This window comes from Ruegeria sp. Alg231-54 (genome assembly GCF_900143525.1).
Classification (GTDB): Bacteria; Pseudomonadota; Alphaproteobacteria; order Rhodobacterales; family Rhodobacteraceae; genus Ruegeria.
Map to the genome: position 1 here is coordinate 57,672 of NZ_FREZ01000012.1, position 55,219 is coordinate 112,890.

A 55,219-nucleotide genomic window follows, 5' to 3' on the forward strand; every position below is an offset into this window, starting at 1 on the left:
CTCCGCGTATCCCTCTTTGAGCGCGGTTCGGGTGCGTTGGTTCTTACCAAACAAGGCACTTTGTTACTGTCTTATGCCGAACAGATGTTGTTCGTCGAAGAGGAGATCAAACAGCGCGTCGCCAATCCTTCTGAAACAGAAGGGTTGTTCCGTGTTGGCGCATCGGAGACCATCGCGCAGGCTTGGCTGCCTGAATTTCTGAAGGCGTTCAGCGAACAATACCCAAGAGTGAACGTCGATCTTACTGTGGATATTTCTTTAAATCTGCGTGCGTCTTTGTTGGAACGTCGGCTCGACCTCGTTTTCCTAATGGGGCCGGTTTCTGAGTATACTGTTGAAAACGTTGATCTACCTCCCTTTTATCTGCATTGGTATCGATCGACCTCTAATCCACAGACCGACTTAAGTGAAATTCCTGTCATCTCGTATTCGAGCCAAACACGGCCCTATCGTGAGTTGATGTCTGAACTGTCTCGCAGGATCGGACCAAAGCACCGTGTCTTTGCCTCTGCGTCATTGTCCGCAAGCTTGAAGATGATTGCCGCTGGGATTGCGGTCGGGCCTTATCCGCGTGCTCTGGCAAATGACTTCCTGGAATCTGGCCAGATCGTAGAGTTTGATCCGGGGTTTAGACCAGAACCATTGGCTTTTACTGCATCGTACTTGTCTGAACCACGTAGTTTCCTCGTTGAGAACAGTGCGGTAATCGCATGCGATGTCGCGACAAATTGGGACAAAACGCACCCAAAGTGAATTCAAAAATTCTATCACCCATGATCAAGAATGATAATTTGTGTGAAAGTATCTGACTGTGTGAAGCTAGAAAGGCAACACTGGGGCTGCCTTCATGACCAAAAACACTGTGTCACACACAAACCTTTTGACCTCGTCCGCATCAGAGGTACGCGCTGCAATCCGTGGTGGGTCTTATCAAGGGCACACCGCAGGACTGGCCGCAGGGAAACTACAATGTAACCTCGCTATCCTTCCTGAGCGATTTGCTTTGGATTTCCTGCGGTTTTGTCAGCGTAACCCCAAGCCTTGCCCACTTGTCGGCGTCAGTGACAGTGGCAATCCCAAGTTACCAACATTGGGGCGGGACATAGATATCAGAACAGATGTGTCTAAGTATCGGGTCTTTCGCGACGGGCAGTTCTCGGAAGAGGTAACAGATATTTCTGACCACTGGACCGATGATCTGGTTACCGTCGCATTGGGCTGTTCGTTTACCTTTGAAAACGCCCTGCTGCGCAATGGCGTTCCCGTAAGACACATAGAAACCGGCAAAAACGTCCCTATGTTCCGTTCAAACATCGATCTTGTTCCGGCAGGTAAATTCAGCGGCAAGATGGTTGTGACGATGCGACCGATACCTGAGCACCAAGTCGCACAGGCAAAAGAGATCAGCAGTCGTTTCCCACAAGCGCACGGCGCGCCGATTGCGGTTGGTGACCCAGCCCAAATTGGCATAGCGGACTTGATGCGACCTGATTGGGGCGACGCTGTTGAGGTCAGACCAGGCGAAGTTCCCGTGTACTGGGCCTGCGGCGTGACCCCCCAGAACGTGCTTTTGGATGCGGATCTTCCGATCTGCATAACACACGCACCCGGTCATATGCTGATCGCTGATGTCGCAGAAGATGCGGAAACCACAATCTTAACAATAACCTAAAACTACCTAACAAGGAGACTAAAACAATGAAAAAAGCACTAACCATTCTCGCAGCAAGCTCCGTTCTTGCCGCCCCAGTTCTGGCCGAAGACCTTTCCGTTGTCGGCAGTTGGTCAAGCCTCCCGCTGCACAAGCAATATGAAGCTCCGTTCTGGAGCACGACATTGCCAGAAGCATCCGGTGGCAATATCAAGGTTGAGCTGACAACACATAACGCAATGAGCCTCGGGCTTGGCGATATTTACCCATTACTTGGTCAAGGCGTCTATGACGTTGCGATGACAGTTGCGGACTATGCCGTTGCAGACGCACCCGAGCTGGAAGGTCTGGATGTGCCTTTGCTTGCACTGACTGCGGATGAAGCGCGCGCAATGGTCGATGCCGCGCGCCCGATGGTCGCTGACATTTACCGTGATCGCTTTAACTCTCATGTTCTGGCCATCGCGCCATACCCGCCACAGGTCGTTTTCTGTAACGCAGAGATTTCAAATCTTGCTGATCTTGAAGGTCTGAAAGTGCGCGCATCTGGTCGTATGACAGCGAAACTACTGGAAGCATTGGGTGCTGAAGGTGTGAGCGTTTCGTTCGGTGAGGTTCCCGGCGCATTGCAAACGGGTACCGTCGACTGTGCCGTAACCGGTGCTGGATCTGGCTATAGTGCTGGATGGTGGGAAGTTTCTACACACCTGTTGCCGATCCCACTGGGCGGTTGGGATTCAGTTGTGACGGCGATCAACCTGGACAAGTGGAACAGCTTGGATGCCGACACACAAGCCTTGATCACCAGCGAAGTGGCAAGCGGATTTGAAGAACCAGCATGGGAAAGTGCGCAAGATGCGCTGGTGAACGATATCGCCTGTCTGACTGGTAACGGCGAATGCCCATCCGGTGATGCACGTTCGATGACACTTGTCGACGTTAGTGATGCCGATTTTGATCGTGCACGCGATATCCTGACCAGCGAAGTTCTTCCAGATTGGGCTGAACGTTCTGGCGGTGATTGGGCATCACGCTGGAACGCAAGCGTCGGCAAAGTTGTCGGCGTAACAATCAACTAAGCAACAGATCACGGGATGTACTGAATATGGAACTCAAGATGATACTTAGTCTTCGGGCCATCAATAAAGGGGTTGCCCTTGTGGTTGGCTTTGGCTTGCTGCTTTGCGCTGCATTTGTGCTGGCAGACATCATCATGCGCCAGATCGGTACGTCCTTTGGTGGCACAGAAGAGATCGCGGGTTATGCTATGGCGCTCGCGACCTCATGGGGCATGTCCTTTACGCTTTTGGAACTGGGGCATGTCCGAATTGATCTTTTGCGCAGCCGTGGCGATAGCTTCAAACGCGCATTGTTCGATGTTTTTTCCATGATTGTGATGTCGGGTGTAATCATCACCATCGCGATCAAAGCATGGCCCGTCCTTGAGCGTTCCATTGTCAACGGTTCGCGTGCCAATACACCTTTGGAAACGCCACTTGTCTGGGTTCAGATGCCGTGGTTCGCGGGCTGGGTCTGGTTTGCATTGATGTCGACATTTACGACGCTCGCAGCTTTGAGTCTCTTGCTGAAACGTCGCCATTCTGAGACCGAAAACTTCGTTGGTGCGTTTGCAGAACAGGAGATGTTGCAATGATCTTCTACGTCTCTGCTGGTTTGCTGGGTCTGCTGGCCTTATCCATTCCTGTCGGCATTGTACTGTTCCTCCTGGGGTTCGGGGTTGATACCTTCTTTTCCAGCTTCCCGCTGACGCGCGGACTTGGAAACATGGTTTGGTCGTCGTCAAATTCCGCAACTCTGATTGCCATTCCATTCTTTGTCCTGCTGGGCGAGATACTTGTTCGCAGTGGTGTCGCCACGCGCACCTATGCAGCTTTGGACCGTTGGGTCTCATGGTTGCCCGGTGGATTGGTTCATGCCAACGTGGCAACGGCCACAATGTTCTCAGCCACATCAGGGTCATCCGTGGCAACGGCGGCAACCGTGGCAACAGTAGCGATGCCGCAAGCCGAAAAGCTTGGTTATGATCCAAAACTGTTTTCAGGTGCCATTGCGGCAGGTGGTACTTTGGGCATCATGATCCCGCCATCGATCAACCTGATCGTTTATGGCTTTCTAACGCAGTCTTCTATCCCTCAGTTATTCCTGGCGGGTCTAATTCCCGGCATCAGTCTCGCGATTGCTTTCATGGCCGTGACAACAATCATTTGTATCATCCGGCCTGATCTGGGTGGCACGCGCCGCACATTCCCATTCCCAAAGATGCTGCGCGCATTGATAGATCTGGTACCAATCCTAATCCTGTTTGGCTTGATCGTCGGCTCGATATACGCTGGTTGGGCAACCCCGACAGAAGCTGCCGCTGTCGGCGTGGCTGGTGCATTGGTCATCGCGATGGCCTTTGGCGGTGTGTCCTGGTCAATGCTGACGCAAAGCCTGACTGGAACGGTCAAAATCACCTCAATGATTATGTTGATCGTCATTGGTGCATCTTTCCTGAACTTCACATTGGCCTCAGCTGGTCTTGGCCGCGAACTCACTGAATTCATGACTGGCCTTGGCCTAACACCGCTCAAGACAATCCTGGTGGTCGTCGTCCTCTACATCGTATTGGGCTTTTTCATCGAAACGCTGTCATTGATGGTCGTTACGATTCCAATCATCGTGCCGCTGGTAATCGCACAAGGGTATGATGTGGTTTGGTTTGGCATCCTGATGATTGTGTTGATCGAGATGGCGTTGATCACGCCACCTGTTGGATTGAACCTCTATGTCGTCCAGGGTGCTCGAAAGTCGGGAAGCCTGAACGAAGTCATGTTGGGCGCATTGCCTTACTGCCTAACAATGCTGGCAATGGCGTTTTTACTGATAGCTTTCCCGAGCATCGCGCTCTTCCTGCCAAATGCATTGCGATAAGAAGATCGCCCGCTTGAACGCTTGTCTAAGTTCCACTTGCTGTGGTGCGGCTGAAGGAAATTGAATGACGACTATTGATCTCAACTCTGACCTTGGTGAAGGGTTTGGACCTTGGACAATGGGTGCCGACGCACAGATGCTTTCAATTGTGACATCTGCCAACGTCGCTTGTGGTGGACATGCAAGCGATCCTGAGACCATGTTCCAAACGCTTGAACTTGCGCGTGACAATGGTGTCAATGTCGGAGCACATCCTGGCTTTAACGATCTGATTGGGTTTGGGCGTCGGGTCATCCCCATGTCACCCGCCGAAATAGGCAGAATGTGTGCCGCACAGATTGGTGCGCTTATCGGGATTGCCGCACAAGTCGGCATTTCCGTCACTTACGTTAAACCTCATGGCGCTCTGGGAAACCTTGCAGCACGTGATCGCGAAGTTGCTGAGGCGATTGTCGCCGCGGTGCAAAAGATTGATCCGAAACTTGCTGTGCTCGCGATCTCTGGCACTCAAAGCGAACAAGCCGCCCGTGCTGCAGGCGCACCTGTCTTTTCGGAAATATTTGCGGATCGTGGATACCTTTCATCAGGTCAGTTGGTCCCGCGCGATCAAGATGGCGCTATGATCGATGATGCAGCAGAGGCGGCCCAGAGATTGATAACGTTCCTTGATACTGGACAGATGCCGGTCATTGACGGTGATCCGATCAAACTTGCTGCGCAATCCATTTGCGTTCACGGCGATAGTCCTGGCGCACTCGATATGGCCCGCGAAGTTCGCGAACGGCTGACATCACATGGTGTCCAGATCTCCAGCTTCCTAAAGTCTTAAGGCCCCTCATGGAACCGCATTTCAAAGCCGTTGCAGACCACGCGCTACTAGTGACGTTTGCGGATCAGATAAGCGATGAAGCTCATGCATCTGTTATCGCGCTCGACAGGGCAGTCACGCATAACCCTCCCGACGGTATCATTGAAACCGTGCCAGCGCTGGTCAATCTATTGATCGCTTTTGATCCGATTGTGACGGACCATTCGATGATCGAAGGCAAAGTTCGCACCTTCCTTGAAAATCTGGCGACGCAACGGATCGAAGGTATTCAGAGGCGTGTCCAAATCTGTTATGAGACCTGTCTTGCGCCAGATTTAGAAGCTGTTGCGTCAGCAACTGGTCTCTCGATCGATGCTGTTATCAACGCCCATCTCACTGGCGACTTTCAGGTATTGATGTACGGGTTTGCACCCGGTTACGCTTACCTGTCGGGCGTGTCAGAGAACATCCACGTTCCCCGAAAAACTGCTGCTGTCCGCGACGTCCCTGCCGGAAGCGTCATCATTGCGGGACCACAATGTCTCATTACAACGCTCACTATGCCCACAGGTTGGTCAATAATTGGCCGCTCACCATCACCAATCTTCACTGGTGACCCGGCTCATCCCTTTTTGTTCGATGTAGGAGATCGGGTGGCATTCGAACGCATCGATCTAAAGACATTCGAAAACCTTGTTGGGGAACCCGCTTATGGCTGATGCAGAGCTTTCAGTCTCGTTCGCAGGGCCGTTGGTCACGTTCCAGGACGGCGGGCGGCCCGGCAACATGCGCTACGGCGTCGCGGCATCTGGTCCAATGGATCGTTTAGCATTCGACGCGGCCAACGCAGCCCTTGGCAACGAACCCGGTTTGACCGCCATTGAAGTATCCCTTGGTGGATTAATGCTGGTTTGCAGCAAGGGTTCCCTAACCGTTGCGATTACGGGTGGTGACTTCGTGGTCGAGCACGCAGGGCAGAAAACCAATTCTTGGACTATCCTAACCCTCAGACAGGGAGAAAAACTGGCGATACGTGCCGGGAAAGCAGGCAGTTGGGCGTATCTCGCCTTTGCGGGTGCATTAGCGACCGACGATTGGCTTGGTAGCCAAGCAACACATTCCACCTCCGGTTTTGGCGGTGGAGCCGTGCAAGCCGGTCGGTCTTTGGTGATTTCCGACACAGAAGTGCGTGATGACCGTCTTGGAGATATTGCGAAACCTGAGTTCATACCCGATGGTCCTGTTCGTGTCGTTATTGGTCCCCAAGATCAGCACTTTACCAGTCTAGCCATAGAGCATTTTACGTCCGCAACATTCAGTGTCACAGACGCCTATGACAGGATGGGCATGCGATTAAGTGGTCCAGCGTTGGAGCTAGATGGCGCTCTGTCCATACCTTCAGAACCAATTGTGCGCGGTTCCGTTCAGGTGTCTGGTGACGGCGTCCCGACAATCCTGTTGGCAGATCATCAAACGACTGGTGGGTATCCCAAAATTGCCACAGTCATCTATTGTGACACGGATAGCTTAGCGCAGCTTCGTGCTGGCCAGATTATGAGATTTGTTTCGATCACGGGTCAGCAATCGGTTGATGAAGTCAGAAATTTTGCAATCCGAAGAAAACAGTATCTTGAAGAGGTTTCCATTGCGCGCGGATCGTTTGAGCAGCGCTTGATGCGAGAAAACCTGATACATGGATTCATAGAAGACTAGACATAAAGACCTGATGCGCAGTGTGACCAATTCTGCAATTCAAGAATTCTAGAAACCGCGCTGCAAAACCAAGCCAACAAAGTACGTCAAATACTATGGAGTTTTATTGGGCTTTGCAGGCTGGTTCACGAAATGATTGGAAACGTTGAAACCTCATAAGACAGCGTAATAGCCTTGCAGTTTGTTGGGTCAGATAGTTCCATACGGTACGCTTTGGCCGGGCGAACCCCGCCGATCGCCGCAAACGTCCCGCATAGAATTGCAGTACCGTCTTCAAAACCAGCTCCTTCGCAAAGCTCGGTAACGGGGCGGATGCTGCTCAATTGTCCCTCTTGATAGAGAACCTCGCGCCCGTTCTCTTCTATCCAACATTTGAAAGTGATATCATCAAGGCGATCTTTGATTTCGTCAAAACCCCAGAGGTCTTTGGCAATGGGTTTAGCGCAAGCTTGTTTGGATGCTGCGACTGAATGTACTTCGAGATCTCGGTCGGTATGATCTGACGCCAACCCGAAATATGTTTTGCCATTTGATCGAACCAACAAGGGTTCAACCTCACCCGACGAGCCTTCTCCCAGCACTTCGATGGTTTTGTTTTGTGTCAGAAGCGAGTTTGAGACGCGATAATAAAGCGGCACTTGGCTTGGTGGGGAAATACCCAACACCGCCAGTTCGTCGATATGATGTTGGACAGCGTCCATACTTCGACCTGTCCAGCCTGCAATCACAACTTTATCTATCGTCAGAGTAATGTTCGTGTCTTCAACGTTGAAATCAATATCCATATTTTGAATTCCTCTTCCGAAAAACGAGGCGATCAGCGAAGAGACCCCTTGCAGCATGCCCATCAAGTGGATCGCACTTATGTCAGGTGCTCATTCGCCTCGGAGGGAGAGACCCGCAAAACGCAACTATCAGGAACCTACTATGGCCCGGACCCGCATCGTACCAATTTTAAAGTTCATCTCAATGGTACAAGCTTGTTGAGCAAGCCGACATTCGTGCATCCGGTACTTTGGGCTCTTAGCAGCCGTTCGCTGCACACGGCGTGAACGACTGCTACGCGGACAAACCCGACTTTGACTTTCTCGGTAGGTTCAATTTAGCACTTTAGTGACGACCAAGGAATTTCTGTGTTTATTATGCAGGACAATTTCGAAAATTCGAGATTTCCCCGGAGAAGAAATGCAGGACGTACACGGGACGAGAAGACTAGCCGCAATAGCCGCAATCGATATGGTTGCCTATAGTCGGTTGATCGAACAGAACGAAGCGGACACTCTAGCCCGCCAGAAGGTCATTCAGAAAGAAGTAATCGAGCCTCTGGCGTCAGAGTATGGCGGCCGGATCGTCAAAACCACTGGCGATGGAGCGTTGATCGAATTTGATAGTGCCGTCAACGCGGTTTCGTGGGCAGCCGCCTTTCAGCGTCGTGTTGCCCATCTCGAAGAAGAGAGCGAAGAACACAAACGCATCGCTTACCGCGTGGGCGTCAACGCGGGCGAAGTTGTTTTTGACGACAACGACGTATTTGGGGACGGCGTAAACCTAGCTGCCCGGCTTGAAGCTTTGGCGGACACCGGCGGTATCATGATCTCCGAAGGCGTCTTCAGAAACGTAGCAGGCAGGGTAGACTTCGGCTTTGTCGACTTGGGCGAACAATTCGTTAAGAATATTGCGCGACCCGTTCACGCCTATCGTGTCCTTCTGGACGAGGACGATGCCGGAAAGTTCGTCCCCCTACCGAAGTCGTCGGTACTCAGGCGGAGAAGCATTTTGGCGAGCGCTGCCGTATGCGCATCGGTTAGTATTGCCTTGTTCGTTTACATCTTTCTTTTGCCCGGTGACGAACCGCAGGTTTCAGGCGTTTTGGTCGTTCCGTTCCAAGCCGACGACCCTTCTGCACAAGTACTCGCTGACGCCGCCACGGAGAACTTGTACCTGTCATTTGAGCGTCTGAACCAACTAGAAATGACGCCTTACAGCATTGCGAAATCCTATGAGGGGATCGATGTCAGCACAGATGAAGCAACCCGGGATCTGGGCATACGGTACGTTTTGGATGGCTCAGCGAAATCGAACAATGGAGAAATTGAACTTTTCGCCCGACTTCGGGACGCGTTGGCATCTGGCGACGGCGTCATTTGGGAGCAGAATTTTCGCGGAGAAGCCGATCAACTTCTGGGTATGCTTGTAACCGTGAAGCTGAAGGCCGTTGGTGCTATGAAGGCCAAGCTCAATGACGTTGAGCGCAGCATTCTGGAGAACCGACCAACGCAAAACCCCGCAGCCTACTTAGCTTACGCCAATGGCAAGAGGCTTCTCGAAAGCAAAGACTTCACCGACATCGCAAAAGCACTTCCCTTGTTTGACGAAGCAATATCGATGGACCCGCGGTTCGACGACGCAAAGTTGGGCAGCGCCGAAGCGAATTTCCAAATTTGGGAAGGCAGCTTCAACACGATCAAGTACACACTTGATGCAAAGACGGACTTCTCCGAGTTGATTGAGCAAGTGCTTCAAAACGATCCTCGCAATCCTGAAGCGACGGCTTTGAAGGTGCGCGCTCACTTGGAACAACTCGAACCTGATCTTGCCCTTGCGCTGGCGAGGGGGGCTGTGTTCAAAAATCCAACCAATCCGGCGCTGCGCGTTGTGTTAGGGATGAGCCTGACGACCGAAGGAAATTACGAGGATGCAATCGCAGAATTTCAAGAGTATGAGCGCCATTCGCCAAAACTGAATTCTGGCGAAAAGGGAGATCTTGCATGGAACTACCTGCGAGCCGGCGACAGCGGGCGGGCGTTGGAACTGCTGAAAAGTATCCCGGAAGAAGATTTGCGTGAGCAACACCATCGGCATCTCGCTGAGGCAAACTTTCGGGAAGGGAATATCAAAGCCGCGCGGGCACACATGGAGCTGTTTCTGAAAAACAATGTCTGGCTTAATCTTAACTGGATGAAGCCATGGTTTGAGATTTACAAGGACCCGCAGGTTTTTTCGGTGTTCGAAGAAGCTATGTTGGGATCAGGACTCCCAGAGTGGCCTTTCAACTTCAACGAAGGGCGCGAGGCTGACCGCATCGCTCATGATGAATTGGTTCTTTTGCACTCAGATTCTTTCATCGAACAGCACTCGGTTGGTCCGTTCGGCGCTCCATATTCAGAAAATCGCAATTCAGATGGAACGATCGAATTGAATTTTGCGTGGATGAATGGCGTACCTTTGTCCGGAACATGGAAGGTTTTTGGTGATCAGATTTGCCGTAACATCCCTTCCGTACATCAGGGGCGTGATCTGTGTCATTTCCTCTATCTCGATCCTGAGAAATCGACTGATGACCACCGGTATGTTGCAGCGCCATGGTCGTTTGGCATCGTAAATTCTGTGTTCGTCCGGACGAAAAAGTGATGCAACCCAAGCACGCACGCCTGGCTCGCCTACTCTTACTTTGCGAAACCCTAATGGTCAGAGACGCCTAGCTTCTCTACTTCGCCTTTGGGCTCGAAGCAGTCATCCGACAGCTTTAGTCAAAGGACTGTTTTGCGGATGCAAGCGGTCATTGGGGCCGCTCGCGGGATAGATAAAGGTGACCACCTTTGAAGCACGGCTCGATGCGTCCTCAAGCTCTACTAAGAGACCCTACCGTCGCCTGACCCTCTCTCGATTACGCTCCCGACGATCGATGTTGATCTGGTGATCGCGACCCAGCGCCCGATAGAATCCCAGTCCCTTGGACCAGTTCAGAAAATGGGCAAAGCTGTCGACCTGATCGTCGTTGCGCCCGCGTGGAAAGGACTGCAGCTCCCGCTTGAAAGTCCGCAGCCAGGGCGCGTCTGCAGGCAAGTACACCTTGCCCTCTTCGACAGGACCGCACGCGGACTGGAACCGGGTTTCCTTGTCCTTGTCAGGTCTAATGCGTTCATAGCGCCGGCGGTCATCACGAAACAGCTCGTCCAAAAGCGGTTTGCCGGAAGCGGCATCCTCGATCAGAACTCGATCCGGATCCCAGCGACTGACAAGCTGCAGTGCCTTGGCTTTCAGGTCTGGGTAGTCCACCTGCCCACGCCAGACGTCGAGAAGGTACCACGCGTTTTCTCGGAACCCCCAGGTCGTACAGGCCGAGAAGTCGGACCGCGGGTCCGCAGACATCCCCGTATCCCAGCTTTGAACAACCAGTTGGAACCAGCGACGATCATCGACGGTCTCATAGCTGCCGAACCACTCCCAGCGCAGCGGCGATCCGTCTGGCGCAATCGGGTTCTGCTGATACTGGCAATTGAACACAGCTGCGCCCATTTCACGACGCTTGGTATCCAGCGTGTTCTGATCCAGGCGCGACGGACAAAGGAGATCACCCGGGTTGCGGTGCATGACCCTTCCACGCCCAAGAGGCACCGTCTCATGGTCTTCGGCGATGGCAGGCAGATTTAGGTGCCGATAGGTCCCGCGTTCCAGCAGGTAGCCCGGCGGGTCCATCTCGTGCAAACGCTGTGCAACCATGACAACGCGCCCCTCGGCCGGGTTGTCAAAGCGCGACAGCAAGGTTCCCTCAATAAACTCCTGTGCCTTGACCAGTTCAGCTTCGGAACCCGCATCACCCGCCTTCAGCAGATCATCGATGATGATGTAATCGGCACCATGTCCAGTCACAGAACTGCCGATGGAGACAGCCTTACGGCTGCCTCCCTTTGTGGTGCGGATTTCTTCTGAGGTGTTGCCCTTTTTAGCCAAGACAGTTTCAGGGAACATTTCCCGGTACCAGCGCGCAGACATGATCCGACGACAATCTTCGGAATGCTTGCGCGCCAGATCCAGCCCGTAGCTGGCAACAATAATCTTGGCGCTCGGTGAGTGCCCAAGAAGATAAGCGACATATGCAACGGCCACGGTGACCGATTTCAGGCAACGTGGCGGGATGTTGATGATCAACCTCTTGTTTTCACCTTGGCGAACGTTGTCCAATTCGTGGCACATGGCACGCACATGCCAAGCCGGATCAAAGCTGTGGTCAGTCCCTTGGTGCAGCGCGTCAAACACACGCCACACGAAGGGAAAGAAATTGTCCCGGCAAACCTCGCGCGCGGCTTGCTGGACCTTTTTTGGATCAGGAGCCGTCATCTTCCACCTCCTCGTTCTCAGGACCACCGTCACCATCCGGGTCGCTGGAAAAGAAATCCCGGAGGATGTCATAGTCGACCTTGTCCGGCCCTTCCAAAGCAGCGCTGGCCTGTTCGTTCACATCATCTGAACCGCCGAACAGATCAGCGTCGACTTTAAGAAGCGCCATCAGCAATTTCGTGTCGCCCTTCAACGCGCCAGCAGTGAGCCGCTTTGCAATTGCCTCCGCTTTGGAAATCCGGGCTTCGTGGTTGCCTTCGCGGACGGTGATCTTGGCTTCCAATTCGCGTTTCAGGCTGGCATTAACCCCTTTAGCACCTTTCGGGCGCCCTTTTGGATTGCCGGAGCGGCCTTTCTTGAACTGGGTTGCTTTGGGCGGTTTGCCGTAGCCCACCTCATAGTCCTTCGTATCTTCAAACATGATCCGCCTCCAGCTCTGAGGTGGCATCGGGTGCTGCAGAATGTGCATCGAACATCTGGCCTGTGACCGCATGCACAGCGCTTTCGCCAGTCATCTCTTGCCAACGGCGGATGGCGACATCAACGTAAGCCGGATCGAGCTCAATGAGCCGCGCCTGGCGTCCCGCTTTCTCAGCGGCCAGCAGAGTCGCACCAGATCCACCAAAAGTATCCAGCACAACTTCGCCGCGATGGCTCACATCCATGATGGCATCTGCCACCAGTGCAGTTGGCTTTACTGTGGGATGATCGGCAAGATCCGCTTCGCGCCCTGCCCCAAAGCTGTTCACTCCGGCATAATCCCAGACATTGGTGCGGTTGCGCCCGTGTTTGCCCAATTCGACATTGTTGATATGCGCAGCACCGGGCTTCTTAAAGATTGCGACCAGCTCGTGCTTGGAGCGGTAAAGGCTGCCCATGCCTCCGTTTGTCTTGTTCCAGACACAGAGATTGATAAGGTCCAATCCACCTGCCTTGCCCGCCGCAATCAACTCTTCAATGTGACGCCAGTCCATGCAGATCATCGCAATGCCCCCGTCTGGCAGACGGCTAAACAACTGGGTGATCATGCCTGAAAGAAAGCCGCGGAACTCGCTATCCGACATTTCTCCCGACGCCATGGCAAATTCGCGATGAGCGCCATCGGTGCCACAGCGGACATGCCCATTGACCGGTACGTTGTAAGGCGGATCAGTGAAGATCATCTGTGGTGTCTCGCCTTCCAGCAAGGTGTCGTAGCTTTGGGCTTGCAAGGCATCCCCGCAGAAGATGCGGTGATCTCCGAGAAGCCAGAGGTCGCCCGGCTGCGTGACGACAGGTGCCGCAGGGTCCGGGTTTTCTACAGTTTCAGCTTCGGTCTCCGCAGCCTCGTTCGCAGCGTCGATGATGATGTCGATCTCCGGCGTTTCGAACCCTGTGATATCCAGATCAAAATCGAGCTCGCCATCAAGGCTGAGATCCATCAGCTCGGCAAACTCGATCTGCAGAGCAGCTTCGTTCCAGTCCGACAGTTCCGCCAGCTTGTTATCCGCAATGCGCAGAGCGCGCACTTCCGCTTCTGACAAGTGATCCGCGACAACAGTCGGCACGGACATCAACCCCAGGGCCTTAGCGGCTTCATAGCGGCCATGACCCGCAATGATTGTGGCCGAACCATCCAAAAGGATCGGAGTGACAAATCCAAACTGGGCCACCGACGCCTTCAGCTTGTCAATACTCTTGGCCGCGTGCACGCGGTTGTTGTTGTCGTATGGCTTGATCTGGCTGATCTGAGATTGGACGACTTTGTCCGCCATCCAGATCGGTGTGTTGGACGCCTTRGCGTCGCTCTGTGTWTTTTTGGCAGACATAGCCGCCTCCTTTCGTTTGACGCTCGTTAGCGTCGACAAGAAAGGATCGTGTTGGGAATTCGGAGAGAGCACGATTAACAACTCTCCGGACCAATCGATCCGGTTCGTTGCCCCTTCGAATGCTCTCTGCGGAAATCTGTGTTTCCAATGAGTGCTGCCTGCGGGAGCAGTTTCCCGCCCTGATAGTCCGGGCGATTGAGCCAAATGTAGGTGTCATCAATACGAGACGCAACCCCCAAACCAAAAGTAACTAAATCGTAACCAATTAGGATTGTTGACGAATAATCGTGGGTGCGGCAGCAACACCCTGCAAAACACACCCCTCCAGAGCTCGCCCCAGAAAGAGCTGGACTGTTGCTGGGAACCACGCATCACTGAACCCACGCCCGAGCCATTCGGGCGCTCCTCAGTACCAGGGTTCGGCATTCCGCCAGCCCCAGATCTGAGGAGACAATACATGTCCAAATCCAAACAAACCAAAATCGACAAGGTGCAAGCCTTGTTGCGTCGCCCGAGCGGCGCCAGCCTGGAAGCGCTCTGCAAAACAACAGGGTGGCAATCTCATTCGGTCCGAGCGGCTCTGAGCGGTCTGCGGAAGAAAGGTGTCACAATTGAACGACGCGCATCCGACAAACCAGATGGTTCTTCCACCTATCACCTGACGGTGGGAACAAGAGAAGAGTCATGACCAAGACGAGCGATGTCGCCGATCTCGCCGCCATGGGTCGATCGGATCTGGTCACGATTTGGCAACAACTGTTTGATCAACCCGCCCCCACCATGCTCAGCCAACCCTTCCTGCGTCGATTTATTGCCTTTGAGATGCAGTCCCGCAATCGTGGCGGGCTGTCGCGGCAGGTGAAAGCCACGCTGGAAAAAGGTTCTGAGAAGAAACCCCGACCTACCTGCCCTGCCCTTAAACCCGGCGGGCGTCTGCTGCGCGAGTGGAACGGCGTGACCCATGTGGTCGATGTGACAGGGGAGGGGTTTGTGTGGAACGGACGATCTTACCGTTCGCTCTCGGCCATAGCTCGGGAAATTACCGGCGCGCATTGGTCGGGACCGCGCTTCTTTGGGCTCAACGGAAAGGTGGCAAAATGAGCCCGCGACGCAAAATCCGATGCGCGATTTACACGCGCAAGTCATCTGACGAGGGGTTGGATCAGGACTTCAATTCCTTGGATGCGCAATATGAAGCCTGCGCGGCCTATGTCGCCAGTCAGCGACATGAAGGCTGGACCCCGCTGTCCGGGCGCTACGATGACGCTGGCCTGTCGGGCGGCACACTCGAGCGCCCTGCCCTTCAGCGCCTGCTTGATGAGATCGATGCCGGGCGCATCGACATGGTTGTGGTTTACAAGATTGACCGGCTGACCCGTTCGCTCGCCGACTTCTCCAAGCTGGTCGAACGGCTGGAACAGGCGAACTGTTCCTTTGTGTCCGTCACGCAGGCCTTCAATACCTCATCTTCCATGGGTCGGTTGACGCTGAATGTGCTGTTGTCCTTTGCTCAGTTTGAACGGGAAGTCACCGCCGAACGTATTCGCGACAAAATCGCGGCGTCTAAGAAAAAAGGGCTTTGGATGGGTGGCAACCTGCCACTGGGCTATGATCGCCACCCCGACCCAAAAGCAAGAACGCTGGTGGTGAATGAGGAGGAGGCCAGAACGGCCCGGCATCTCTTTGGGCTTTATGAGGAGCTGGGTTGCCTGCGCAAAGTAGAAGAACGGGCATCAGCAGAAGGGCTGCGGTCAAAACGGGTTGTTCGGGCGGATGGCAGCGTGAAAGGGGATTGTCCGCTGTCACGCGGTCAGATCTACTACCTGCTGCGCAACCCGGTCTATCTCGGTAAAATCCGTCACAAGGATAAGATCTGGGGCGGACAACATCCGGCGATCATCGACCAGGACATCTGGGACTGCGTACAGGAGAAAATGCGACAGGCCTCGAACCGCTCCCGGGCACGCGGCCGCTCCGATGCGCACCAACACTCCAATGACCCCGGCGCCTGGCTCACCGGTCTGCTGCAGGACGAAACTGGTGATCGGTTGACGCCAACCCACACCACGCGCAAAGGCCGTCGGTTGCGTTATTATGTCTCCAATCGACTGATCTCGGGTGGCAGGGATATCTCGGGTTGGCGGCTACCCGGCCCGGCGCTGGAACACGCAGTCATTGATGTCATCGTCAGACATCTGCAAGACGCCGCCGCCGCGCACCAGGTACTGGCGCAACCGGAGGCCGGGTCAGCGGAGGCAGTTCAGACTTCAGTTGCGGATTTGGTAACGCGGCTTCGAGGTCAAGGCGCTCAGGTCGGCGCTGATATTCTAGCCAGCGGCGGAATTGCACGAGGACACATTGATCTCGAGTTAAACCCCAAAACTCTGGCAAGCGCAATTTGCATTGCTGCCGACCATCTGCACCCAGATCTCACTCACATCACAGCATCCTTCGATCTGCGCCGCCGCGGCGTCGAGACCAAGGTCATCGCTGGAGACATGGCACCCCAACCTGATCCCCACCTCCGGTCCATGCTGATCCGAGCCCATGGCTGGGCGCGCGATCTGAAAGCCGGAGTTCAACTGATGGAGATTGCACGCCGCGAACGCGTCCCCGGCGCCTTCATCCGCACCCGCGCCCAGCTCGCCTTTCTCTCACCGAAGATTCAAGCCGCGATTCTCGACGGCACCCAGCCGCCCGAACTTACACTCAAGCGTCTGGTCAGCGTGACCCACCCACTTGATTGGTCCGAACAGGAACGCCTGTTCGGCTTCTGACATCTCCAGATCCTGCGTCCCTGATACAGACTTCGCCCTCCCTGATCCGTCGGAACAATTCCCTGTTCCCACGAGAAAATTCCCTGTTCCACTTTTTAGGGAATTTGCAACATAAACCTCTGAAAAACATACAGTTCTGATAGGAGAAATGACGGAAATCAGACCTGTTTCGCGAAATTTCCCTGTAAATTGCCGGGTATCAGGGAAATCCCGCCCAAAGCGACCCCGCCAAAATGCGACACTGAGACTGCGGCCGGAATTGCGCTCTGAGTGTACAGTCTGCTCCGTCTCTGATTGAAAGCGCATGCGCCAACTCGCGGGAATTGCGGCACAATTCCGGGTCAGAAAACACAACTGAAGTGAGACAGGTATGAGTGGCGGGGAGACAGGGATTCGAACCCTGGGAACGCTCTCACGTTCAACGGTTTTCAAGACCGCCGCATTCGACCACTCTGCCACCTCCCCGCGTGGGGCCGGGTCTAAGGCCATAGCGAACCGGTGGCAAGACCAAATAGGGAATTCTTGCCGAAGCGCCCGCTGCGGTCTTTCCATGACACTTTGGCCGCGTTATGATCCGCAGGAAAGACCGAAGCAGGCTGGCAATACAGAACCAGCAATCGGCGGTGGGTCTCGGGAAACGAGGCCCAATCAGGCAAGGGATGACAAGATGAAGCGAGCGACAGAGACACGCGCACATCCGCGAGCGTTAGCGGCTTTGGCCGTTGTGTCCGTGGTTTTGGCTGGTTGCGATGAGGTGCTTTCCCCCGAAAATGTCTCGGCAGATACCCAGAGCTCCGAATCCGCACCAGACGGTCGGACCGACCTTTTCCCCACTCCAAGCGGAAGCCCGAAAGATGATGTCGAAGCGCCTGAGGTGTTTCAACTGTCTGAGCCCGGACTTTGGGACGGCCGCCCGTCTTTGGGCGGAATATGGGTTGCCCACCCGGATGTGACACAGCCCGAACGTGTGCGCGTCAAAAACCCCAAAAATAATAAAACGATCACAGCCGCGTTGTTCCGTCGCGAAAGAAACCTGCCGGGTCCTGAACTGCAGCTTTCCTCTGCTGCAGCCGAAAAACTGGGCATTCTGGCTGGTGCACCTACACAGGTTGATGTCGTCGCCCTGCGTCGCAAAGCGCCCGAACCGAAACCTGAGCCGGTTGAAGAAAAGCCCGCAGCCGAAGAGATCCCTGTCGAAGAAACGCAAACCGCAGCAGCGGATGAGCCCAAGACCGACATCGCCGAAAGTGAGGCCGCAGAAGCTGAACAGCCAGCCAAGCTCAAGTGGTGGCAACGCAAAAAACCTGCAGCGGCGGCCGGTGCCGCGACTGCGGCTGCTGTAGCCGCAGATGCCGCGACCGACACGGCAACCGACACAGCGGCGGAAACAGCCGCCGAGGCGGTCGAAACGGTCACAGAGACTGAAGTACCGGCCAAGCCCAAATGGTGGCAGCGCAAGAAACCAGCCACGGCGGCCGTGGCCGCTGATGCCGCGACCGATACGGCGACCGACACAGCGACTGAGGTGGTCGAAACGACGGCAGAAGCAACATCATCGGCTTCACTGGTGGATCCAGAGGTTACCCCCCCGACTGAACAACCGGCCAAACGTAAATGGTGGCAAAAGAAAAAGCCCGATGAAATCACCGAAACGCCGCTGGACCCGATAGCGGGCGCGGCTGCGGCGATTGACGCGGCAGAACCCACACCGGCCAGCCCCCCCTCTGCCGCAACAGCGGACGCATCGGCAGCTACGGCGGCTTCGGTATCGTCCTTGTCAAAACCGTTCGTCCAGGTCGGCACTTTCGGGGTTGAAACCAACGCCAATAGCGCTGCCAACAAGATCCGCCGCAACGGAATGCCTGCCGAGGTGCGAGAACTAACCTCGGACGGCAAAACGGTCTGGAGGGTCCTAGTCGGCCCAGCCACGTCGCGCTCGGAACGCAATGCCATGCAGCGCGATGTCAAAGACCTGGGCTTTAACGACGCGTTCACCGTCAAAAATTGAAACCTAGGAGGCCCCCATGCTGTCCTCACTGCGATCATCTGTTTTGACCCTCGGGCTGGCGCTGTTTGCCTTGCCCGCCCACGCTTTCGACACAACCGCCCGCGCGGCCTATGTGATCGATCAGACGACCGGAACGGTTCTGCTGTCGAAAGAAGCAGACCAGCCCCTGCCGCCTGCGTCGATGTCCAAACTGATGACGCTCTACGTCGCGTTTGAGGCGCTGCGCGATGGCCGCCTGACCCTGGGGGAAACCTTGCCCGTGTCGGAACACGCCATGAGCTATGGTGGGTCGACCATGTTCCTGAACACGCAGGATCGTGTCAGCGTCGAAGATCTGCTGCGTGGCATCATCGTTTTGTCTGGTAACGACGCATGTGTGGTGATTGCCGAGGCGCTAAGCCCCGATGGGACCGAGGCCGGGTTTGCCCGCTACATGACACAGCGCGCCAAACAGATGGGCATGGACAACTCGAACTTCGCCAACTCGAACGGATGGCCGGCGGCGGGCCACATGATGTCGGTCCATGACCTTGCCGTATTAGCCAACCGGCTGATCAGCGACTTCCCCGAATACTACCCACTGTTCGCTGAAGAAGAGTTTGAGTTTGATGGCCGTGCGCCGTCTAACAAACGTAACCGCAATCCGCTGCTGAAACTGGGGATCGGGGCCGACGGCCTGAAAACCGGGCACACGCAAGAGGCGGGTTACGGCCTTGTCGGCTCGGCCAAGCAAGGCGACCGTCGGGTTGTCTTTGTCCTGACCGGCCTCGATAGCACCGCCCGTCGCGCAGAGGAGGCTGAGGCCGTGGTTAACTGGTCGTTTCGCAATTTTGTCGAGAGGACCATTGCCGACGCCGAAACGCCGATAGCCGAAGCCCAGATTTGGATGGGCGCCGAAAAAACTGTTGGGCTGGTGCCCGAAGGGGATCTGACCTTGTTGTTCCCAGTTCTCAATGACAAGGACGTCAAAGCTGAGGTCGTCTATGAAGGTCCGATCAACGCGCCTGTGGAAAAGGGGCAGAAACTGGCTGAGCTCGTGATCACACCCGAAGGATTGCCCGAAATCCGTCGCCCACTGTTCGCGGCCAAAGACGTGCCTGTAGGCGGCTTTGTCGTGCGCATGAAAACCGTTGGCGGTATTGTTCTAGAAGACGTGATCGGCAATCCGCTGGAGGCGATGTGACGAAGGCAGGGTTGTTTCTGACCTTCGAAGGTATTGACGGGTCTGGAAAGTCATCACAAGCACGAATGCTTGCCGAACATTTGCGTGGCCTCGGTTACGATGTCGTTCTGACCCGCGAGCCCGGAGGATCTGCAGGCGCTGAAGAGATCCGAAGCCTTGTTCTGGAAGGTGACCCGGATCGCTGGTCTGCAGAGACGGAAATCCTGCTGTTTACGGCGGCCCGCCGGGATCATTTGGAACGCACGATCAGGCCAGCGCTGGCCGAGGGCAAAGTCGTGATCTGCGACCGCTTCGCCGACAGCACCCGCATGTATCAGGGCCTGTCGCGCGGCGATCTGCGGGGATTGGTCGATCAATTGCACGACCTGATGATCGGGCGCGAACCCGACATGACCGTTTTGATCGACATGGACCCCGAAACCGGGCTGTCCCGCGCCAAGGGGCGTCAGGGAACAGAAGAACGGTTCGAAGATTTCGGGCTGGATCTGCAACAACAGATGCGTGCAGGGTTTCTGGCCCTTGCGGATGAGTATTCCGACCGTTTCCGCGTGGTTGATGGCAACCGGGACATGGACAGTGTTGCACAGGATGTGACAGATATCGTTCTGCAAGCCTTGCGATAGACGATAGATGAGCGACGACACCCCAACCCCGGATCAGGCGCCCGGTGCCCCACACCCGCGCGAGACACTGCGCCTGTTTGGTCAGGACGCGGCGGAACAGGCTTTTCTGAGTGCCTATACCTCTGAGCGTCTGCACCACGGCTGGTTGATTACCGGTCCACGTGGCGTTGGCAAGGCGACGCTGGCCTGGCGGATCGCGCGGTTTCTACTGGCAACACCTCCGAACGAGGATGACGGGCTATTTGGCGCACCGCCACCGCCCGATAGCCTTGAGATCGATCCTGAACACCCCGTCGCGCACCGTATTCAGGCTGGGGCCGAGCCCGGCTTGGCCGCAATTACCCGATCTCTGAACGATCAGGGGCGGTTGCGTAATGAGATTGTGGTTGATGATATCCGCAAGCTTGGCAAGTTCTTCGGCCTTTCCTCGACTGACGGTGGTCGCCGCGTTGTGATTGTGGATGCCGCGGATGAGATGAATGTCAGCGCCGCCAACGCGCTGTTGAAAATGCTTGAGGAGCCCCCGGCCCGCACCACCCTGCTGCTGATCTCACACCAGCCGTCGCGTCTGCTGCCGACAATCCGGTCGCGGTGCCGGACACTGCGCCTGTCTCCGCTGGGATCTGAGGATATGGAAGCCGCGCTGATGCAGACCGGCACAGAAATGCCGGGAAAGGCGGATCATTTGGCTGCACTGGCTGCCGGGTCCGTAGGTGATGCGGTGCGCCTGATAAACCTGGGCGGGCTTGAGATTTACGCCGAACTGATCGCCATTCTGGGCACCCTGCCCCGAATGGACCGTCAGCGCGCGCTGGCCTTGGCCGAGGCTGCTGCCCAACGTGGCGCGTCCGAGCGGTTTGAACTGTTACTGACGTTGATCGACGTCGCCCTGTCCCGGCTTGCGCTGACCGGTGCAACCGGCGCGGCCCCGATGCCCGAGGCCGCTCCGAACGAGGCAGAAACCCTTGCCCGCCTGTCGGCTTCACCACATCAGGCCCGGAAATGGGCGGAGGTCGCTGCAGTGATCACCGCACGCGCGCGTCATGGGCAGGCGGTGAACCTTGACCCTGCCGCTCTGGTCCTAGATACGGTGTTCAAGATACAGGAAACCGCCGGTCAGAGCAGATGAGCAATACGCCCGAAATTACCGACAGCCATTGCCATCTGGACTTCCCCGATTTCGAAGGTCAGCTGGATCAGATCGTGGCCAATGCTGCCGAGGCTGGCGTGACCCGCATGGTAACAATTTGCACCCGCTTGCGGAACGAACCAACCGTCCGCGCCATTGCCGAGGCCCACGCGCCCGTCTTCTACGCGGCAGGAACGCACCCTATGAGCGCCGCTGATGAGCCGAAGGCGTCCGTCGACGAACTCGTCGCCCTGTCCCGGCACCCCAAATTTGTAGGCATCGGCGAAACCGGGCTGGATTATCACTATACCGCCGACAGCGCAGCGGTGCAGAAGCAATCCTTGCGGGTGCATATTGAGGCCGCCCAACGCACTGGCCTGCCTTTGATCATTCACGCCCGTGCCGCCGATGACGACATGGCCCGCATTCTGGCCGAGGAACACCGCAACGCGCCCTATTCCTGCGTGATGCACTGCTTTTCTTCTTCTGCCGAACTGGCCAAAGCCGCCCTTGAGCTGGGGTTCTATTTGTCGATGTCCGGCATCGCGGCCTTCCCCAAAAGCCAGGAGCTGCGCGATATCTTTGCCAGGGCCCCGGTTGACCGCATCCTTGTTGAAACCGACGCGCCATACCTGGCCCCACCCCCGTATCGCGGCAAGCGGAACGAGCCCGCCTATACCGCCCACACAGCGCGCAAAGGGGCCGAGGTGTTTGGGATGGATTACGTCGATTTTGCTGCCCATACACAGGCAAATTTTGACCGGTTGTTCACCAAAGCAGCGACCTACAAGGCGGCTGCATGACCGAATTGCGATGCACCATCCTTGGCTGCGGATCATCCGGTGGCGTCCCCCGGCTGGGCGGGCATTGGGGCGATTGTGATCCCCAGAACCCCAAAAACATCCGTCGCCGTTGTTCGATGCTGGTGGAACGGGACGGCCCGGACGGTACAACCTCGGTGCTGATCGACACCTCCCCCGACATGCGCAGCCAATTGCTCGATAGCGGAACCGGACGTCTGGATGGTGTTATCTACACCCATTCGCACGCCGATCACGTCCACGGCATCGATGACCTGCGTATGATCGTGTTCAACATGCGCGAGCGGGTGCCCGTGTGGGCCGATGGCGACACGCAGAATGCCTTGCTGGGACGGTTCGGCTACGCCTTTGTCCAGCCCGAAGGTTCACCCTACCCGCCGATCCTTGACCTGAAGTCCATCGACGGCCCGTTCGAGGTGGACGGCCCCGGCGGCCCGATCCCGTTCCAGCCATTCAAGGTCAACCACGGCTCGATCGACTCGCTTGGTTTCCGGATGGGCAACCTGGCGTACCTGCCGGATGTGGCGGAAATCTACGACGAAGCCTGGGCGACGATGGAAGGGTTGGATTGTCTAGTGATCGACGCGCTACGTCGGAAACCTCACCCGACCCATGCGCATCTGGAAAGGACGCTTGGCTGGATCGAACTACTGAACCCCAAGCGCGCGGTCCTGACCAATATGCATATCGATCTGGACTATGCCACGGTTGACGCGGAAACTGCCGACAACATCACCCCAGCCTACGACGGAATGGTGATCCATCAGGCGCTTTAAGACCCCACGCAACCAACCTGGGACGCAGCAATTATGCGTCGGCCCAGCCTTCTAAGCGGTGCCATGCTTCAAAGTCTGATCGACGTCATTTTACCGGTTTTCCTTGTGATCGGAGCAGGTTATGCCTCGACACGGTTGGGGTATTTCAAGGAAATTCACATCGATGGATTGATGAAGTTCACCCAGGGCTTTGCAATCCCATGCCTTCTGTTCCTTGCAATCTCGCATCTGGATCTGAGTGCTAGTTTTGATCCCCGGCTTCTGGTCAGCTTCTACTCGGCAGCTGGCCTGTGTTTCACTGCTGGTCTGTTCGGTGCACGGTTGATCTTTGGCCGGGATTGGGAAGATTGCGTCGCCATCGGGTTTTGCTGTCTGTTTTCGAACTCTGTCCTTTTGGGATTGCCTATTACCGAACGCGCCTATGGCCCCGAAAACCTGACCGGCAACTATGCGATCATCGCCTTCCATTCACCCTTTTGCTACGGCGTTGGCATCACGGTGATGGAGGTTATTCGAAATCGCGGCCAAGGTGGCCCGCGCATGGTCAAATCCATCTTGTCGGCCATGTTCCGCAACGCACTGATCCTTGGCATCGCCCTGGGTTTTGCCGTGAACCTGTCAGGTATTGGCATACCTGCGGTCGTGGACGAAGCGCTGGGGCTTGTGACTCGCGCCGCCCTGCCCGGGGCGCTGTTCGCGCTTGGCGGAGTGCTTGTGAAATACAAGCCTGAAGGTGACCTGCGCGCCATCGCCTTTGTCTGCGCGATATCACTAATGCTGCATCCCAGTCTTGTCTGGTTATTCGGCTCAACATTTGGTCTGCCGCAGGACCTGTTCCGCTCGGGCGTGCTGACGGCAGCGATGGCGCCCGGTTTCAATGCTTACATCTTTGCCAATATGTACGGACGGGCAAAACGGGTCGCGGCCTCGTCCGTTCTGGTCGGAACCGGCGTCTCGATCCTGACAGTCTGGCTTTGGCTGACATTATTGGGATAGCGTGACGTCCCACGGATTGACTTTGCACCAGCCGGACACACCTAACTGAAAAGCCACAGGATACTCCTAAATGCCGAACGCCCTGATCGTCGCCCACGGCCAACCCTCGGACCCGCCCCCTGCCGAAGCGGCGCTAGCTTCCTATGCGGCAGAGGTCGATGCGTATTGCGATGGCGTCAGCGTTCAATCAGCTACTCTTGCAACACCAGGAATGCTGGAGGCTCGTTTGGACGAACTGCCCGACGACACTGTCATCTATCCCCTTTTCATGGCCAAGGGATGGTTCGTAAAAAGTGCACTGCCCAAGCGTCTGGGTGATAGGAACATCAAAATTCTGGACCCGCTGGGCGTTGACCCAGAACTCCCCGCTTTGGCTGCGGGCGCGTTGCAGGATACGCTATCAGGCAAGGGGTGGGACGCGGACAAAACGGATCTGGTTTTGGCGGCACATGGATCGGGCCGGAGCCGCAATCCGTCAGCTGTCGCTATTGAGTTTTCCAGGGAATTGGCCGGGTGCGTGACCTTCCAATCCATCCGCGTCGGGTTTGTGGAAGAGGCCCCGTCCATTGCCGAAGCCGCGACCGGGGCTGGCGATCAATCTCTGTGCCTGCCTTTCTTCGCCTGCACCGGTGGGCATGTTTTGGAGGACCTGCCACAGGAGTTGGAGCGAGCGCGGTTCAAAGGCCACGTGATGCCGGTTGTCGGAGATCTTCCCCCGATCAAGCGCCATATTGCGGAAATTCTGACACGGGCTATTGCGCTGGATTAACTTAAATACCCGCCCTGCGCGGAATTAGAAGTCATTGCCAACTAGCCGGTTTACGCCCAGAGGCCGCAAGTGCCGAGTACAGACAATGCCGCGACCGTCCCTGCCGCTTTGCCTCGTACAGCGCCTGATCCGCTGCATTCAGTAGCTCTGCCGCATCCGGCGTGCCAAATTGCGTGGACAAGGCCGTTCCGATGCTAGCTGAAATCTTACACTGGGCACCCTGAAACATCATGGGTTGGCATAGCCTGCTGATCAGGCGCCCCGCTATGTCAGACAGGACACTTTCGTCGACCAGGCCTTTGAAAATGATGACAAACTCATCACCACCGATCCGGGCGACCGTGTCCTCATTTCGTGTCTCTTCCTCCATAATGCGCGCGGCCTGTTGCAACACAAAGTCCCCCGCCGCATGGCCAAGTCGGTCGTTGACACTTTTGAAGAAATCCAGGTCCAGATGCATAAGCGCGAAGACGGAATTACCCGAGATCAGGTGGCCGAGAACCACATCCATCGCGCGGCGGTTTTTTAACCCCGTCAACATGTCTGTCACCGCCTGCTCTTCAGCGGCCAACATGGCCCCCTGCAATCGCAGGTTCAGTGAACGCGATGCCTCCATCGCCGCTGTTTTCGCCTCAACCAGATACAGAAGTTCAATCGCCAGATCAGTGCCAGAGAAATCCGCGCTGGTCAGGGCGTAGTCACGAACTGCATCCAGTATCGAAATCCCGAAGGACAGGTTGATGATGGCCCCGTTCCCCTTTGGCAAGGGCGCGATTAGCCCGGTCAGCGCAGTCCGGGGTTCATCGTGAAATTTCAGATGCACTTTGCCACCGGCCAGAGACAGCAGCCCAGCAATCGTTGTAACTGTTCGTGGCCGAACCAGTTCAAAGACGTCCAAAAAGTCTCGCCCCCGCATCGGGTGACCCGGGCGAAGCTTTTGTAACGTCGGCCCGGCATTCACGATCCTGCCCTGATCATCCACCATCACGAACATGGGGCATAACGTGTCCAAAAGAGCCGAGAGTTCAGTGGTTTGCATCATGATTTGCGTGCCCCCAGATCGAAATGACGCCCTTCGGCGAACGAGCTTTCGATCAGAACGATCGTGATGACCTCAGCGTCGCCGGACTGCCCTTCATGCGACAGCATGGCCAATGCTCCATAATCGTCTGCAATTGCCCGTAATACGCCGACCATCACGCTGGAATAGCCCGGCAGACCGGGGTAGCAGTACAAATGATATTCTGCCGGTGACACCTCACGCAATTCCAGCATTGGCAAGCGCAGATCGGATACTGCAAGGCGGGCACGATCCGATAAGTCATCCAGCGAGTGCAGGAATTCGACATATGTCACACCGCCGAACCGAAGCAGTCGGCGCAAATCTTCCATATTGGGGTGCGACACCAAATAGGTTCCCAGATCCTCCAAAATCTCGGCCCGTTGGCGATTCAGGTCGGCACATAGCGCGTCCAAAACCTGTGCGGTAACGGCGTCGTCATAAAGTAGCATTGCCTCAAACTCGGCAATACCCAAGCCCGCGGCCTCGGTCACCCGTAGCCAGCAGGGTTGTCCATAAGTCGTGCAAACAAATGACTGTATTGCCCGATTGATCAGACCATACATGAGATGCCCCAGATTGGTTACACCCCAATCTGCTCAGATAATACTTAACAAATAGCCAAAAAACACGATGCGTTGATGACAATCCGACAGAGTCTCAATCTGGAAGTCACTGTTGTTACATTAGAAATCCGTCGGCGCGCCACCCTCGGCCTTTCGGCGGGCAACAAAGTCCTCCAACTCCTCGCGAATCCCGTCATCTATCGGCGGGGGCTCAAAACTGGTTACGATTTCTTTGAACATGTGGTGGGCGCGCTCAGCGGTCCAGATACCGCCAGCCACGTCCCAACCTTCATAGTTTTTCCAATCGCTCAGGAACGGCTGATAGAACGCGGTCGAGTAGCGGTCCTGGGTGTGCTGAATACCAAAGAAATGGCCATCGTTCCCAACGGCCTTGATCGCATCCAGCGCGATTTCGTCCGGGCCTGTCGCTGTGATCTCGGGCTGCATGTATCGCTGGATTTGCTGCAGAATTTCACAATCCATGATGAATTTTTCGGGGCTCGCAATCAGCCCGCCCTCAAGCCATCCGGCCGCGTGATACACCATGTTGGTACCCGACTGTACAGCAGCCCAAAGTGAGTTCGACGTCTCCCAAACAGCTTGCCCATCGGGTACGTTCGCCGCACACACGCCCGAAGACCGCATCGGCAAACCATAGTATCTTGCCATTTGGCCGGTCATCTGGGTTGAGCGCATATATTCGGGCGTTCCAAACGCAGGCGCGCCCGATTTCATATCAACGTTGGAGGTGAACGTCCCGATAACACAGGGAATTCCCGGCCGGACATATTGGAACAGCGCAATTGCGCACAGCGCCTCGGCCAAGGATTGCGCAACCGCACCGGCCATCGTAACGGGCGCCATCGCACCGGCCAATGTGAACGGCGTCACGACAATTGCTTGCCCGCGCCGCGCAAGACGCAGGCAGCCGTCAATCATCGGATGGTCGTGTTTCAATGGTGAGGTCGAGTTGATGTTGGTATACATCCGCGGGGTCGCTTCGAACTCTTCATGGCTGTGACCCCCAGCGATCCGCACCATTTCCATCACGTCCTCAACGCGTTCCTTACCCAGCGAATAGGCATGCATCGCCTTGTCGGTCAGCGTTAGCTTGTCATAGAGCACGTCCAGATGTCGGACGCTGGCGTGGATATCGACCGGCTCGACCGGGTAGCCCCCGGCAAAGTGGATACAGTTGAAATACTGTGTCAGCTTCAGCAAATTCCGGCACATCTCACGGTTACCGGCCACCTTGGTCCCGATCTCAAGGTCCCAGTAGTTCGGAGGAGAAGACACGTTCCCGAACAGCAGGGTTTTACCACCAACCTCAATCGTCTTGTCAGGATTTCGCGGCGTGATCGTGAACTTTGACGGCGCTTTGGCCACCATTTCCATCACAAAGTCACGCCCCATACGAACGTTGTCGCCATTGATCGTACAGCCTGCCTCTTTCAGGATGCCAAGGGCTTCTTCGTTGTAGAACTCGATTCCGATCTCTTCGAGGATGCGCATGGCCCCCTCGTGGATTGCTTCGATTCCACCTTGGTCTAGCGGTTCGGTGGGTTTGTCGGTATTGATCGGCGGGTTCCACGGCATTTGGTCGATCACCGCGCTGCCCCTGCGTGCCGCCGCACCTGCCCGTCCCCCTCCGCGCCGTTTGCGAGTCTGTGTGTCAGCCATTGGATCCCTCCGGAACATGCTTTCTTCAAGCAAGCCCTGAAGTCGGCCCAGTGGCCGCTCTGTCTGCGACAAGGTTTGTCGGTTTTATTACTTGGACAGTCGAATTCAGCCGAAGCTGGATCAGTTTTCTGCCAACCAGGCGGGAATGTGACCGATGTCCGGCAGCACGACATCTGCCATCGGCGCGAGCGCTTCGGCCGGCGCCAACCCCGTCAGCACACCGATTGTGGTCATTCCGGCAGCTCGCCCGGCCTGAAGATCATGAAGGCTGTCCCCCACCATCGCCACACGCGACGGGTCGACACCAACATGGGTTGCAAAGGCAATCAATTGCCCGGGCCCGGGTTTGAACCCATGGCCGCTGTCGTAGCCAGCAACAAAATCGAAGTGGTCGCGAATCCCGACTGATGCGAGATGTTGCAGCGCAGGCATTTCCCCGTCGTTCGTGGCCACGCCCAGTTTTAGACCCGCCTGCCGCAAAGCATCCAGGAAGGGAACCAGTGGAACAGCAGGGGCCTGTATCGCCGTCGCCGATTCCGTGTTCAGAATGTCAATCAGCTCATCGCTGGGCATATCCGGGAAATAGGGTGCAAGGGCTTCGGCGATCTCCTCGACGGTCCCCGCAATCACGATGCTGTCGTCGGCATATTCTTCCGAAACCGTATCAAATCCGATGGCCTGCCCCAGTTCGGCGGCCCGCAGTTGATCACCATCTGACAGCTTTTCCAACACGCTGCGCCCGAAACCACCCCATGTGTCCGCAAAGTCAAACAGTGTTCCGTCCTTGTCGAACAAGATCGCATCGATGGGCATTACATGCTCCTGTCAGTGAATTGAATCAGGTCCAGTGAACGTCGCCACCGGACAAAACAGCCCGCGCCTGACCCGGCAGGTCATAGGGCACGGAATTGGCGTCACAAAAGGCGATCACCCACGAATCGTCAAGCATCAAGAATTCAAGAACCGAACTCAGAAACTCCGACTCTGATGCGCGAACCCGCAAATCCTCGGTGGATGCACCCGTCGAGCCCAAAAAGATCGGCAGCAATTCGTCATTCCCGACCAGCCAGCCAAGGACGTTCAGGGCAAGCGTTTCAGCAGATTGGGCGGTGATCGGCATAAAGAGGCCTCGGAAATGCACTTGGAAAGGGTTTGTTAACCAGACTCATAAACACTTTGGCAACGCATGCAATCAACGGTGACAGATATGTCCGTGCAGGGAACCATCCTTGTCCTCGACGGGACTTCGACCAATCGCATTATGCTAAAAGTTAAGCTGACGGCGGCGTGGTATCACGTAGTTCAGACTGAAAAGCTGCAGGGGCTGGCCGGGCTGCTAAGTCGCACGCGCCCCGATCTGGTGTTGGCGGCGCAAACGCTGCCCGATGGCTCAGCTGCGGACGTCAAAAGACTGGTGATGGCCAACGCGGAACTGGCCGATGTACCGGTCGTTGCAATCGCGCCGCAGAACGACAAGGCGGCAAGGTTACAGGCATTGTCGGATGGGTTGGACGACGTGTTGGCAGCCCCGTTCAAGGACACCCTGCTTCTGGCGCGAATTCGCAGCCTGCTGCGCGCGCGCAGATACACAAGAGCTTCAGTTGGGCGATGGATCCCATCCAGTCGGATTTGCAGAACCCTCGACTGTGCTGATTACGCCGCCGAAATCGGCCCATGTGGCTATACTGACCCAGAGCGCCCGGATCGGGACATTGTGGAAAACCGCATTGTCCGAGAGATCGCATCTCAGCCTAAGCACACATGCAGCTTCGAACATGCGTGCATTGCTGTCAGGGCCAGTGCCAGACGCGATCCTGATCGAAATAGATACGACGGCCGCGGGCCTGAATACGTTGGCGGACCTGAAGTCGCGCGGGGCAACTCGGCATACCGTATTGATCGCCGTCTTGGCCGATGAAAATGCGACAATGGCGAGCGAGGCGTTGGATCCTGGCGCTGACGCCGTGTGTATGGGGGGGTTCTACGTCGAAGAGGTTCAACTACATCTGGATAACCAGATCGCGCGAAAGGCCCGAATGGACCAGATGCGCGCCTCATTAAAGCGCGGGCTGGCCGAGTCATGGGTCGACCCCCTGACTGGGTTGCACAACCGTCGCTATGCTATGCAAGCTATGGATCAGATGGCACGACAACCATCACAAACCGGTCACGGTTTTGTTGTCATGCTGGCAGACCTGGATCATTTCAAAACCATCAACGACCGTTTTGGCCACGTCAGCGGCGACCAGGTTTTGACCGAGGCCGCAAAGCGAATGAAACGCACGGTTAGCGCGGCGGGATTTGTTGCGCGCATCGGGGGAGAGGAGTTTATGATAGGTCTGCCCAACAGCTCTCAGGCGGGTGCGATGGATTTGGCTAAAACCCTGCGTGACTGTATCAGCAAGACACCATTTTCCCTGCCCGATACCGCGGCCCCCGTGCCTGTCACCATCAGCATCGGCCTGACTGCACCGAACCCGCCCCTGCCCCTTGGTGACCCGGAGGAGCGGTTGCTGAAATCCGCCGATACTGCGCTTTATGCAGCCAAGAAGGCTGGTCGCAATCAAGTAAGGATCAGGCAGTGCTCTGCCTGAGACCCTCAGTCCTTTTTCTTATGGCCACGCGGGCCTCGTTTAACGACCTCCTCCAGCCGGTCGGCATAGACCAGACGCTCTTCATCGCTCATGGCTTCAACCCGAGCCAACCACTCTTGCTGCAGGGCATTCTGCAGGTCCGCCATGGACTGCGCTTGTTGGTCCAGCAGGGCTTGAACCGCCGCAGCGTCAAAGGGGTTTGCCCGCAAAGCAGTGCTGAGTTGGGCAAAATCCTGGGATCGGTTGTGTGCACCCTCTTTGTGTCGGTCGAACAGCTCGCCCCGTATGGCTTTACGCTCTTCCTTTGGCAGCGCACGATATAGCGCCGAACCAAAACCTGGCGGAGATTTAGCATGATCCCCCCCTTTGACCCGCAGTGCGGTCCCCAAGGCAACGCCGACGATCAACAGGTTCAAGGCCAGCGAGATGACCAGCAGAACCGACATCCAGCGGTTTTTGGGTTTGGGGCTATCGCTCATTCGGCGTCCTCCAGAAAACTCGTATCTAGACTTAGGTCAGCGACCACGAAACTAACATCCTGCGCGTAAATGTAATTGGCGGGATCAGGCAGAAACTCTGGTGCTGAAAAGCCGATCCAGACACCCGCCATACTGGCAGCAACCAAACCGCCCATTCCCTGCCAGCCGCCAAACCCGGCCAGAAGGCGCGCCCACAGAGAGTTTGTCTTTGGCTCATCTGGCTTCAGGCGACCCAGCCGAACAGATTCCGCGTCGGTGAGAATGCGCACAGCCAGATCATCCGGAAACTCATGCCGATCCTGCCGGGCTTGGGCGAACAACAGATCCAGATTGTCTTTGTCGTCAGTCATCGTCGTACCCCAGTTCATCTCGTCGCCCGGCCAGAATCGCCGCTAACGACCGTTTTCCTCGTGCCGTAAGGCTTTCCACCGCTTCCACCGAAATACCCATGATCCCAGCGATTTCAGGGTTGGGCAATTCCTCAATATGCCGCAAAACAACAGCTTGCCGCTGACGTTCGGGCAGTTGTGATAGTGCCATTTGCAGTGCATCCTTTCGGGCTGCGTCCTGTAGACGGTCGGCTGCACTGGCCTTTTCATCTGCCGGCTCTGGCACATCCGCCAGTCGGTCCGGCGTCTTTTTGCGGCGCAGATCAACACACAGATTTAGCGTCACGCGATAAAGCCACGTCGATACTTTGGCCTGACCGGGCACCCAATCAGGTGCCATCTGCCACAGGCGCATCATCGCATCTTGTGTCACATCTTCAGCCTCGGCGCGGTTGCCCAGAAACCGAAGGGCCACTGATAAGCTGCGCTGCGCAAGCCGATCGGTGAGAACGCGCGCCGCCGCGGCATCGCCTTCGGCAAACTGCCTGAGCAACACATCGTCGCCCAACTCGTCCGCGGCGTAATCCACGCCGCGAACGTATTGTGGAGCAGAGGTCAGGTCCTCCATCCCGCATCAGCTGTCGTCAGAGTCCGCTTTCCCATGTTTCTTGTGGCGCTTTCCCATTCTGTCTTTTGCATCGGCAAATTCCTCTTCCGAGATAGCGCCGTCCTCGTTCGCGTCGATCCGGTCAAACATCTTGTCAGCACGGCGCGGCTTGGGCAACTCGTCCTCGCTCAGAAAACCGTCCTTGTTGGCATCGTTGCGTTCAAACATCTTAGTAACACGGTCGTTGGCCTTCTTTTGACCTGCTGCCTGCATCTCTTCGACGCTCAGCTGGCCATCGCCATCGGTGTCGGCATTGGTGAAACGCTGATTCCGATGAGCCTGCATTTCTTCCTTGGTCACCTGCCCGTCACCGTTCGCATCGAGCTGTTGAAAGGTCACAGGTTCGCGATCTTTACCGCCTGCGGCGAAAACAGATGTGCCAGTGATTGCCAGTGCTGACACAATGATTGCCGGAATGAATTTGGCGCTTTTCATAACGTTTTTCCCTTGTTTTCGCGGCGCCATTGCCGCTGCTTACATAGGTTCAAACGGGACAGGCATCCCATTCCGTCGCAGGAAGAGAAACTTTTTTAGAAACGTCTTAGCGATGCAAAGCGACGCACCCCCTTTCCCGAAGCTGCAAACAAGCGTTATATCCTCATCATTGGAACGCGCGAGTATCAACATGACAGATCAGACGATCGAAACCCACGATGTAGAAGACCGCCCGACAAAGCCAGCACTGGTCAAAGGGTTCCGTTGCCGTTGCCCAAATTGCGGCGAAGGCAAACTGCTGCACAGCTACCTCAAGGTTAACAACGAATGTTCAAATTGCGGACAAGAGCTGTTTCACCATCGCGCCGATGACGGGCCGGCCTATCTGACCATTCTTCTGGTGGGTCACCTGCTGGCACCGGCGCTGCACTTATCTTATGTCCATTGGCGCCCAGAGCCCCTGACGATGTTCCTGGTTTTGGCAATTGGCTGTACTGCCCTGTCACTATTCCTGCTGCCACGATTGAAAGGGGCAGTTGTCGCCTATCAATGGGCTCGTCGCATGCACGGCTTTGGCCAGTCCGCGTGATCTTGGACCGCAAGTTGAGCAACGGATGACGGTGGACAAAAAAGCCATACGCGACGCGGCGACAGTCATCGTTTTGCGGGATCGTCTGACCAATCCATCCATCCTGATGGGGCAACGCGGTGCAAAAGCCGCGTTCATGCCCAACAAATTTGTCTTTCCAGGCGGCGCTGTCGATGCGTCTGATGCAGATGTTGCACTGTCAACAGATCTGCCCGCTGTGTGCTGTGATCGCCTTGCGGAGCGGTCACAAGCCGGGCTGCAAAATGCCTTGGCGGCGGCGGCGATCCGAGAGCTTTGGGAAGAAACCGGACTGATTTTGGGCCAACCAGGTGATTGGGCGGGCCCGCGGACCGAAGATTGGGCGACATTTGCGCAGATGGGATACCGCCCATCGGCACAAGCACTTCAGTTCGTTTTTCGTGCCGTCACCCCGCCTGGGCGACCCCGCCGGTTCGATGCACGCTTTTTCCTGGTAGACGCCGCCGCAATACAGGGCGATCTGGATGATTTCAGCCACGCCTCGGACGAGCTGTCACATCTGCAATGGGTGCCGCTGGACCGGGCGCGCGAATTCGACCTGCCGTTCATTACAGAAGTCGTGCTGGCCGAAATCGCCGCTCGGGTGACAGACCCAACGCCACCTGAAACTGTTCCGTTCTTTCTGAACAGTGAGGAGGAAAGCCTTTTCCTCAAACTTCGCGGTTATCCCATGCCAGAAGCAGACTGAGGGCCGGTGGCCCTCAGACACGTTATTTCATGCGGCTGATTACCGTGGTGACTTCGGGCTTTTTCCCAATCTCGGTCTTTGCTGTTTGGCGAACGATCCGGCGTATTGCCTCTTCCAGTTTGTCATCATCGCGCAGGGTCTTGGCATCGGCCCGCATCAGGAACTGATTCAGGTCTTCTTCCAGAACTTCAACCAATGCGGCACGGGACGATCCAATCTCGGACAGGCCCATCGTGTCGCACCATGGCTCACCCAATGGTTCGTCCTCTTCGTCCAGAATGACCGTGACCGTGACGTGCCCGTTCAGCGCCATACGAATCCGGTCACGCACCACCCCATCCAGGGCGCCAACTTTGACCGTGCCGTCCAGGTAGGTCCGACCGGTTTCGACATAGTCGACAACCCGTGGCGCATTCCCTGTCAGATCCAGCATGGTGCCGTTTACGGCCAGAATACCGGTACGCCCACCAGCTTCGGCCAGTTTGGCATGCTCGCGCAGGTGACGATGTTCACCGTGCATCGGAATGATCATCTGCGGATCGACCAGCCCGTGTACTTTCTCAAGATCCGGACGGTTGGCGTGGCCGGACACGTGATACAGGCCCGCACTGTCATCGACCACATCCACGCCCTTTTCACTGAGCTGATTCATGATGAAAATCACGCCACGCTCGTTGCCTGGGATGGTTTTGGACGAGAAGAGAAACAGATCGCCCTCTTTCAGTTCCAACCCGCGGTATTTGCCCCGCGCAAGTTGTGCGCTGGCCGCGCGGCGTTCTCCCTGGCTGCCGGTGACGATCAGCATCAGGTTCTGGCGCGGCATGTCCACAGCCTCTTCGGCGCTGACGACGCGTGGAAAGCTGGTCAGAATGCCCGTTTCAGTCGCGGCTTCAATCATCCGGCGCATCGCGCGACCCAGCAGAACGACCGAGCGCCCCGCCCGTTCACCTGCCTCGGCCAGCGTCTTAACCCGTGCGACATTCGACGCAAAAGTGGTGGCGACAACCATACCGCTGGCTTCTTCAACCAGCCTGGTGATCTCGGGACCGACCTCGGACTCCGAGCGGCCCGCATGGGGGGAAAACACGTTCGTGCTGTCACACACCAGCGCTTTGACGCCAGACTTGGCAACCTCAGCCCAGAGATTGGGGTCAAAAGGTTCACCAACGATCGGATTTTCATCCAGCTTGAAGTCGCCGGTATGTACGATCCGCCCCTCGGGCGTGTCGATCACCAGGGCAGCGCTTTCGGGGATCGAATGCGAGACCGGCAGGAAACCTACCTTGAACGGACCAACGGAAATCTGTTCGGGCCAGGCCGATGCAGTATGTACGGCATCCTCGGGGTATCCGTGCTCTTCCATCTTGCGGCGCGCGATGTTGGCGGTGAAGGCCCGTGCGAAGACAGGTGCACCCAGCGCCTCATAACAATGCGCCACAGCGCCCACGTGGTCCTCGTGTGCGTGGGTAACGAACACGGCTCCTAGCCGGTCGGCACGTTCGCGCAGCCACGAGATGTCGGCATGGATCAGGTCAACGCCCGGGGTGGTGTCCATGTCCGGAAATGTCACGCCCAGATCCACAAGGATCAGCCGTTCCTGACCGGGTTTGCCATAGCCGTAGACATAGGCATTCATGCCAATTTCGCCGGCGCCACCCAGCGGTAGGTAGATCAATCTTTCGCTGCTCATGTCGAGCCATTGTCCTTGTTATAGCGATGTATCACGGTAAGTCCGTGCATCGTCAGATCATCTTCGATTGCGTCAAACCCCACGTCCGCCTGATCGAACAGCGGCGCGAGCCCACCGGTTCCAACGACTTTCATCGGCATTCCGTATTCCGCCTTGATCCGGGAAATCAGCCCCTCGATCAATCCGGAATAGCCCCAATACACGCCGGATTGGATACAGCCAACCGTATTCGTGCCAATCACATTTTCAGGGCGGGTGATATCGATATGCGGCAGGGCAGCCGCGCCCTGGTGCAACGCCTCGAGGCTGAGGTTTACGCCCGGCGCAATGATCCCGCCGACATAGGCCCCATCCGCCGCAACCACGTCAAAGTTCGTCGCCGTGCCAAAATCCACAACAACCACGTTGCCGCCATGCCGGTCAAACGCAGCCACCGCGTTGGCCAGACGATCCGGGCCGGGCACTGTGCCCTCGTCAACACGCGGATTCATCGGCAACAGACAATCGGGCTTGCCCACGACAAGCGGCCGACATCCAAAGAACCGATCAGCAAAGACCCGCAGGTTGAACACAACCCGAGGCACGGTCGAGGCTATGATCACATCAGTAATTTCAGCCTCGATCCCATAGTGTTTCACCAGCGTCGAATACCACGTGAAGTAAGCATCAGCCGTGCGCGCGTGGTGGGTCGATGTGCGCAAGGTGCAAAGAAACCTTTCACCGTCCCAGATCGAGAACACAGTGTTTGTGTTACCGCAGTCGATAGCCAGAAGCATCTGAGCCTCCTTCAGAAAAACACATCCGCCGCCGGAATACTGACGCGGCCTTTGGCGGTGTTTAGGACAAGGTTGCCCCCTGCGTCCACCGTTTCAAAGGTTCCAACCGTTTCCGACGCTGCGGTACGGGCGGTGATGACCTCACCCAACTTGGCAGCCCGGGCCAACCACGCGGTCCGGATCGGTTCGAACCCGTAATTCACGAATTGACTTTCGTATCCGGCATAGGCGACAGCAAGTTCGGTCAGGAAATCCTCGGGCGTTACGTTGGCTCCGGCTTCGGACAATAGGGAAACCGGTCGGACGGCACCGGATTCAACCCGATCTGCTCCGGGTGACTCAGACAGGTTCACGCCGATGCCGATGGACAGGTGTGAAACACTGCGCCCCTGCCCCGTGCTTTCCAACAGGATACCCGCCAGCTTTCCGCCGTTCAGCAATACGTCGTTGGGCCATTTGAGAGACAAGCCTGTCGCCCGACCGGTCACTGCAACGCAGGCGTCAAACAGCGCCAGCGCAGCCACAAAGCTGCGCAGTGCGGCCTGTTCCGGATTTCCCTGTGGCCGCATCAAAAGGGTCGCGGCCAGATTTCCTTTGGGATTGACCCACGCCCGACCCCGCCGCCCACGCGCGGCCGTTTGGTGATGCGCCATGATCCAAACCGGCCCTGTTGTAGTCGGGGCCATGCGGGTGGCCTCGTTCAAGGTGCTGTCGACCTCTTGCAGCACGTGCAGGCCGTATCCCTGTGGCCAGTCCGTCATGTCAAAAAGGCCCGGTCCGCTGACCGAGCCCCCAAGTTTGATGTGTTACGCCGATCAATTGACAAGAGTAGCCGCAGCAGCAGCTGCTGCGCCTTCAATACCGAACTGATAGAACACGCCCACCAGCATCAAAGCGGCAGAGCCCATCAAAGCGACCCACAGAACTGGCGAAGAATGCGTCTCGATCGGGTCCTCGTTTTCGGCCCCGAAATACATGTAGAAGACGATCCGCAGATAATAAAACGCGCCGATGACCGAGGCGATGGCTGAGGCGATCACCAGCCCGGTCAGACCCGCGCTTACGCCGGCTTGCCAGACACCGAACTTGGCGAAAAAGCCCAGCATCGGCGGCACGCCTGCAAGGCTGAACATCAGGATCAGCACCGCTAGCGCCTTGCCCGGTTCGCGTTTGGAATATTGGCGTAGGGCGTCGATGTCCGTGACCGGTTTGCCGTCCCGCTCCATCATCAGGATGAAAGCGAACGTGCCGATATTCATCGTCACATAGATGGCCAGATACATCAGCATAGCCTTGATGCCCAATTCGGTCCCTGCAGCCAGTCCGATCAGCGCATAACCCATATGGGCAATCGACGAGAACGCCATCAGCCGCTTGATATCGCGCTGGCCAATCGCCGCGACAGCGCCCAGCAGCATCGACAGAACGGAGAGCAGGACAATCACCTGTTGCCAGTCCTTGATCACACCACCAAAAGCGTCGTGCATCACGCGTGCGAACAGGGCCATGGCAGCCACTTTCGGCGCTGTGGCAAAGAAGGCAGTGATTGGCGTGGGCGAGCCTTCATACACGTCCGGTGTCCACATGTGGAATGGCACGGCGGACACTTTGAACGCCAGGCCTGAGATCAGGAACACCAGACCAAACAGCAGGCCAACCGAAATTTCACCATCCTGAACCGTTTGGATGATACCCGAGAACAGCGTGGTGCCTGTGAACCCGTAAACCAGCGAGGCGCCGTACAGCAGCAAGCCCGAACTCAGCGCACCAAGCACGAAGTACTTCAAACCGGCCTCGGTCGATTTGGCACTATCTCGGCGCAGCGCGGCCACGACGTACAGCGACAGTGATTGCAGTTCCAGCCCCATATAAAGCGACATCAGATCGCCAGCGCTGACCATCATCATCATACCGACAGCGGCCAACGCAACCAACAGAGGGAATTCGAACCGCAGCAGATCGCGACGCGCCATATATTCCTGACTCATCACCAGAATGGCAGCCGCTGATAGCAGGATCGCCACCTTCGAGAATCTTGCGAACCCGTCATCGACAAACATGCCATTGAACGCGACATTGGTACCATCGCCGTTGGTCGCGATCCAAATCGCCAGCAACGCCATCAACCCAGCGGTTGTCCAGACCAGCAAAGGTGCCAGCCCGTCTTTCGTCGTGTAGACAGCTACCAACAGCGCCGCCATCGCATATACGGCCAGAACAATCTCTGGCAGGATTATCGTCAGATCAGCCTGGATCATGTCTCCAAAGCCCCCTTAATGCGATGCGGCTGACTGGGTCGCGGCCTCAGCCGCGGCCAGAGCCATGTCATAGTTCGAAATCAGCGCGGCGGTCGAGTTGCCGATTACATCGGTCACCAGCGACGGGTAGACGCCCAGCAAGATGGTCATCACAATCAGCGGCGCAAAGATCAGCCGCTCGCGCGAGCTCATATCCGTCATCGCCTTGAGGCTTTCCTTGATCAGATCACCAAACACGACGCGACGGTACAGCCATAGCGCATAAGCAGCCGAGAAGATTACGCCAGAGGCCGCCAAAGCCGTCACCCATGTGTTGACCTGGAAGGTGCCCATTAGCGTCAGGAATTCTCCGATGAAACCACTGGTGCCAGGCAGACCTACATTGGCCATCGTGAACAACATGAAGACCAGCGCATAGGCTGGCATGCGAATGACCAGACCGCCATAAGCCTCGATGTCGCGAGTATGCATCCGGTCATAGATCACGCCAACACACAGGAAGAGCGCAGCCGAGATGAACCCGTGGCTGAGCATCTGGAAGATCGCACCGTCGATCCCCTGCTGGTTCGCCGCAAAAATACCCATGGTCACAAAACCCATATGCGCGACCGAGGAATACGCGATCAGCTTTTTCATATCTTCCTGCACCAGCGCCACCAGCGAGGTGTAGACAACGGCAATCGCCGACATCCACAACACTACATCGGTCATTACTGCCGAGCCCACGGGGAACATCGGCAGGCTGAACCGCAAGAAGCCATAGCCGCCCATCTTCAACAGGATCGCCGCAAGAACGACCGACCCGGCGGTCGGCGCCTGAACGTGCGCATCCGGCAGCCAGGTGTGTACTGGCCACATCGGCATCTTCACGGCAAAAGAGGCGAAGAATGCCAAGAACATCAGTGTCTGCATGCCGCCGACAATATAGATGCCAAGCACGCTGAACCCTTCGGACGAGAAGTGATGGCTCATCAGTGCTTCGATATCTGTAGTGCCCGCATCCGCATACATCGCGACCATCGCCACCAGCATCAGCACTGATCCAAGGAAGGTATAGAGGAAGAACTTGAAGCTGGCGTAAATGCGTTCTTTGCCGCCCCAGATGCCGATGATCAGGAACATCGGGATCAGACCTGCCTCAAAAAACAGATAGAACAGGACCAGATCCAGCGCCATGAAGACGCCCAGCATCAGCGTCTCCAGAAGCAGGAAGGCGATCATGTATTCCTTGACGCGGTCCGTGACGTGCCAGCTGGCCAGAATGGTCAGGGGCATGATGAAGGTGGTCAACAAGACAAACAGAACGCTGATACCGTCCACGCCCATCTTGTATTTCAGACCCAGCAGCCATTCGCCTTCTTCCACCATCTGGAAGCCGGTGTTGGACGGATCAAACCCCGTATAGATGCCGATCGAGACCAGGAACGTCACCGTGGTTGCCACCAGTGCGACCCATTTGGCATTGCGCTGTGCGGCCGAGTCCTCGCCATGCAGGAACAGGGCCAGAATGCCTGCTGCCACAGCGGGGATGAATGTGACGATGGAGAGGATATTATCCATTAGTGTGCGCCTCCGCCGATCGAAATCCAGGTTACAAGGGCAGCGATACCCAGAACCATCCAGAAGGCGTAAGTAAAGATGTAGCCCGTCTGCGCCTTGCCAGCGAGGCGGGTAAAGAAGGGTACAACACCCAAGGCCACTCCGTTGAGGAAACCGTCAATGGTGTTGCCATCACCCCGTTTCCACAGGAACCGGCCAAGGGCGATGGTGGGTTTGACGAAGACAGCATCATAGATTTCGTCAAAGTACCACTTGTTCAGAAGGAACAGGTACAGAGGACGTTGGTTCTGCGCCAAACGCGCCGGCAGCGACGTGTTCACGATGTAGAACCAATAGGCCACGATAAAGCCCAAAGCCATAGCAACAAAGGGCGAAACCTTGACCCACTTGGGGGCAGCATGCGCATCGTCCAGAACATGGTTATCCGGCGCGATGTAAATCGCGCCCTCGCCCGGCTCACCCGCGAACACGTAATGGTGGTCGTCGCCGTGAGCCGCTTTTTCTTCGTGCCCGGCGTCATCTCCATGGCTTTCATCCGCGTTCGCCTCATCCGCATGCGTATCGTCACCATGGGTCGTATCGGCTGCACCGTGATCACCGGTCTCAGCATGCTCAGACGCCTCAGCCACCGGTATACCGTAGAACTTGCCGACCTTGTCTGTGTGACCAAAGAAGCTGCCATACCAGATCATCCCGGCAAACACCGCACCTAAGGACAGAACACCCAGCGGCACCAGCATGGTCATCGGACTTTCATGCGCGTGCTCATGCGTATGCTTGTCGCCACGCTCTTCGCCATAAAAGGTCAGGAAAATCAGACGCCAGCTGTAAAATGACGTGAACGCCGCCGCGATCACCAGCATCCAGAAGGCATATCCGGTGCCACCGGCAAAAGCGCTTTCGATGATGGCATCCTTGGACAGGAACCCGGCGAACCCAATTTGGGTCAGCGGGATGCCGACGCCTGTAATCGCCAGGGTGCCGATCATCATCGCCCAGAATGTATAGGGGATCTTCTTCCGCAGGCCGCCGTATTCGGTCATCTCCTGCTCGTGATGCATCGCGTGGATCACTGAACCTGCGCCAAGGAACAACAGCGCCTTGAAGAATGCGTGCGTCAGCAAGTGGAACATCGCTGCCGAATACATGCCAACACCCGCGGCCACGAACATGTAGCCCAACTGAGAACAGGTCGAATAGGCAATGACGCGCTTGATGTCGGTCTGAACCAGGCCAACGGTTGCAGCAAAAAACGCGGTCGAGGCCCCAAGGAAGGTGATGAACCCGGTGGCACCCGGCGCAAATTCCATCAATGGCGACATCCGGCAAATCAGGAACACACCAGCGGTCACCATGGTTGCGGCGTGGATCAGCGCCGACACAGGCGTCGGGCCTTCCATCGCGTCTGGCAACCAAGTGTGCAGGATCAGCTGCGCCGATTTGCCCATCGCGCCGATGAACAGCAGGACACAGATCACCTCGATTGCGGTCCACTCGCCCCAAAGGAAGTGCAACTTCTCTTCGGCCAGCGCAGGGGCCGAGGCAAAAATGTCCGAGAAATTGATGCTGTCGGTCAGGAAGAACAGCGCGAAGATGCCCAGAGCAAAGCCAAAGTCGCCAACCCGGTTAACGATGAATGCTTTCATCGCTGCCGCATTGGCCGTGGGCTTGCGATAATAGAACCCGATCAGCAGGTACGAGGCTACACCCACACCTTCCCAACCAAAGAACATCTGTACCAGATTGTCCGCTGTCACCAGCATCAGCATGGCGAAGGTGAAGAACGACAGATAGGCAAAGAAGCGCGGCTTATAGCTCTCGCCCTCGCGCCACTGCGGATCGTGATCCATGTAGCCGAAGGAATAGAGGTGCACGAGCGCCGAAACCGTCGTCACCACGATCAGCATGATCGCGGTCAGACGATCCAGTCGAACGGCCCAGCTTGTCGACAGCGATCCGCTTTCGATCCAGCGCATGATCTCGATCTGCTGGGTCACACCTTCAAACGAGAAGAACACTATCCATGACAGCAGACAGGCCAGGAACAGCAGGCCCGTTGCGGTCCACATGGCGGCTTTCTCGCCAATGAACTTCCAGCCGAACCCGCAGATCAGCGCGCCCACCAGCGGGGCAAAGAGGATGGTGGTTTCCATATTCTCTTACCCCTTCATCATATTGACGTCTTCAACCGCGATCGTGCCACGGTTGCGGAAGAAACAGACCAGAATGGCCAGCCCGATCGCCGCTTCGGCCGCCGCCACGGTCAGCACGAACAGCGTAAACACCTGCCCGACCAGATCGCCGAGGAAGCTTGAGAACGCCACAAGGTTGATATTCACCGCCAGCAGCATCAATTCGATGCTCATCAGCAGGATGATGACGTTCTTGCGGTTCAGGAAGAGACCGAAGATGCCGATGACGAACAGCGCCGCCGCGACCGTAAGATAGTGTTCAAGTCCGATCATCGTCTAAAGCCCCTGCCCCGGTTTCACGTCCTTCAACTCCATCGCCTTGGCCGGGTCGCGCATCATCTGGCCGACGATGTCCTGACGCTTGATGTCCTTGCGGTGGCGCAGAGTCAGAACAATGGCACCGATCATGGCCACCAGCAGGATCAGACCCGCCAGTTGGAACAGAAGGAAGTATTGATCGTAAAGAATGATACCCAGCGCTTCGGTGTTATGGCGGTCCACGGGGATCGGTTGCGCTAGATTGGCGGCAGCACCCTGCGCGCTGTCCCAGGCCCCAAAGGCCATGACGAACTGCATCAGGATCACCAGACCGATCAGCAGGGCCAGCGGCATATAGCGCGCCATCTCGGCCTTGAGCTCGGCAAAGTCCACGTCCAACATCATCACCACGAAGAGGAACAGCACTGCCACCGCGCCCACATAGACGATGATCAGCAGCATCGCCACGAACTCGGCCCCCAGCAGCACGAACAGCCCTGCTGCTGACAGGAACGACAAGATCAGCCAAAGCACCGAGTGCACCGGCTGGCGGCTGATCACTGTGAACAGCCCGCCGGTGATGGCACTGATGGCAAACAGGTAGAAGGCAAAGACGGTCATTGATCCGTATCCTCGTTGTCGCCCATGACCTCTTGCGCCAATTCCAGCGCGCGGGTCATGGCCGGGATGCCGGCAAAGACCGACATCTGACCGATCGCTTCCACGATCTCTTGTTTCCTGGCGCCCGCTTCCAGCGTGTGGCGCACGGTCTGACGCACCGCCGCGTCCGCCTGCGCGCCCTGGCAGGTCAGACCGGCCAGCGTCAGCAGCAGCCGCGTCTTGGCATCCAGCCCGTCCTTGTTGACGGTGTTGCCAAACATCATTTCCATGACCTCTTTGGGCATGGTCGGCCACAGCGCCTCGAACCCTTTGGGCGAGAAATTCTCCATCGCCGGGTTCATCGCCTTGGCCATGTCCTGCGCCTGCTTCATCATCAGGTCGAACGGATTTTGGGGCGTGTCAGTCATCGGTACGGCGCGTCCATTTCCAGATTGCGGGCGATCTCGGCTTCCCAGCGTTCGCCGTTGTCGAGCAGCTTTTCCTTGTCATAGAACAGCTCTTCGCGAGTTTCCGTGGCGAATTCGAAGTTCGGACCCTCGACGATGGCGTCCACCGGACAGGCCTCTTGGCAAAAACCGCAATAGATGCACTTGGTCATGTCGATGTCGTAGCGCGTGGTGCGTCGGCTGCCGTCTTCGCGCGGTTCGGCGTCGATGGTGATGGCTTGTGCCGGGCAGATCGCCTCGCACAGTTTGCAGGCAATGCAGCGTTCTTCGCCGTTCGGATAACGACGCAGGGCGTGCTCGCCGCGGAAACGCGGAGACAGCGGGCCTTTTTCATGCGGGTAGTTAATGGTGGCCTTTGGCGCGAAGAAGTACTTCAACCCCAGCTTCATGCCGACCCAAAAGTCCTGCAGCAGAAAGTATTTCGCAGCGCGGGTGTAGTCGATTTGGGTCATGATCAGCCTCCTACGCTCCAACGGGCGAATGCGCCCCAGAACCAGTCGAATTTTGCCGCAAAGGCCACGAAGACCACCCAGGCCAGCGAGAATGGCAGGAAGACTTTCCAGCCCAACCGCATCAGCTGGTCATAGCGGTAGCGGGGCGTGATAGCCTTGACCATCGCGAAGAGGAAGAAGAAGAACGCCATCTTGGCGACCATCCACAGCACTCCGTCCGGCAAGCCGGGGATCGGTGACAGCCAGCCGCCGAAGAACAGTAGCGTGGTCAGGGCGCACATCAGGAAGATGGCGATATACTCACCGGCCATGAACAACAGGAAAGGCGTGGCCGAGTATTCAACCTGATAGCCCGCAACCAGTTCCGATTCCGCCTCGGGCAAGTCGAACGGTGGACGGTTGGTTTCCGCTAGCGCCGAGATGAAGAACAAGAAAACCATCGGGAAATGCGGCAACCAGTACCAGCTGAAGAAACCGAACCGGCCATCCTGCGCCTCGACAATGTGGCCGAAGTTCATGGAACCGGTTGAGATGATAACCCCAATAATAATCAGGCCAATGGAGACTTCATAGGAAATCATCTGAGCCGCAGAGCGCAATGATCCAAGGAAAGGGTACTTTGAGTTAGAGGCCCAACCGCCCATAATCACGCCATAAACTTCCAGTGAAGACACGGCAAAGACATACAGGATTGCGACATTGATATCCGACAACACCCAGCCATCATTGAATGGGATCACGGCCCAGGCGATCATCGCCAATACGAATGAGGTTAGCGGAGCGAGGATGAACACTGTGCGGTCGGCACCCGCCGGTATGACCACCTCTTTCACCACGTACTTCAGGGCGTCAGCCACCGATTGCAGCAGTCCATAGACGCCAACCACGTTGGGGCCGCGGCGCATTTGGACGGCGGCCCAGATCTTGCGGTCGCCGTAAACAAGGAACAACAGCGAAATCATCACGAAGGCAACAACTGCAAGCACTTGCGCCAGAATGATGATGGCTATTCCGCCTGGGGTGTTAAAGAAATCAGCCATTGGTCCTCACACCGTGGGTATTCAATTTTTCGCGGGTGATGATCAGGCCAAGTGCCTGCGCATCTTGCGGTTGGGTCGGCGCATAGGTGTAAACAGCATCCACAGCCATCGCGCTACCTTTTTCATTGCGTTTCATGCGCAGTTCCCTGGTGCCCGCACCGCAAGCGATGTTGGCTTCTGAAAGCGATATGAAACGGGTCTGGTTCATTCTGCCGCAATCTTCCCGGTATTCCGAGACTGCGCCTGAGCAGAAAGCTCGGCCATCAACTGCGACGCCCGTGCAATCGGGTTGGTCAGATAAAAATCCCTGATCACATTGCGGAACGTTGCCTGACCCAGAGGGCCAGCATCCAACGGCTGGACCTCATTCTCGATCACGTGGTCGATTTGGGCCAGATGCGGCACGGCTTCGATCAACGCTGTGCGCAGTTGCGCCAACGAGTCGAAAGGCAACGTAGCGCCCATCTCTGCCGACAGCGCCCGCAAGATGGCCCAATTCTCTTTCGCCTCACCCGGGGCGAACCCGGCACGCATCGCCAGTTGCGGGCGGCCTTCAGTGTTCACGAACAACCCGTTTTCCTCGGTATACGCGGTACCAGGAAGGATCACATCGGCACGGTGCGCGCCACGATCACCATGGCTGCCCTGATAGATCACAAAGGCCCCTTCGCCGATTTCAACCTCATCTGCGCCGAGGTTGTAGATCACGTCAGCCGCACTAACCGCTTCCATGCCGCCTTCGTTGGTGGCATCCACATCCATCGCCCCCACGCGAGACGCAGCGCTGTGCAGGATCAGCAATCCACTTTCGGTATTGGCTGCAATCGTTTGCGCAGCGGCCAGCACAGCTGCGCCGTCAGCTTCTAGCAACGCACCCTGCCCGACGATGACCAGCGAGGCTTTGCCCTTGATCTCAACATCGCCGCCCATATCGACGACCTTTTGCAACGCCGCGCGGTCGTCGCCCATATGGTGATACGCGTAGGTCAGATCGGCCGCTGGCCCAACCAAGGCCACCTCGGTCCCATGTGCCCAGGCCTTGCGGATACGCGCGTTCAAAACCGGAGCTTCGTCGCGCGGGTTCGTTCCGATCAGCAGAATACGCTCGGCAGTGTCGATATCTTCTATCGCGGCCGTCCCGGCATAGGCACCGCGATTTCCCGCAGGCAGCTTGGCCCCATCGGTTCGGCATTCAACAACACCGCCCTGCCCTTCGATCAATTGCTTCAGCGCGAACGCGGCCTCGACCGGAGCGAGATCACCAACGATACCTGCCGGCTTTTCGGCCTCTTTCAGCGCTTCGGCAACTTTTGTCAGCGCCTCGGGCCACGAGGCCGGGCGTAGCTTGCCGTTTTCGCGCACGTAAGGTTTGTCCAGACGCTGACGACGCAGGCCATCCCAGACAAACCTGGTCTTGTCGCTGATCCATTCCTCGTTCACGCCGTCATGGTTGCGCGGAAGAAAGCGCATGACTTCGCGCCCTTTTGTATCGACACGAACGTTCGAGCCCAGGGCATCCATGACGTCGATGCTCTCGGTCTTGGTCAGCTCCCAAGGGCGCGCAGTGAAGGCGTAGGGCTTCGAAGTCAGCGCCCCAACCGGGCACAGGTCAATGATATTGCCCTGCAGGTTCGAGTTTAACGTCTGGTTCAGATAGGACGTGATCTCGGCATCTTCGCCGCGACCGGTCTGACCCATCTGTGTGATCCCGGCGACCTCGGTCGTAAAGCGCACGCAACGGGTGCAGCTGATGCAGCGTGTCATCGCGGTTCCGACCAGCGGCCCCAGATCCAGATCGTCCACGGCGCGCTTGGCTTCCTTGAAGCGTGAGCCCGACACACCATAAGCCATCGCCTGATCCTGCAGGTCACACTCGCCACCCTGATCGCAGATCGGGCAGTCCAGCGGGTGGTTGATAAGCAGGAACTCCATCACCCCTTCGCGCGCTTTCTTGACCATGGGCGAGTTCGTCTTGACCTCTGGCGGCTGACCTTCCGGTCCCGGGCGCAGATCGCGCACCTGCATTGCACACGACGCCGCAGGTTTGGGCGGGCCGCCGACAACTTCGACCAGACACATCCGGCAATTCCCGGCAATCGACAGACGCTCGTGATAGCAAAAGCGCGGCACCTCGACTCCGGCCTGCTCACAGGCCTGGATCAGCGTCATCGCACCATCGACTTCGATTTCCTGCCCGTCGATATTCACTTTGCGGAGGTCAGACATGGTCTAGTTCGCCCTCAAATACACGCCAATGGCGCTGTTTCTTTCAATCTCTGCCTGCCCTAGCGTGCAGAAAGATTTGGGATTGCCATAAGACACACCGTTCGCGGCCAGATACGTCTCGCCTTTGGCACGCATCCGGTCCTTTTCTGCATCCGATTCTACGTAAGCTCGGATTTCGCCGTCCGAATACCCCAGACTGTTCGCTTTGGACTTGAGCCCCCACATCACGCCAATCGCCTTCAGCCTGCGCCCGCTGATTGACGGGCAGTAATCCGAAATCTCGTTTGCGATAGCGATGTAATAGAGTTCGTCGTCAATCTCTTTGACTTCGCGCAAGGGCGGCTTTGCCGCGACCGCAGTCGGAATAGCCAGAACAGACAACACAGTAAGCAGTTTGATACGAGACATCACAAATCCTTTCGTCTTGGACAGGCCAAAACGATCCGGGGCTGGCGCGCTATTCAATAACACGTCTTGCGTCACGCCCTGATATGCGAAAAACCGGTTCATGGTCGCTGGCAGGTTCCTGCAAAGGTCAATTTATTGTCGGTGATGCGCAAATTCTGCGGTTCGGTGTCGGGTCCGACTTTCCAGTTGATTTTAGAAGTTCCAAAGGCGTCGATACAGAATTTGGTTCCTTCATGCCGCCCCGCTTCGCGCGCGCCATCCAAAGACGCGGACACGCCGTTCACCACAACTGTGAAATCCGTCGGAGCGTTCTTTTTATCGACGGCTTTCGCCTTGGCCCGGAAGGCCTTGCCATCAAAGAGGATTCGGTCACTGGACGACGTGCCGCAGGCCGAGACAAAAACCGCAGCACCCAAGGCGGCGGTCAGTACCACACGTCCCATCCTGAATTTTAATCCAGTCAACGAATAAGTACCTTTCTTTTCCATTAGAACGCCGCCACCAATGCCATGAAGCCCATCACAACCATGCAGGCCCATCCGACAACGTAGGATACAGACCGAATGCCGCTGTGCGGTTGTCCAATACCACGCATGTGAATAACCAGCATGACGATGCGCGCAATCAGAGCGACCGATGCCAATAGGTTCACCCAGAACGGGCTAACCCCAAGCAACATGGCCGCGACCGTGACAGCGACATAGGCTGGCAACGTCTCGGTCCCGTTCAGATAAGCCCGGTTCAGGCGATACGCCTTGTCGGAATAGTCCTGTTCCGGCGTTGCCCCGGGGGCCAAGCCCTTGCCCTGTTTGGCCAGCGCTGAAAACGGCGCGAGCGCCAGAATGATCAACGTAAAGACCACGAGGGATGCGATTGCATGTGAATACTCAGCAAAAGTTTCCATTAGTTCAACTCCCTGATCTCAACGTGGTTTGGGTTTGATCCGATATCATGCAACTTGATCACTCCGCCGCCATCGCGCCCATACGGCCCGATTTCTGGGCCTTGATGCGATCCTCGATTTCCTCACGGAAATTGCGGATCAGGCCCTGGATTGGCCAGGCGGCCGCATCGCCCAACGCACAGATCGTGTGACCTTCGACCTGCTTGGTCACGTCAAACAACATGTCGATCTCTTCCAGTTCGGCCTCACCCCGCACCAGACGGTCCATCACGCGCATCATCCAGCCGGTGCCTTCGCGGCAAGGAGTACACTGACCACAGCTTTCATGTTTGTAGAACTTCGACAAACGCCAGATCGCTTTGATGATGTCGGTAGACTTGTCCATCACGATTACAGCCGCCGTCCCCAGACCGGACCCCAGATCATTGCGCAAATGATCGAAATCCATGATGGCGTCGCGCATGTCTTCACCGCGGACACAAGGAACTGATGAACCGCCGGGGATCACGGCCAGCAGGTTGTCCCAGCCGCCACGAATGCCGCCGCAATGGGTTTCGATCAGTTGCTCAAACGGGATCGACATCGCCTCTTCAACCACGCAGGGGTTATTTACGTGGCCCGAGATCGCAAACAGCTTGGTGCCCGCATTGTTCTGGCGGCCAAAGCCCGCGAACCAATCCGCACCACGGCGCAAGATTGTTGGCACAACGGCGATAGATTCCACGTTATTCACCGTGGTCGGGCAGCCGTAAAGCCCCGCCCCAGCCGGGAACGGAGGTTTCATGCGCGGCATGCCCTTTTTGCCTTCAAGGCTTTCGATCAGCGCGGTCTCTTCGCCGCAGATATACGCCCCGGCCCCGTGATGCAGGAACAGGTCGAAATCCCACCCCGACCCGGCTGCGTTTTTGCCCAACAAGCCAGCATCATAGGCCTCATCAATCGCGGCCTGCAGCGCCTCACGCTCGCGGATGTACTCACCACGCAGGTAGATATAGCAGGTATGCGCATTCATCGCGAAAGACGCGATCAGGCAGCCTTCGATCAGCGTATGTGGATCGTGGCGCATAATCTCACGGTCTTTGCAGGTGCCGGGCTCGGATTCGTCCGCGTTCACCACCAGATAGGCCGGACGACCGTCGCTTTCCTTGGGCATGAACGACCATTTCAAGCCTGTGGGAAAACCAGCACCGCCACGACCGCGTAGGCCCGAGTCCTTCATCGTCTGGATGATCCAGTCACGCCCGTTCCCAATCAGGCCAGCTGTGCCGTCCCAATGCCCGCGGGTCTGCGCGCCTTTCAGCGTACGCTCATGCATCCCGTAGATATTGGTAAAGATCCTGTCCTGATCCTTCAGCATCATGTCTTACCTTCAGCTGTCCTGACGCATGCGCCAGAGTTGAAAAATGTTCACGCCTGCATAGATGAAACCCGCCAGAGCGGCGAAATCAAACAGCAGCGCATAGCGCCCGGGCAATCCCAGTGCCGGGCCGATGAACAACGAAATGGCAAGCCACAGCAGCATGGTCACCGCGATGACCACCCCGATATGTCGGCCCTTGCGGGCCATGGCCTGTTCTTTTTCTTTGTCCATCTCACCTTGATGCCCCAAATGGGCACCGTCCTATTCAGTCTTCGTAGGTGCCGTCTTCTTTGGCACGTTTTGCAAATTCGGTTTCTTCGCCTGCCACCAGTTGCGCCGCTTGTTCGATCCAACCGTCGCGCTCGATCCGGCCCTTGAATTTCAACCGGGCGTCTACCCAGGCCACGTGTTCCGGCGTCCATGCTGCGATCTGGTCGAAGTGGAAAAAGCCAAGTTCGTTCAGCGTCTGTTCAAGCTTGGGGCCCACACCTTTCAGCATCTTGAGGTCATCCGCTTTCCCCTCCCGCGCGGCGGTCAGAGTTTCGGGCTGATCCTCTTTAATCTGGGCCTTCTTTGCCTCTTCCGCCTGCTTCGCGGCGGGTTTGGCGGGTGCCGGCGCCTTTGGTGGCTTTGGCGCGGCCTTGGTCGCCGCAGCCTTGCCGTCTTTGCCCAGCCATGGCGTCAGGATCGGAACCTCGGTCCCGTCGATGCGTTTGACCGTATCCCCAAGATCTTCGGCCAGTTCGACACTGGCATTGTACTGCGGTTTCCCGGCATCGTAGTCCGTGAGGCTGGTCAGACCGCTCAGCGGTTCTGCCGCGTATCTGCCATTCTGCGGACCCGGCGTTGGCACCTTGCCGGTGGCCAGATCGTCAATAATCTTGCTAAAACTGTCAGCAGTCAGATCTTCGTAATAGTCCTTGCCGATCTGAGCCATCGGCGCATTGGTGCAGGACCCAAGGCATTCCACCTCTTCCCAACTCAATTTGCCATCAACTGAAAGCTCATGCGGTTTGGCAGCGATCTTCTCCTTGCAAACCGCGATCAGGTCTTCGGCCCCGCAGATCATGCAGGAGGTCGTCCCGCAGACCTGAATATGTGCGACAGATCCAACCGGTTGCAGTTGAAACATGAAGTAGAACGACGCAACCTCGAGCACACGGATATATGCCATTCCCAGCATATCGGCGACGATTTCGATCGCCGGACGGCTCAGCCAGCCTTCTTGTTCCTGCGCGCGCCAAAGCAGCGGGATAACCGCGCTGGCCTGACGCCCCTCCGGGAATTTGGTAATCTGCGCTTTGGCCCACTGCTGGTTGGCAGCCGTGAAGGCAAAGCTTTCGGGTTGTTCGGGGTGCAGACGGCGCAGCATTAGCAGGCATCTCCGATCACGATAATATAGGGGTCTTCCTGATGGGCGCGGCCCTGATCGACAAGGCGGGCAATCAGATCAGGCGTTTCACCCTGTGTGAAACCAGCGGGGCGCAACTTGATCTGGGCCTCTTCTTCGACCAAGCGACATCCGTTCAGACGCACAAAGTCATAAAGCGCGTCGGCGCGGCCCGCCTCATCCTCGGGCGCAAGCCCATGCGCACCGCAAATTGCAGGCGCGATCTCGAACGTTGGGCCATCTAGCCCGGCCACCCCCTGTTCAGCCCAGGAGTTAATCACAGCGCTGACATCTTCGGGGCGCAAGTCATGGGCAGAAAAGGCCTCCTCGGCTTGCGAGATATCCAACCGGCAGCCGTTTTCGCGCATAACCTCAAGCACTTTTGCCGTCGGATGGGTCGAGGCGGCGTGCAGCGGTGTGACGGCTGCCAGGGCCAGGATCAGGGCAAGACGTCTCACCGATCGATCTCCCCGAACACAACGTCCATGGTGCCGATGATCGCCGCGACGTCGGCCAACTGATGGCCCCCGGCAATGTGGTCCATGGCCTGCAAATGCAGGAAGCCCGGCGCGCGCAGCTTGGCGCGGTAGGGTTTGTTCGTGCCATCAGCGACCAGATAGACGCCGAACTCTCCCTTGGGAGCCTCGACAGCGGCATAGACCTCGCCGGCAGGCACATGGAAGCCTTCAGTGTACAGCTTGAAGTGATGGATCAGACTTTCCATCGAAGTCTTCATGTCCGAGCGTTTCGGCGGAGTGATCTTGCCGCGTGCCAGAACGTCACCGGGGCAGTCACGGATTTTGCCAATGGCTTGTTGGATGATCGACAGCGACTGGCGCATCTCTTCCATACGCACCAGATAGCGGTCATAGCAGTCGCCGTTTTTGCCGACGGGGATCTGAAACTCGAACTCGTCATAGCATTCATAGGGCTGCGCGCGTCGCAGGTCCCATGCCAGCCCCGATCCACGGACCATCACGCCCGAGAAACCGTATTTCTGAATATCATCCTCGGTCACGACACCGATATCGGCATTACGCTGTTTGAAGATGCGGTTTTCGGTCAGCAGGCCGTCGATGTCGTCTAAAACGGCCGGAAACTCGTGGCTCCACCTCTCGATATCGTCCAGCAGTTCCGGCGGCAGGTCCTGATGGACACCGCCGGGACGGAAATAGGCCGCATGCAGGCGGGCACCGCAGGCACGTTCGTAGAACACCATCAGCTTTTCGCGCTCTTCGAAGCCCCACAGAGGCGGGGTCAACGCGCCCACATCCATCGCTTGCGTGGTCACGTTCAGAAGGTGATTCAGAATACGCCCGATCTCGGAATACAAAACTCGGATCAACGAGCCACGGCGCGGCACCTCGACGCCGGTCAGCTTTTCGATGGCCAGACACCAAGCGTGCTCCTGGTTCATCGGCGCCACATAATCCAGACGGTCGAAATACGGCAGGTTCTGCAGATACGTCCGGCTTTCCATCAGCTTTTCGGTGCCACGGTGCAGCAGGCCGATATGCGGGTCACAGCGTTCAACGATCTCGCCGTCCAGCTCAAGCACAAGACGCAAAACCCCGTGCGCCGCAGGGTGTTGCGGGCCGAAGTTGATGTTGAAATTGCGGATCTTCTGTTCTCCGCTCAACGCGTCAGTGCTGCCGTCATCGTATCTTGAGCCGTCCATCAACGCCCCCGTTTCTTTTTCGCATCAGCCCGAACCCGGACCTTTTCCGCCTCGACAGCCTTGGCCGCAGCCCCTGCCAGCAGGACCCCCAGCGCACCCAAAGCGATCAGTTCCCCCAGCAGCATCAGCATCTTATCGGCGCTCCAACTCTTGCAGCTTCAGCCCGACCCACCACAGCAACGCGATCGTGCCGAATGGAACCAGACAAAGAAGGCACCAGAATTTATTGATCCCGAAAAACGGCAATATCTTCACCATTGGGATGATGGTCAGCGCAGACAGGATCAGCCACCAAATGCCACCCATTATTCAGCCTCCTGCTTTTCATCACCCGGCAGTATGTAATTCGCGCCCTCCCACGGGGACATGAAATCGAACTGACGGTATTCTTGGACTAGCGCAACCGGCTCGTACACAACGCGCTTTTGGGCCTCGTCATAGCGAACTTCGGTGTAACCTGTGGTCGGGAAATCCTTGCGCAGCGGATAGCCACGAAATCCATAGTCGGTCAGGATGCGCCGCAGATCCGGGTGGCCCGAGAACAGGATGCCGAACATATCGAACACTTCGCGCTCAAACCAATTGGCCGAGGGATGCACATCCACGATCGAAGGCACCATGTCCTCTTCGCGGATCGAGACCCGCAGGCGGATACGCTGGTTCTGATACATCGACAAGAAGTGATAAACCACGTCAAAACGCTTGGCCCGTTCCGGGTAGTCGACGCCGGTGATATCGACGAGCGTGGAGAAATGGCAGCTTCGGTCGGACTTCAGGAACTCAATGAATTCTACAACGTTCGACAGCGCCACATCTACGTTCAACTCACCATGGGTGACATCCCAGGACAGAACACAGTCAGTTCGCTTCAATTCCAGCTGGGTGCCGAGTTCTTTGAGTGCTTCGCTCATCAACTCTCTCCTCAGCGCACGATGGTGCCGGTACGGCGGATTTTGCGTTGCAACTGCATCAGACCGTACAGCAGCGCCTCAGCGGTCGGGGGGCAACCGGGGACGTAGATGTCCACTGGAACAATACGGTCGCAGCCGCGCACAACGGAATATGAGTAGTGGTAGTAGCCACCGCCATTGGCGCAGGAGCCCATGGAGATCACATAGCGCGGCTCGGGCATCTGGTCATAAACCTTGCGCAGAGCGGGGGCCATCTTGTTGGTCAGGGTGCCAGCCACGATCATCACGTCCGACTGGCGGGGGGAAGCACGGGGCGCGATGCCAAACCGTTCCGCATCGTAACGCGGCATCGAGGTGTGCATCATCTCAACCGCGCAGCAGGCCAGACCGAAAGTCATCCAGTGCAGCGAGCCGGTGCGAGCCCAGTTGATGATGTCCTCGGTCGACGTCAGCAGAAACCCTTTGTCCTGCAGCTCGGCATTCAGGGCCTGGGTGGCGACTTCTTTGTCGACGCCGGCGGTGTTTGCACCCGTCATCACTCCCATTCCAGGGCCCCCTTCTTCCATTCATAGGCAAAGCCGATGGTCAGAACGCCCAGGAACACGATCATTGACCAGAAGCCAACATCGCTGATGTCCTTGAAGCCGACAGCCCAGGGGAACAGGAACGCGATTTCCAAGTCGAATATGATAAACAGAATCGCGACCAGATAGAACCGGACGTCGAATTTCATCCGCGCATCATCGAACGCGTTGAAACCACATTCATATGCGCTGACTTTCTCGGGGTCGGGATTGCGGACCGCC

63 protein-coding genes and 1 tRNA gene (2 of these 64 only partly in view) are annotated in these 55,219 nt (G+C 56.9%); 24 read left to right on the top strand and 40 right to left on the bottom strand.

From position 1 onward, the window contains the following. The 8 genes from DHN12_RS18685 to DHN12_RS18720 form a co-directional block, all read left to right on the top strand. Nucleotides 1–753 carry the 3' portion of a LysR family transcriptional regulator gene (locus tag DHN12_RS18685; protein ID WP_108861542.1) on the top strand. 126 nt of this gene lie to the left of the window's left edge, so the window shows 753 of its 879 coding nt (coding positions 127–879); its start codon lies off the left edge, out of view; the stop codon is at nt 751–753. Between the two features lie 94 nt (nt 754–847). Further along, a complete protein-coding gene (locus DHN12_RS18690) occupies nt 848–1,672 on the top strand; it encodes a putative hydro-lyase (protein WP_108861543.1) in 825 nt (274 codons plus the stop codon). 26 nt (nt 1,673–1,698) lie between these two features. Then, nucleotides 1,699–2,730 carry a TRAP transporter substrate-binding protein gene (locus DHN12_RS18695; RefSeq protein WP_108861544.1) on the top strand — a complete coding sequence of 344 codons (1,032 nt, stop codon included), beginning with the start codon at nt 1,699–1,701 and terminating at the stop codon, nt 2,728–2,730. Between the two features lie 26 nt (nt 2,731–2,756). Next, nucleotides 2,757–3,305 (top strand): TRAP transporter small permease subunit, encoded by a 549-nt coding sequence (locus DHN12_RS18700; RefSeq protein WP_108861545.1) that lies wholly within the window; start codon nt 2,757–2,759, stop codon nt 3,303–3,305. Then, the gene (locus tag DHN12_RS18705) at nt 3,302–4,585 is read left to right on the top strand and encodes a TRAP transporter large permease (RefSeq protein WP_108861546.1); all 1,284 of its coding nucleotides are present in this window, start codon (nt 3,302–3,304) and stop codon (nt 4,583–4,585) included. The genes DHN12_RS18700 and DHN12_RS18705 overlap by 4 nt, the downstream gene beginning before the upstream one ends. A 64-nt stretch (nt 4,586–4,649) precedes the next feature. Further along, on the top strand, nt 4,650–5,414 hold the full coding sequence (locus tag DHN12_RS18710; RefSeq protein ID WP_108861547.1) for a LamB/YcsF family protein: 765 nt from the start codon (nt 4,650–4,652) through the stop codon (nt 5,412–5,414). Between the two features lie 8 nt (nt 5,415–5,422). Further along, nucleotides 5,423–6,112, top strand: coding sequence for an allophanate hydrolase subunit 1 (locus DHN12_RS18715; RefSeq protein WP_108861548.1), 690 nt, complete (start codon nt 5,423–5,425; stop codon nt 6,110–6,112). 67 nt (nt 6,113–6,179) lie between these two features. Then, nucleotides 6,180–7,106, top strand: a complete 927-nt coding sequence (locus tag DHN12_RS18720) for a biotin-dependent carboxyltransferase family protein (protein WP_306418416.1) — start codon at nt 6,180–6,182, stop codon at nt 7,104–7,106. 125 nt (nt 7,107–7,231) lie between these two features. Here the strand turns inward: DHN12_RS18720 and DHN12_RS18725 are convergent, their stop codons facing one another. After that, a complete protein-coding gene (locus tag DHN12_RS18725; RefSeq protein ID WP_306418417.1) occupies nt 7,232–7,948 on the bottom strand; it encodes a DUF2848 domain-containing protein in 717 nt (238 codons plus the stop codon). 394 nt (nt 7,949–8,342) lie between these two features. Here DHN12_RS18725 and DHN12_RS18730 point away from each other — a divergent pair, with 394 nt between their 5' ends. Continuing rightward, complete coding sequence (locus DHN12_RS18730) at nt 8,343–10,517, top strand: tetratricopeptide repeat protein (protein WP_373455767.1); 2,175 nt, start codon at nt 8,343–8,345, stop codon at nt 10,515–10,517. A 231-nt stretch (nt 10,518–10,748) separates the two neighbouring features. Here DHN12_RS18730 and terL read toward each other — a convergent pair whose 3' ends face one another. The 3 genes from terL to DHN12_RS18745 are packed head-to-tail and all read right to left on the bottom strand — an operon-like array spanning nt 10,749 to nt 14,035. Further along, nucleotides 10,749–12,227, bottom strand: coding sequence for a phage terminase large subunit (terL, locus tag DHN12_RS18735; RefSeq protein WP_159090080.1), 1,479 nt, complete (start codon nt 12,225–12,227; stop codon nt 10,749–10,751). Then, nucleotides 12,214–12,648 carry a DUF5681 domain-containing protein gene (locus tag DHN12_RS18740; RefSeq protein ID WP_108861552.1) on the bottom strand — a complete coding sequence of 145 codons (435 nt, stop codon included), beginning with the start codon at nt 12,646–12,648 and terminating at the stop codon, nt 12,214–12,216. The genes terL and DHN12_RS18740 overlap by 14 nt, the downstream gene beginning before the upstream one ends. After that, on the bottom strand, nt 12,641–14,035 hold the full coding sequence (locus DHN12_RS18745; RefSeq protein WP_234416698.1) for a DNA methyltransferase: 1,395 nt from the start codon (nt 14,033–14,035) through the stop codon (nt 12,641–12,643). Before DHN12_RS18745 ends, DHN12_RS18740 begins: the two co-directional genes overlap by 8 nt. Before the next feature lie 457 nt (nt 14,036–14,492). Here DHN12_RS18745 and DHN12_RS18750 point away from each other — a divergent pair, with 457 nt between their 5' ends. The 3 genes from DHN12_RS18750 to DHN12_RS18760 are packed head-to-tail and all read left to right on the top strand — an operon-like array spanning nt 14,493 to nt 16,812. Beyond that, nucleotides 14,493–14,723 carry a DUF3489 domain-containing protein gene (locus tag DHN12_RS18750; RefSeq protein ID WP_108861553.1) on the top strand — a complete coding sequence of 77 codons (231 nt, stop codon included), beginning with the start codon at nt 14,493–14,495 and terminating at the stop codon, nt 14,721–14,723. Next, entirely contained in the window at nt 14,720–15,136 is a 417-nt protein-coding gene (locus tag DHN12_RS18755) for a DUF2924 domain-containing protein (protein WP_058274892.1), read from the top strand. Before DHN12_RS18750 ends, DHN12_RS18755 begins: the two co-directional genes overlap by 4 nt. Further along, on the top strand, nt 15,133–16,812 hold the full coding sequence (locus tag DHN12_RS18760; RefSeq protein WP_108861554.1) for a recombinase family protein: 1,680 nt from the start codon (nt 15,133–15,135) through the stop codon (nt 16,810–16,812). Before DHN12_RS18755 ends, DHN12_RS18760 begins: the two co-directional genes overlap by 4 nt. Before the next feature lie 375 nt (nt 16,813–17,187). On the opposite strand, the gene DHN12_RS18765 is transcribed toward DHN12_RS18760, so the two are convergent. After that, nucleotides 17,188–17,277 (bottom strand) — tRNA-Ser (locus DHN12_RS18765). Between the two features lie 202 nt (nt 17,278–17,479). Here DHN12_RS18765 and DHN12_RS25165 point away from each other — a divergent pair. From DHN12_RS25165 to DHN12_RS18805, 8 genes are all read left to right on the top strand, one after another. Next, nucleotides 17,480–18,820 (top strand): SPOR domain-containing protein, encoded by a 1,341-nt coding sequence (locus tag DHN12_RS25165; protein WP_108861611.1) that lies wholly within the window; start codon nt 17,480–17,482, stop codon nt 18,818–18,820. A gap of 16 nt (nt 18,821–18,836) precedes the next feature. After that, nucleotides 18,837–20,003, top strand: a complete 1,167-nt coding sequence (locus DHN12_RS18775) for a D-alanyl-D-alanine carboxypeptidase family protein (RefSeq protein ID WP_108861555.1) — start codon at nt 18,837–18,839, stop codon at nt 20,001–20,003. Further along, entirely contained in the window at nt 20,000–20,626 is a 627-nt protein-coding gene (gene tmk, locus DHN12_RS18780; RefSeq protein ID WP_108861556.1) for a dTMP kinase, read from the top strand. Before DHN12_RS18775 ends, tmk begins: the two co-directional genes overlap by 4 nt. Before the next feature lie 7 nt (nt 20,627–20,633). Then, nucleotides 20,634–21,755, top strand: a complete 1,122-nt coding sequence (locus tag DHN12_RS18785) for a DNA polymerase III subunit delta' (protein WP_108861557.1) — start codon at nt 20,634–20,636, stop codon at nt 21,753–21,755. After that, nucleotides 21,752–22,558, top strand: a complete 807-nt coding sequence (locus DHN12_RS18790; protein ID WP_108861558.1) for a TatD family hydrolase — start codon at nt 21,752–21,754, stop codon at nt 22,556–22,558. Before DHN12_RS18785 ends, DHN12_RS18790 begins: the two co-directional genes overlap by 4 nt. Next, complete coding sequence (locus tag DHN12_RS18795) at nt 22,555–23,352, top strand: MBL fold metallo-hydrolase (RefSeq protein WP_108861559.1); 798 nt, start codon at nt 22,555–22,557, stop codon at nt 23,350–23,352. Before DHN12_RS18790 ends, DHN12_RS18795 begins: the two co-directional genes overlap by 4 nt. 63 nt (nt 23,353–23,415) lie before the next feature. After that, nucleotides 23,416–24,348, top strand: coding sequence for an AEC family transporter (locus tag DHN12_RS18800; RefSeq protein WP_108861560.1), 933 nt, complete (start codon nt 23,416–23,418; stop codon nt 24,346–24,348). Nucleotides 24,349–24,418: 70 nt separating this feature from the next. Then, nucleotides 24,419–25,117, top strand: coding sequence for a CbiX/SirB N-terminal domain-containing protein (locus tag DHN12_RS18805; protein ID WP_108861561.1), 699 nt, complete (start codon nt 24,419–24,421; stop codon nt 25,115–25,117). 31 nt (nt 25,118–25,148) lie between these two features. Here the strand turns inward: DHN12_RS18805 and DHN12_RS18810 are convergent, their stop codons facing one another. From DHN12_RS18810 to DHN12_RS18830, 5 genes are all read right to left on the bottom strand, one after another. Continuing rightward, the gene (locus tag DHN12_RS18810) at nt 25,149–26,159 is read right to left on the bottom strand and encodes a GGDEF domain-containing protein (RefSeq protein WP_108861562.1); all 1,011 of its coding nucleotides are present in this window, start codon (nt 26,157–26,159) and stop codon (nt 25,149–25,151) included. Next, nucleotides 26,156–26,743 carry a heme NO-binding domain-containing protein gene (locus DHN12_RS18815; RefSeq protein WP_108861563.1) on the bottom strand — a complete coding sequence of 196 codons (588 nt, stop codon included), beginning with the start codon at nt 26,741–26,743 and terminating at the stop codon, nt 26,156–26,158. Before DHN12_RS18815 ends, DHN12_RS18810 begins: the two co-directional genes overlap by 4 nt. Nucleotides 26,744–26,863: 120 nt before the next feature. Further along, nucleotides 26,864–28,423, bottom strand: a complete 1,560-nt coding sequence (locus tag DHN12_RS18820) for a trimethylamine methyltransferase family protein (protein WP_108861564.1) — start codon at nt 28,421–28,423, stop codon at nt 26,864–26,866. Between the two features lie 120 nt (nt 28,424–28,543). After that, nucleotides 28,544–29,236: an HAD family hydrolase gene (locus tag DHN12_RS18825; RefSeq protein ID WP_108861565.1), complete on the bottom strand. Its 693-nt coding sequence runs from the start codon at nt 29,234–29,236 to the stop codon at nt 28,544–28,546. A 25-nt stretch (nt 29,237–29,261) separates the two neighbouring features. Beyond that, a complete protein-coding gene (locus tag DHN12_RS18830) occupies nt 29,262–29,543 on the bottom strand; it encodes a DUF3572 domain-containing protein (protein WP_058279646.1) in 282 nt (93 codons plus the stop codon). Between the two features lie 87 nt (nt 29,544–29,630). Between DHN12_RS18830 and DHN12_RS24885 the strand changes: the two genes are divergently transcribed. Then, nucleotides 29,631–30,341 carry a two-component system response regulator gene (locus DHN12_RS24885; RefSeq protein ID WP_234416699.1) on the top strand — a complete coding sequence of 237 codons (711 nt, stop codon included), beginning with the start codon at nt 29,631–29,633 and terminating at the stop codon, nt 30,339–30,341. After that, the gene (locus DHN12_RS24890) at nt 30,223–31,017 is read left to right on the top strand and encodes a GGDEF domain-containing protein (protein ID WP_234416700.1); all 795 of its coding nucleotides are present in this window, start codon (nt 30,223–30,225) and stop codon (nt 31,015–31,017) included. Before DHN12_RS24885 ends, DHN12_RS24890 begins: the two co-directional genes overlap by 119 nt. A gap of 5 nt (nt 31,018–31,022) precedes the next feature. Here DHN12_RS24890 and DHN12_RS18840 read toward each other — a convergent pair whose 3' ends face one another. From DHN12_RS18840 to DHN12_RS18855, 4 genes are read right to left on the bottom strand one after another with little or no spacing between them, the layout of a single operon-like run. Then, complete coding sequence (locus tag DHN12_RS18840; protein ID WP_108861566.1) at nt 31,023–31,496, bottom strand: periplasmic heavy metal sensor; 474 nt, start codon at nt 31,494–31,496, stop codon at nt 31,023–31,025. After that, nucleotides 31,493–31,846 (bottom strand): hypothetical protein, encoded by a 354-nt coding sequence (locus tag DHN12_RS18845; protein WP_108861612.1) that lies wholly within the window; start codon nt 31,844–31,846, stop codon nt 31,493–31,495. Before DHN12_RS18845 ends, DHN12_RS18840 begins: the two co-directional genes overlap by 4 nt. Beyond that, the gene (locus tag DHN12_RS18850; RefSeq protein ID WP_108861567.1) at nt 31,839–32,453 is read right to left on the bottom strand and encodes an RNA polymerase sigma factor; all 615 of its coding nucleotides are present in this window, start codon (nt 32,451–32,453) and stop codon (nt 31,839–31,841) included. The genes DHN12_RS18845 and DHN12_RS18850 overlap by 8 nt, the downstream gene beginning before the upstream one ends. A gap of 6 nt (nt 32,454–32,459) precedes the next feature. After that, entirely contained in the window at nt 32,460–32,927 is a 468-nt protein-coding gene (locus tag DHN12_RS18855; protein ID WP_058279674.1) for an EF-hand domain-containing protein, read from the bottom strand. 190 nt (nt 32,928–33,117) lie between these two features. Here DHN12_RS18855 and DHN12_RS18860 point away from each other — a divergent pair, with 190 nt between their 5' ends. Together DHN12_RS18860 and DHN12_RS18865 are read left to right on the top strand one after the other, a co-directional pair. Continuing rightward, nucleotides 33,118–33,516, top strand: coding sequence for a DUF983 domain-containing protein (locus DHN12_RS18860; protein ID WP_058279642.1), 399 nt, complete (start codon nt 33,118–33,120; stop codon nt 33,514–33,516). A gap of 25 nt (nt 33,517–33,541) precedes the next feature. Continuing rightward, nucleotides 33,542–34,243: an NUDIX hydrolase gene (locus tag DHN12_RS18865; protein ID WP_108861568.1), complete on the top strand. Its 702-nt coding sequence runs from the start codon at nt 33,542–33,544 to the stop codon at nt 34,241–34,243. 22 nt (nt 34,244–34,265) lie between these two features. Here the strand turns inward: DHN12_RS18865 and DHN12_RS18870 are convergent, their stop codons facing one another. The 26 genes in view from DHN12_RS18870 to DHN12_RS18985 are tightly spaced (at most 58 nt apart) and all read right to left on the bottom strand, a layout consistent with a single transcriptional unit that may run on beyond the window. Further along, nucleotides 34,266–35,933: a ribonuclease J gene (locus DHN12_RS18870; RefSeq protein ID WP_108861569.1), complete on the bottom strand. Its 1,668-nt coding sequence runs from the start codon at nt 35,931–35,933 to the stop codon at nt 34,266–34,268. Next, a complete protein-coding gene (locus DHN12_RS18875) occupies nt 35,930–36,709 on the bottom strand; it encodes a type III pantothenate kinase (RefSeq protein ID WP_058274409.1) in 780 nt (259 codons plus the stop codon). The genes DHN12_RS18870 and DHN12_RS18875 overlap by 4 nt, the downstream gene beginning before the upstream one ends. An 11-nt stretch (nt 36,710–36,720) precedes the next feature. Beyond that, complete coding sequence (locus DHN12_RS18880; protein ID WP_108861570.1) at nt 36,721–37,470, bottom strand: biotin--[acetyl-CoA-carboxylase] ligase; 750 nt, start codon at nt 37,468–37,470, stop codon at nt 36,721–36,723. A 54-nt stretch (nt 37,471–37,524) separates the two neighbouring features. After that, nucleotides 37,525–38,967 (bottom strand): NADH-quinone oxidoreductase subunit NuoN, encoded by a 1,443-nt coding sequence (gene nuoN, locus DHN12_RS18885; RefSeq protein WP_108861571.1) that lies wholly within the window; start codon nt 38,965–38,967, stop codon nt 37,525–37,527. 15 nt (nt 38,968–38,982) lie between these two features. Beyond that, nucleotides 38,983–40,527 (bottom strand): NADH-quinone oxidoreductase subunit M, encoded by a 1,545-nt coding sequence (locus DHN12_RS18890; protein WP_108861572.1) that lies wholly within the window; start codon nt 40,525–40,527, stop codon nt 38,983–38,985. Beyond that, nucleotides 40,527–42,680, bottom strand: coding sequence for an NADH-quinone oxidoreductase subunit L (nuoL, locus tag DHN12_RS18895; protein ID WP_108861573.1), 2,154 nt, complete (start codon nt 42,678–42,680; stop codon nt 40,527–40,529). Before nuoL ends, DHN12_RS18890 begins: the two co-directional genes overlap by 1 nt. Nucleotides 42,681–42,686: 6 nt before the next feature. After that, on the bottom strand, nt 42,687–42,992 hold the full coding sequence (gene nuoK, locus DHN12_RS18900) for an NADH-quinone oxidoreductase subunit NuoK (protein WP_108861574.1): 306 nt from the start codon (nt 42,990–42,992) through the stop codon (nt 42,687–42,689). 3 nt (nt 42,993–42,995) lie between these two features. Beyond that, nucleotides 42,996–43,598: an NADH-quinone oxidoreductase subunit J gene (locus DHN12_RS18905; RefSeq protein ID WP_108861575.1), complete on the bottom strand. Its 603-nt coding sequence runs from the start codon at nt 43,596–43,598 to the stop codon at nt 42,996–42,998. Next, complete coding sequence (locus DHN12_RS18910) at nt 43,595–44,005, bottom strand: carboxymuconolactone decarboxylase family protein (protein WP_108861576.1); 411 nt, start codon at nt 44,003–44,005, stop codon at nt 43,595–43,597. Before DHN12_RS18910 ends, DHN12_RS18905 begins: the two co-directional genes overlap by 4 nt. Then, the gene (nuoI, locus tag DHN12_RS18915; protein WP_050602762.1) at nt 44,002–44,496 is read right to left on the bottom strand and encodes an NADH-quinone oxidoreductase subunit NuoI; all 495 of its coding nucleotides are present in this window, start codon (nt 44,494–44,496) and stop codon (nt 44,002–44,004) included. Before nuoI ends, DHN12_RS18910 begins: the two co-directional genes overlap by 4 nt. Before the next feature lie 2 nt (nt 44,497–44,498). Beyond that, nucleotides 44,499–45,536: an NADH-quinone oxidoreductase subunit NuoH gene (gene nuoH / locus DHN12_RS18920; RefSeq protein ID WP_058274400.1), complete on the bottom strand. Its 1,038-nt coding sequence runs from the start codon at nt 45,534–45,536 to the stop codon at nt 44,499–44,501. After that, the gene (locus DHN12_RS18925; RefSeq protein WP_108861577.1) at nt 45,529–45,744 is read right to left on the bottom strand and encodes a hypothetical protein; all 216 of its coding nucleotides are present in this window, start codon (nt 45,742–45,744) and stop codon (nt 45,529–45,531) included. The genes nuoH and DHN12_RS18925 overlap by 8 nt, the downstream gene beginning before the upstream one ends. Continuing rightward, on the bottom strand, nt 45,741–47,762 hold the full coding sequence (gene nuoG / locus DHN12_RS18930) for an NADH-quinone oxidoreductase subunit NuoG (RefSeq protein WP_108861578.1): 2,022 nt from the start codon (nt 47,760–47,762) through the stop codon (nt 45,741–45,743). Before nuoG ends, DHN12_RS18925 begins: the two co-directional genes overlap by 4 nt. Nucleotides 47,763–47,765: 3 nt before the next feature. After that, on the bottom strand, nt 47,766–48,272 hold the full coding sequence (locus tag DHN12_RS18935; protein WP_159090081.1) for a DUF5333 domain-containing protein: 507 nt from the start codon (nt 48,270–48,272) through the stop codon (nt 47,766–47,768). Further along, nucleotides 48,269–48,613: a hypothetical protein gene (locus tag DHN12_RS18940; protein ID WP_108861614.1), complete on the bottom strand. Its 345-nt coding sequence runs from the start codon at nt 48,611–48,613 to the stop codon at nt 48,269–48,271. The genes DHN12_RS18935 and DHN12_RS18940 overlap by 4 nt, the downstream gene beginning before the upstream one ends. A 44-nt stretch (nt 48,614–48,657) precedes the next feature. After that, nucleotides 48,658–49,074 (bottom strand): MAPEG family protein, encoded by a 417-nt coding sequence (locus tag DHN12_RS18945; protein WP_108861579.1) that lies wholly within the window; start codon nt 49,072–49,074, stop codon nt 48,658–48,660. A 58-nt stretch (nt 49,075–49,132) separates the two neighbouring features. Beyond that, nucleotides 49,133–50,431 carry an NADH-quinone oxidoreductase subunit NuoF gene (gene nuoF, locus DHN12_RS18950; RefSeq protein WP_058274474.1) on the bottom strand — a complete coding sequence of 433 codons (1,299 nt, stop codon included), beginning with the start codon at nt 50,429–50,431 and terminating at the stop codon, nt 49,133–49,135. A gap of 12 nt (nt 50,432–50,443) precedes the next feature. Further along, a complete protein-coding gene (locus tag DHN12_RS18955) occupies nt 50,444–50,665 on the bottom strand; it encodes a DUF5337 domain-containing protein (protein ID WP_058274396.1) in 222 nt (73 codons plus the stop codon). A gap of 34 nt (nt 50,666–50,699) precedes the next feature. Further along, nucleotides 50,700–51,806, bottom strand: coding sequence for an NADH-quinone oxidoreductase subunit NuoE (gene nuoE / locus DHN12_RS18960; RefSeq protein WP_108861580.1), 1,107 nt, complete (start codon nt 51,804–51,806; stop codon nt 50,700–50,702). Beyond that, entirely contained in the window at nt 51,806–52,282 is a 477-nt protein-coding gene (locus DHN12_RS18965; protein WP_108861581.1) for a hypothetical protein, read from the bottom strand. Before DHN12_RS18965 ends, nuoE begins: the two co-directional genes overlap by 1 nt. Then, the gene (locus DHN12_RS18970) at nt 52,279–53,502 is read right to left on the bottom strand and encodes an NADH-quinone oxidoreductase subunit D (protein ID WP_199913543.1); all 1,224 of its coding nucleotides are present in this window, start codon (nt 53,500–53,502) and stop codon (nt 52,279–52,281) included. Before DHN12_RS18970 ends, DHN12_RS18965 begins: the two co-directional genes overlap by 4 nt. Continuing rightward, nucleotides 53,502–53,633, bottom strand: coding sequence for a hypothetical protein (locus DHN12_RS25115; protein ID WP_255415356.1), 132 nt, complete (start codon nt 53,631–53,633; stop codon nt 53,502–53,504). Before DHN12_RS25115 ends, DHN12_RS18970 begins: the two co-directional genes overlap by 1 nt. A 1-nt stretch (nt 53,634) precedes the next feature. After that, entirely contained in the window at nt 53,635–53,808 is a 174-nt protein-coding gene (locus DHN12_RS24655; RefSeq protein WP_058274391.1) for a hypothetical protein, read from the bottom strand. Further along, nucleotides 53,808–54,413: an NADH-quinone oxidoreductase subunit C gene (locus tag DHN12_RS18975; protein ID WP_108861583.1), complete on the bottom strand. Its 606-nt coding sequence runs from the start codon at nt 54,411–54,413 to the stop codon at nt 53,808–53,810. The genes DHN12_RS24655 and DHN12_RS18975 overlap by 1 nt, the downstream gene beginning before the upstream one ends. 11 nt (nt 54,414–54,424) lie before the next feature. After that, the gene (locus DHN12_RS18980; protein WP_037307875.1) at nt 54,425–54,958 is read right to left on the bottom strand and encodes an NADH-quinone oxidoreductase subunit B family protein; all 534 of its coding nucleotides are present in this window, start codon (nt 54,956–54,958) and stop codon (nt 54,425–54,427) included. Continuing rightward, nucleotides 54,949–55,219, bottom strand: partial view of an NADH-quinone oxidoreductase subunit A gene (locus DHN12_RS18985; protein WP_058274389.1) — the 3' portion only. Its footprint extends 95 nt past the window's final position; only the last 271 of its 366 coding nucleotides appear in the window; its start codon lies beyond the right edge, outside the window; it ends in the stop codon at nt 54,949–54,951. Before DHN12_RS18985 ends, DHN12_RS18980 begins: the two co-directional genes overlap by 10 nt.

Coding starts and splice junctions, on each gene's coding strand:
- DHN12_RS18690 (WP_108861543.1), top strand. CDS start 848: ATGACCAAAAACACTGTGTCACACACAAACCTTTTGACCTCGTCCGCA.
- DHN12_RS18695 (WP_108861544.1), top strand. CDS start 1,699: ATGAAAAAAGCACTAACCATTCTCGCAGCAAGCTCCGTTCTTGCCGCC.
- DHN12_RS18700 (WP_108861545.1), top strand. CDS start 2,757: ATGGAACTCAAGATGATACTTAGTCTTCGGGCCATCAATAAAGGGGTT.
- DHN12_RS18705 (WP_108861546.1), top strand. CDS start 3,302: ATGATCTTCTACGTCTCTGCTGGTTTGCTGGGTCTGCTGGCCTTATCC.
- DHN12_RS18710 (WP_108861547.1), top strand. CDS start 4,650: ATGACGACTATTGATCTCAACTCTGACCTTGGTGAAGGGTTTGGACCT.
- DHN12_RS18715 (WP_108861548.1), top strand. CDS start 5,423: ATGGAACCGCATTTCAAAGCCGTTGCAGACCACGCGCTACTAGTGACG.
- DHN12_RS18720 (WP_306418416.1), top strand. CDS start 6,180: ATGCGCTACGGCGTCGCGGCATCTGGTCCAATGGATCGTTTAGCATTC.
- DHN12_RS18725 (WP_306418417.1), bottom strand. CDS start 7,948: ATGCTGCAAGGGGTCTCTTCGCTGATCGCCTCGTTTTTCGGAAGAGGA.
- DHN12_RS18730 (WP_373455767.1), top strand. CDS start 8,343: ATGGTTGCCTATAGTCGGTTGATCGAACAGAACGAAGCGGACACTCTA.
- terL (WP_159090080.1), bottom strand. CDS start 12,227: ATGACGGCTCCTGATCCAAAAAAGGTCCAGCAAGCCGCGCGCGAGGTT.
- DHN12_RS18740 (WP_108861552.1), bottom strand. CDS start 12,648: ATGTTTGAAGATACGAAGGACTATGAGGTGGGCTACGGCAAACCGCCC.
- DHN12_RS18750 (WP_108861553.1), top strand. CDS start 14,493: ATGTCCAAATCCAAACAAACCAAAATCGACAAGGTGCAAGCCTTGTTG.
- DHN12_RS18755 (WP_058274892.1), top strand. CDS start 14,720: ATGACCAAGACGAGCGATGTCGCCGATCTCGCCGCCATGGGTCGATCG.
- DHN12_RS18760 (WP_108861554.1), top strand. CDS start 15,133: ATGAGCCCGCGACGCAAAATCCGATGCGCGATTTACACGCGCAAGTCA.
- DHN12_RS25165 (WP_108861611.1), top strand. CDS start 17,480: ATGAAGCGAGCGACAGAGACACGCGCACATCCGCGAGCGTTAGCGGCT.
- DHN12_RS18775 (WP_108861555.1), top strand. CDS start 18,837: ATGCTGTCCTCACTGCGATCATCTGTTTTGACCCTCGGGCTGGCGCTG.
- DHN12_RS18785 (WP_108861557.1), top strand. CDS start 20,634: ATGAGCGACGACACCCCAACCCCGGATCAGGCGCCCGGTGCCCCACAC.
- DHN12_RS18790 (WP_108861558.1), top strand. CDS start 21,752: ATGAGCAATACGCCCGAAATTACCGACAGCCATTGCCATCTGGACTTC.
- DHN12_RS18795 (WP_108861559.1), top strand. CDS start 22,555: ATGACCGAATTGCGATGCACCATCCTTGGCTGCGGATCATCCGGTGGC.
- DHN12_RS18800 (WP_108861560.1), top strand. CDS start 23,416: ATGCTTCAAAGTCTGATCGACGTCATTTTACCGGTTTTCCTTGTGATC.
- DHN12_RS18805 (WP_108861561.1), top strand. CDS start 24,419: ATGCCGAACGCCCTGATCGTCGCCCACGGCCAACCCTCGGACCCGCCC.
- DHN12_RS18810 (WP_108861562.1), bottom strand. CDS start 26,159: ATGATGCAAACCACTGAACTCTCGGCTCTTTTGGACACGTTATGCCCC.
- DHN12_RS18815 (WP_108861563.1), bottom strand. CDS start 26,743: ATGTATGGTCTGATCAATCGGGCAATACAGTCATTTGTTTGCACGACT.
- DHN12_RS18820 (WP_108861564.1), bottom strand. CDS start 28,423: ATGGCTGACACACAGACTCGCAAACGGCGCGGAGGGGGACGGGCAGGT.
- DHN12_RS18825 (WP_108861565.1), bottom strand. CDS start 29,236: ATGCCCATCGATGCGATCTTGTTCGACAAGGACGGAACACTGTTTGAC.
- DHN12_RS18830 (WP_058279646.1), bottom strand. CDS start 29,543: ATGCCGATCACCGCCCAATCTGCTGAAACGCTTGCCCTGAACGTCCTT.
- DHN12_RS24885 (WP_234416699.1), top strand. CDS start 29,631: ATGTCCGTGCAGGGAACCATCCTTGTCCTCGACGGGACTTCGACCAAT.
- DHN12_RS18840 (WP_108861566.1), bottom strand. CDS start 31,496: ATGAGCGATAGCCCCAAACCCAAAAACCGCTGGATGTCGGTTCTGCTG.
- DHN12_RS18845 (WP_108861612.1), bottom strand. CDS start 31,846: ATGACTGACGACAAAGACAATCTGGATCTGTTGTTCGCCCAAGCCCGG.
- DHN12_RS18850 (WP_108861567.1), bottom strand. CDS start 32,453: ATGGAGGACCTGACCTCTGCTCCACAATACGTTCGCGGCGTGGATTAC.
- DHN12_RS18855 (WP_058279674.1), bottom strand. CDS start 32,927: ATGAAAAGCGCCAAATTCATTCCGGCAATCATTGTGTCAGCACTGGCA.
- DHN12_RS18860 (WP_058279642.1), top strand. CDS start 33,118: ATGACAGATCAGACGATCGAAACCCACGATGTAGAAGACCGCCCGACA.
- DHN12_RS18865 (WP_108861568.1), top strand. CDS start 33,542: ATGACGGTGGACAAAAAAGCCATACGCGACGCGGCGACAGTCATCGTT.
- DHN12_RS18870 (WP_108861569.1), bottom strand. CDS start 35,933: ATGAGCAGCGAAAGATTGATCTACCTACCGCTGGGTGGCGCCGGCGAA.
- DHN12_RS18875 (WP_058274409.1), bottom strand. CDS start 36,709: ATGCTTCTGGCTATCGACTGCGGTAACACAAACACTGTGTTCTCGATC.
- DHN12_RS18880 (WP_108861570.1), bottom strand. CDS start 37,470: ATGACGGACTGGCCACAGGGATACGGCCTGCACGTGCTGCAAGAGGTC.
- nuoN (WP_108861571.1), bottom strand. CDS start 38,967: ATGATCCAGGCTGATCTGACGATAATCCTGCCAGAGATTGTTCTGGCC.
- DHN12_RS18890 (WP_108861572.1), bottom strand. CDS start 40,527: ATGGATAATATCCTCTCCATCGTCACATTCATCCCCGCTGTGGCAGCA.
- nuoL (WP_108861573.1), bottom strand. CDS start 42,680: ATGGAAACCACCATCCTCTTTGCCCCGCTGGTGGGCGCGCTGATCTGC.
- nuoK (WP_108861574.1), bottom strand. CDS start 42,992: ATGATCGGACTTGAACACTATCTTACGGTCGCGGCGGCGCTGTTCGTC.
- DHN12_RS18905 (WP_108861575.1), bottom strand. CDS start 43,598: ATGACCGTCTTTGCCTTCTACCTGTTTGCCATCAGTGCCATCACCGGC.
- DHN12_RS18910 (WP_108861576.1), bottom strand. CDS start 44,005: ATGACTGACACGCCCCAAAATCCGTTCGACCTGATGATGAAGCAGGCG.
- nuoI (WP_050602762.1), bottom strand. CDS start 44,496: ATGACCCAAATCGACTACACCCGCGCTGCGAAATACTTTCTGCTGCAG.
- nuoH (WP_058274400.1), bottom strand. CDS start 45,536: ATGGCTGATTTCTTTAACACCCCAGGCGGAATAGCCATCATCATTCTG.
- DHN12_RS18925 (WP_108861577.1), bottom strand. CDS start 45,744: ATGAACCAGACCCGTTTCATATCGCTTTCAGAAGCCAACATCGCTTGC.
- nuoG (WP_108861578.1), bottom strand. CDS start 47,762: ATGTCTGACCTCCGCAAAGTGAATATCGACGGGCAGGAAATCGAAGTC.
- DHN12_RS18935 (WP_159090081.1), bottom strand. CDS start 48,272: ATGAACCGGTTTTTCGCATATCAGGGCGTGACGCAAGACGTGTTATTG.
- DHN12_RS18940 (WP_108861614.1), bottom strand. CDS start 48,613: ATGGGACGTGTGGTACTGACCGCCGCCTTGGGTGCTGCGGTTTTTGTC.
- DHN12_RS18945 (WP_108861579.1), bottom strand. CDS start 49,074: ATGGAAACTTTTGCTGAGTATTCACATGCAATCGCATCCCTCGTGGTC.
- nuoF (WP_058274474.1), bottom strand. CDS start 50,431: ATGCTGAAGGATCAGGACAGGATCTTTACCAATATCTACGGGATGCAT.
- DHN12_RS18955 (WP_058274396.1), bottom strand. CDS start 50,665: ATGGACAAAGAAAAAGAACAGGCCATGGCCCGCAAGGGCCGACATATC.
- nuoE (WP_108861580.1), bottom strand. CDS start 51,806: ATGCTGCGCCGTCTGCACCCCGAACAACCCGAAAGCTTTGCCTTCACG.
- DHN12_RS18970 (WP_199913543.1), bottom strand. CDS start 53,502: ATGGACGGCTCAAGATACGATGACGGCAGCACTGACGCGTTGAGCGGA.
- DHN12_RS25115 (WP_255415356.1), bottom strand. CDS start 53,633: ATGCTGATGCTGCTGGGGGAACTGATCGCTTTGGGTGCGCTGGGGGTC.
- DHN12_RS24655 (WP_058274391.1), bottom strand. CDS start 53,808: ATGGGTGGCATTTGGTGGCTGATCCTGTCTGCGCTGACCATCATCCCA.
- DHN12_RS18975 (WP_108861583.1), bottom strand. CDS start 54,413: ATGAGCGAAGCACTCAAAGAACTCGGCACCCAGCTGGAATTGAAGCGA.
- DHN12_RS18980 (WP_037307875.1), bottom strand. CDS start 54,958: ATGGGAGTGATGACGGGTGCAAACACCGCCGGCGTCGACAAAGAAGTC.